General features: G+C 57.1%; 32 protein-coding genes and 3 tRNA genes. 23 read left to right on the plus strand and 12 right to left on the minus strand.

Annotation, left to right across the window (positions count from 1 at the left end):
* Positions 1-167 precede the first annotated feature (167 nt).
* The 3 genes from VGL38_12330 (at position 168) to VGL38_12340 (ending at position 6,755) form a co-directional block, all read left to right on the plus strand.
* Positions 168-2,288: a T9SS type A sorting domain-containing protein gene (locus VGL38_12330; protein HEY3296209.1), complete on the plus strand. Its 2,121-nt coding sequence runs from the start codon at positions 168-170 to the stop codon at positions 2,286-2,288.
* Positions 2,289-2,414: 126 nt separating this feature from the next.
* Positions 2,415-4,226 carry a hypothetical protein gene (locus VGL38_12335; protein HEY3296210.1) on the plus strand — a complete coding sequence of 604 codons (1,812 nt, stop codon included), beginning with the start codon at positions 2,415-2,417 and terminating at the stop codon, positions 4,224-4,226.
* A 369-nt stretch (positions 4,227-4,595) separates the two neighbouring features.
* Positions 4,596-6,755, plus strand: coding sequence for a hypothetical protein (locus VGL38_12340; protein ID HEY3296211.1), 2,160 nt, complete (start codon positions 4,596-4,598; stop codon positions 6,753-6,755).
* Between the two features lie 102 nt (positions 6,756-6,857).
* Here the strand turns inward: VGL38_12340 and VGL38_12345 are convergent, their stop codons facing one another.
* Together VGL38_12345 and VGL38_12350 are read right to left on the minus strand one after the other, a co-directional pair.
* On the minus strand, positions 6,858-7,262 hold the full coding sequence (locus VGL38_12345; protein ID HEY3296212.1) for a response regulator: 405 nt from the start codon (positions 7,260-7,262) through the stop codon (positions 6,858-6,860).
* Positions 7,255-9,147: an ATP-binding protein gene (locus VGL38_12350; GenBank protein HEY3296213.1), complete on the minus strand. Its 1,893-nt coding sequence runs from the start codon at positions 9,145-9,147 to the stop codon at positions 7,255-7,257. Before VGL38_12350 ends, VGL38_12345 begins: the two co-directional genes overlap by 8 nt.
* Before the next feature lie 380 nt (positions 9,148-9,527).
* Between VGL38_12350 and VGL38_12355 the strand changes: the two genes are divergently transcribed.
* The 4 genes from VGL38_12355 to VGL38_12370 are packed head-to-tail and all read left to right on the plus strand — an operon-like array spanning position 9,528 to position 12,809.
* The gene (locus VGL38_12355) at positions 9,528-10,598 is read left to right on the plus strand and encodes a hydroxymethylglutaryl-CoA synthase (protein ID HEY3296214.1); all 1,071 of its coding nucleotides are present in this window, start codon (positions 9,528-9,530) and stop codon (positions 10,596-10,598) included.
* 19 nt (positions 10,599-10,617) lie between these two features.
* On the plus strand, positions 10,618-11,181 hold the full coding sequence (locus VGL38_12360) for a biotin transporter BioY (protein HEY3296215.1): 564 nt from the start codon (positions 10,618-10,620) through the stop codon (positions 11,179-11,181).
* Between the two features lie 37 nt (positions 11,182-11,218).
* Positions 11,219-12,391, plus strand: a complete 1,173-nt coding sequence (locus tag VGL38_12365) for a thiolase domain-containing protein (protein ID HEY3296216.1) — start codon at positions 11,219-11,221, stop codon at positions 12,389-12,391.
* Positions 12,392-12,413: 22 nt separating this feature from the next.
* Entirely contained in the window at positions 12,414-12,809 is a 396-nt protein-coding gene (locus tag VGL38_12370) for a Zn-ribbon domain-containing OB-fold protein (GenBank protein ID HEY3296217.1), read from the plus strand.
* A 205-nt stretch (positions 12,810-13,014) separates the two neighbouring features.
* On the opposite strand, the gene VGL38_12375 is transcribed toward VGL38_12370, so the two are convergent.
* Genes VGL38_12375 through VGL38_12385 form a run of 3 tightly spaced genes read right to left on the minus strand, consistent with a single transcriptional unit; the run spans position 13,015 to position 15,294 of the window.
* On the minus strand, positions 13,015-13,731 hold the full coding sequence (locus VGL38_12375) for a (p)ppGpp synthetase (protein HEY3296218.1): 717 nt from the start codon (positions 13,729-13,731) through the stop codon (positions 13,015-13,017).
* Positions 13,724-14,695, minus strand: coding sequence for a ParA family protein (locus VGL38_12380; protein HEY3296219.1), 972 nt, complete (start codon positions 14,693-14,695; stop codon positions 13,724-13,726). Before VGL38_12380 ends, VGL38_12375 begins: the two co-directional genes overlap by 8 nt.
* Positions 14,695-15,294, minus strand: a complete 600-nt coding sequence (locus VGL38_12385; GenBank protein HEY3296220.1) for a hypothetical protein — start codon at positions 15,292-15,294, stop codon at positions 14,695-14,697. Before VGL38_12385 ends, VGL38_12380 begins: the two co-directional genes overlap by 1 nt.
* Before the next feature lie 288 nt (positions 15,295-15,582).
* Between VGL38_12385 and VGL38_12390 the strand changes: the two genes are divergently transcribed.
* Positions 15,583-15,813, plus strand: a complete 231-nt coding sequence (locus VGL38_12390) for a hypothetical protein (protein HEY3296221.1) — start codon at positions 15,583-15,585, stop codon at positions 15,811-15,813.
* On the opposite strand, the gene VGL38_12395 is transcribed toward VGL38_12390, so the two are convergent.
* On the minus strand, positions 15,810-16,031 hold the full coding sequence (locus VGL38_12395) for a hypothetical protein (protein ID HEY3296222.1): 222 nt from the start codon (positions 16,029-16,031) through the stop codon (positions 15,810-15,812). The genes VGL38_12390 and VGL38_12395 overlap by 4 nt on opposite strands.
* Before the next feature lie 324 nt (positions 16,032-16,355).
* Between VGL38_12395 and VGL38_12400 the strand changes: the two genes are divergently transcribed.
* The 3 genes from VGL38_12400 (at position 16,356) to VGL38_12410 (ending at position 18,100) form a co-directional block, all read left to right on the plus strand.
* Positions 16,356-17,084 carry a hypothetical protein gene (locus VGL38_12400; protein HEY3296223.1) on the plus strand — a complete coding sequence of 243 codons (729 nt, stop codon included), beginning with the start codon at positions 16,356-16,358 and terminating at the stop codon, positions 17,082-17,084.
* Between the two features lie 423 nt (positions 17,085-17,507).
* Positions 17,508-17,915, plus strand: coding sequence for a hypothetical protein (locus VGL38_12405; GenBank protein ID HEY3296224.1), 408 nt, complete (start codon positions 17,508-17,510; stop codon positions 17,913-17,915).
* A gap of 111 nt (positions 17,916-18,026) precedes the next feature.
* Positions 18,027-18,100, plus strand: a tRNA-Gly gene (locus VGL38_12410).
* Positions 18,101-18,274: 174 nt separating this feature from the next.
* Here VGL38_12410 and VGL38_12415 read toward each other — a convergent pair.
* The 5 genes from VGL38_12415 to VGL38_12435 form a co-directional block, all read right to left on the minus strand.
* The gene (locus VGL38_12415) at positions 18,275-18,481 is read right to left on the minus strand and encodes a hypothetical protein (GenBank protein HEY3296225.1); all 207 of its coding nucleotides are present in this window, start codon (positions 18,479-18,481) and stop codon (positions 18,275-18,277) included.
* Positions 18,478-19,377: an IS1595 family transposase gene (locus tag VGL38_12420; protein HEY3296226.1), complete on the minus strand. Its 900-nt coding sequence runs from the start codon at positions 19,375-19,377 to the stop codon at positions 18,478-18,480. Before VGL38_12420 ends, VGL38_12415 begins: the two co-directional genes overlap by 4 nt.
* 205 nt (positions 19,378-19,582) lie before the next feature.
* Positions 19,583-24,754 (minus strand): C25 family cysteine peptidase, encoded by a 5,172-nt coding sequence (locus tag VGL38_12425; GenBank protein HEY3296227.1) that lies wholly within the window; start codon positions 24,752-24,754, stop codon positions 19,583-19,585.
* A 451-nt stretch (positions 24,755-25,205) separates the two neighbouring features.
* Positions 25,206-29,402, minus strand: a complete 4,197-nt coding sequence (locus VGL38_12430) for a C25 family cysteine peptidase (protein HEY3296228.1) — start codon at positions 29,400-29,402, stop codon at positions 25,206-25,208.
* Between the two features lie 76 nt (positions 29,403-29,478).
* Positions 29,479-34,284, minus strand: coding sequence for a C25 family cysteine peptidase (locus tag VGL38_12435; GenBank protein HEY3296229.1), 4,806 nt, complete (start codon positions 34,282-34,284; stop codon positions 29,479-29,481).
* A gap of 825 nt (positions 34,285-35,109) precedes the next feature.
* Here VGL38_12435 and VGL38_12440 point away from each other — a divergent pair.
* The 5 genes from VGL38_12440 (at position 35,110) to VGL38_12460 (ending at position 40,985) form a co-directional block, all read left to right on the plus strand.
* Entirely contained in the window at positions 35,110-38,178 is a 3,069-nt protein-coding gene (locus VGL38_12440) for a PAS domain S-box protein (GenBank protein HEY3296230.1), read from the plus strand.
* Between the two features lie 224 nt (positions 38,179-38,402).
* On the plus strand, positions 38,403-39,767 hold the full coding sequence (locus tag VGL38_12445; GenBank protein HEY3296231.1) for a cyclic 2,3-diphosphoglycerate synthase: 1,365 nt from the start codon (positions 38,403-38,405) through the stop codon (positions 39,765-39,767).
* 139 nt (positions 39,768-39,906) lie between these two features.
* A tRNA-His gene (locus tag VGL38_12450) sits at positions 39,907-39,980 on the plus strand.
* Between the two features lie 72 nt (positions 39,981-40,052).
* A complete protein-coding gene (locus VGL38_12455; GenBank protein HEY3296232.1) occupies positions 40,053-40,862 on the plus strand; it encodes a class I SAM-dependent methyltransferase in 810 nt (269 codons plus the stop codon).
* 48 nt (positions 40,863-40,910) lie between these two features.
* Positions 40,911-40,985 (plus strand) — tRNA-Glu (locus tag VGL38_12460).
* A 127-nt stretch (positions 40,986-41,112) separates the two neighbouring features.
* On the opposite strand, the gene VGL38_12465 is transcribed toward VGL38_12460, so the two are convergent.
* Positions 41,113-42,591: a hypothetical protein gene (locus tag VGL38_12465; protein HEY3296233.1), complete on the minus strand. Its 1,479-nt coding sequence runs from the start codon at positions 42,589-42,591 to the stop codon at positions 41,113-41,115.
* A 268-nt stretch (positions 42,592-42,859) separates the two neighbouring features.
* Between VGL38_12465 and sppA the strand changes: the two genes are divergently transcribed.
* The 7 genes from sppA to VGL38_12500 all read left to right on the plus strand — a co-directional run bounded on the left by sppA (position 42,860) and on the right by VGL38_12500 (position 52,402).
* Positions 42,860-44,623: a signal peptide peptidase SppA gene (gene sppA / locus VGL38_12470; GenBank protein HEY3296234.1), complete on the plus strand. Its 1,764-nt coding sequence runs from the start codon at positions 42,860-42,862 to the stop codon at positions 44,621-44,623.
* A gap of 68 nt (positions 44,624-44,691) precedes the next feature.
* The gene (locus VGL38_12475) at positions 44,692-45,930 is read left to right on the plus strand and encodes an oligosaccharide flippase family protein (protein HEY3296235.1); all 1,239 of its coding nucleotides are present in this window, start codon (positions 44,692-44,694) and stop codon (positions 45,928-45,930) included.
* Between the two features lie 461 nt (positions 45,931-46,391).
* Positions 46,392-48,629 (plus strand): C25 family cysteine peptidase, encoded by a 2,238-nt coding sequence (locus tag VGL38_12480; protein HEY3296236.1) that lies wholly within the window; start codon positions 46,392-46,394, stop codon positions 48,627-48,629.
* A gap of 57 nt (positions 48,630-48,686) precedes the next feature.
* The gene (locus VGL38_12485; protein HEY3296237.1) at positions 48,687-49,082 is read left to right on the plus strand and encodes an HTH domain-containing protein; all 396 of its coding nucleotides are present in this window, start codon (positions 48,687-48,689) and stop codon (positions 49,080-49,082) included.
* Positions 49,083-49,108: 26 nt separating this feature from the next.
* On the plus strand, positions 49,109-49,735 hold the full coding sequence (locus tag VGL38_12490) for a carboxymuconolactone decarboxylase family protein (GenBank protein ID HEY3296238.1): 627 nt from the start codon (positions 49,109-49,111) through the stop codon (positions 49,733-49,735).
* 177 nt (positions 49,736-49,912) lie between these two features.
* Positions 49,913-51,847: a molecular chaperone DnaK gene (gene dnaK, locus VGL38_12495; protein HEY3296239.1), complete on the plus strand. Its 1,935-nt coding sequence runs from the start codon at positions 49,913-49,915 to the stop codon at positions 51,845-51,847.
* A 27-nt stretch (positions 51,848-51,874) separates the two neighbouring features.
* Positions 51,875-52,402: an RDD family protein gene (locus VGL38_12500; protein HEY3296240.1), complete on the plus strand. Its 528-nt coding sequence runs from the start codon at positions 51,875-51,877 to the stop codon at positions 52,400-52,402.
* Positions 52,403-52,568 lie beyond the last annotated feature (166 nt).

Genomic DNA, 52,568 nt, shown 5'->3' on the forward strand with positions numbered 1-52,568 from the left:
CCTTATCTTGTCATCTCGTTAGAGTCCGTGGACTCCACCGGAGTCTTCGACCTGCAGACCGTTACCCTTTCACTTGTCATCCTGCAGCCCGTCTGCGGGATGCAGGATCTCTCGGGGACTCGCCTACACCACGCACAGTAATAGGCCACGTCCTCCGCCTGTCCTATGTGAGCGCCAACCCCACTCCCATCCTGACCGGCGAAGACAAGCTTACCAGCTACAGCAACTACTTCCTGTCCAAGGATAGCTGTAAATGGCGCAGCCGCGTCGGCCACTACCGCAGCGTCACCGCCCAAGACGTTTGGCCGGGAATTGATGTCCAATACCGCATCGCACCTTCCGGTGTGGAAACCGTCTACCACCTCCGCCCCGGTGCCGATCCCTCCGCCATTCAACTGCGCTACGAAGGGCAGGAAGGAACTCTGTTCCTTGCTGCCGATGGCTCGTTGCAGCTTCAGACCTCCTTGGGCACCGTCAAGGAACAGGCGCCCTTTGCCTACCAGAACATCAACCACGCCCAAATCGAAATTCCCTGCCGCTATGAACTGACGGCTGAGGGCTACCTGTTTGTGTTAGGGCCTTACGATGCGACACGGGAGGTGGTGATTGATCCGCTGGTGTATTGCAGCTATTGGGGAGCCGGCGAAACCTATGTGCAGGCCATGACCCAAGACCTTCAGCACCACAAATTGCTGACAGGAATTACTTGGGGCCAGTCGCGGTTTCCCATCACTCCCGGCGCCTACTGCGACTCGTCCAATTCCTATGCTGGATATGTTTCCAAGCTGACCACAGGTGGCGACAGCGTGATATTCGCGACCTTTTTGGGCGTAGGGAGCGAGCAGCCGAGTTCTGTTATCAGTGATGCCCAAGGGGCTGTGTATGTCGCAGGCAGAATTTCCGGCCCTTGCGGTCTGGTGCCTTTGACCCCGGATGCATTCGACACGACCTGCGAAGGGGCTGGCGAAGGATTCTTCTCGCGCTTCTCGGCCGATGGCACGGCCCTCGAATACAGTTCCTATGTCGGCGGATCCAATACCGATTTTGTGGAAAAGCTGGGTATGGATTCGCTGGGGGACGTCTACCTCTGGGGCCAGACGCATTCGTCTGATCTGCTGGTTACCCCCGACGCCCTCTATCCGAACTATTCGGGACCTTACGGCGATGGATTTCTCATGATGTTCCACCCAGCAACGTCCACGCTGGACTATTCCACCCATTTCCCCGGGGAATTGGTTTATCCGATGGCTATAAAGGCGGCAGGTCGCGGTGACGTGTGGATCGGCGGGGAAGTTGCATATGGTGGGTTGCCCGTCACTACGGACGCCTTTCAAGCGAGCCTGCACGGCCGCAGTGACGCCTTCGTTGCGCATTTTGATATGTCGGCCAACCGTCTGTTGTATTGCTCTTATTTGGGAGGCACAGTCGGTACGGGTGCCGTAGAGGAGTGGACAAGCGATATCCTGCCGCTGAGTGGAGATACCGTGGTGATCAGTGGAGTGACTATGTCGCCGGATTTTCCTGTAACGCCTGATGCCTATGACACCCTCTGGACAGACTACAATTACAAACAATTTGTAACCATGCTGTGCCTGCCGCAGACGCTGGTGCATTCGACACGGTTGGGAAGTCCGGATGGTGGCGAACGCGGCTACGGGCTTGCGATGGATCTGAGGGGATCCTTCGTTGTGCCATTAATCACAGGGTCTCCTCGTTTTCCGGTGACTGCTGATGCTTATGACCTGACATTCAACGGGGGCAATTGCGACATTGCACTCTGTCGCCTCAGCCATGACCTTCGGCACCTCGAATATGCCACGTATATTGGAGGAGCGGATACCGATGAACAATGGGCATTTCTCTTCGAGCGCAGCGACGCCGTCTGGCTGGGCGGCCGCACCTACTCGCCAGATTTTCCGGTAACGCCAGACGCTATGGTGTCGCACTTTACCGCCACAGGTTTCCTCATCCGTTTTGCCCTACCCGAGGATACCACCGAAGCCGCCCCACCTTTCATCCCTCAGCCTTCATCCTTCAGCCTTTCTGCCTTCCCCAATCCCTTCAACCCCACCACCACGCTCACTTTCACGCTGCCGCATCCGGCAAGCGTCAGGCTTAGGCTGTACAATATTGAAGGACAGCAAGTGCTGGAGCAGGATGCGGGGCGGTTGGCGGCGGGGGAACAGCGGGTGAATGTTTATGGGGAATCTTTGGCGTCTGGAATCTACTTTGCCCGGCTGGAGACTCCCGGCTATTCCGCCACCTGCAAACTGATGCTGTTGCGCTAAGTGGAAAGTTCGCGAAACCTGTCACAAAGCCCTTGAGAAAGACCGGGGTTTGTGCTATTTTGTCCGCCGTATACTCGCTGCAAATTCTTCTGAAAGCTCTCGAAATATACCCGCCAAGGAGGCCCTGTGAGCACCCCTTCCGCCAACATTACCTATGTTCCATATCAACAGACCGATGAGCCGCCGCGCAAGGCTGCGCTGGCCCGGGTCGAATTTCCCCTCAGCGGACTGACCGATGAGGATATTCAGGTGCTGGGACATCTGTCCGATGCCGTGGACCTGATGAACCCCATTTACCGCGACCAGTTCGAGCCCAAAACGGTCATCCTGCACCGCCTCATCAGCCGCCTGATTGAGGTTGCATCCATCGAACAGAAGCTGATTTTGCAGGATTATCTGACCGTGCTGAACATGCAGAACAGCCCGTTCTCGCTGCTGCCGCGCAAGAATCACCTGCTGGGAATGCCGGAAGATCAGGTGCGGGAACTGGTGAAAAGAGCGGGGGATGAGAAGCTGGAAGCCGACTTTGCCGCCGTGGCGCCGTTCATGTTTGAGGACCTTGCTCTGCCGGACAAGGCCGGACTGTATCCGCCCGACATGACGGAAGATGAGTGGAATGGCCTTGGAGAGCAGGCGAACATCGTCAATGCCATGGTCGAGCGCCATAACGGCAGCGTGGTCATGCGTCTGAATGAGGACCGCTACCGCGAGACCCTGAAGCTGGTTATTGACCATTTGGAGGCCGCCCGCCAGCACTGCCGTTTTTCCGAATTCCGCATTTACCTTGACGGCAAGATTGAGGAACTGCGCCACGGCACCGCCGAGTCCCGCCGAATTGCGGACTTCCTCTGGATCCGTCACAAGTCACCGCTGGACCTGATTCTGAGCACGGCGCTGGAAGTCTACCTTGACAATTGGAAGAATGCGCGCGGCGAAGCCGCTGGCGTGTTGTACATCGAAAATGCCGATGCCCAAGCCTTGCTGAAGGCCCTTGTGGCCCGTCTGCCGCACCTTGAAGCCATTGCGCCGTGGGATCATAAGAAACTTGAGATTGATCCGGCTAAGTTGCCGCATCTCCGGTTCGTAGACGTTTTGAACTGGAGCGGAGACTACGTCAATTCGCCCATGACAATCGTCGCTCAGTCTCTGCCCAATGATGACTGGGTGATTGCCAACGTGGGCTCGGTGAACCTTGTGTACCGCAACACCGGCAAGGCCATTCACTCGGTTTCCGGCGATCTGATGGCCGAAGAGTTCATGACGGCCAAGGCCTTTGCCGACTACCGCGAGCTGATGTTCGAAGGCAGCCAGATCCACTCCGCGCTGCACGAACTCGGCCATACCACGGGAGCTTTAGACCCGGCACATCAGGGAAAACAGGCACGAGACTACCTCGAAGCCGAGTATTCCCCACTCGAAGAAGCCCGCGCCGAACTGTTCGGCATGTTTGCGATGTCGCACCTGGCCAAGGAAGGCACGATCACTGAACAGACCGCGGCGTCGGGACACTATTCGATGCTGGTGAGTATGGTGCAGGGACTGAGGTTTCTCCCCGAGCAGGCACACGTTAAGGCGCGCAATATGATGTATCACTTTTTCCAGAAGAACGGCGGCATTAAGGAAGTGATGGAGGGCGGCAAACGGAAATTCGAACTGAATCTGGCGGTGCTGGACAAGCTGGTGGCCGATCTGCTGGGCCAGCTCGGCAACATCAAAGCCGCCGGAGCCAAGGACAAGGCCGCCGCGCTGCGCGAGCAGTTGTGCTTCGTCGATCCGCTGCGGGATGAAATCCAGGAGCGCACCGGCAAATTCCCGCTGGGCCGTGGGCTGATCTTCCCCCGCCTGAAGCACTCCGGCGACCGCTACTACGCCGAATTGGAATATCCGACCACCTTCAATGATCAACCGAAGTTTATGGCGACATTAGCCCGTGATTAGGCGATTTACAGACAGGCTTCACGCGTAAGATACTCGCCGGTTGCTTTATGAAGTGCCTTCCCACAAACAGGGAAGGCACTTTTCATTTGTGTGAATCCGCGCCTGCAACAGGTGACGGAAGCGGAGGCAAAAGAGGCAATCGGTGTGGCAAACCCGAAGCAATTCCCGGCAGGATTCCGAACACCTTTTTAATGCTGAGTTTATATAATCATGACCCTTAGATGCAGATGGTCGTATTTAAGCGATTTGAGCAATCCTGCCTGTCAGATAGCTTCACGGTGCCAAACTATAAGAGTGAGCACGTTCTATAACATGCGCGGCACCTAAGCCACAATGTCTGAAGGGAAAGCCCAAATGAAGGAGTTGCTTATGAACAGGCGATGGCTGGTTTTGTGGGGTATGATCGCGTCACTGTCGGTAGTCTCTCTGCTGCTGGACGCGAGCACCTTGTACGCACAGGAGCAAGCTTTCTACGCCGAGGATTTTGAAGATGTCAGTCTGACCGGCCTGCCTTCTGGCTGGCACCGAACGGACGACCGGGACTGCGGCGACGGCGACACGGACAATTGGGGAGTGATTGACTGCCGGGACCACACAGGCAGCAAATCGGCATGGTGCGCGGGGCACCCGCATGACCATCCGAACGATTGTGAGCACTACTACACGTGTCAAGGCTCCCGGATGGTTACCGAAGCGATCCCCATTGCCAACTACTGCAACCTGCGCTTTCAGTATTACCATTACCTGAACGTGTACAGTGGCCGCAATCACCTGAAGGTGTATCGCAGCGCCACCTATCCTGAAGCTGACTTCTCCAACTGCGAACTGGTCAGCAACTGGAATTCCGATCACGGCTGGACGCTTGATCAGCAAGGTGTTCCGGCGGGCTGGACCACTTTGTACGTGACATGGTACTTCTACAGCAGTTCGGAGGAGGGGGACTGGCAGGCTCTCGGTGCGTTTATCGACGATTTTCAGGTGATTGGAACGCCGATTCCGACGCGGGGGACGGCGACCGCCGCCGGCAACTGCAATGGAGTGATCGTGAGCTGGGGGGACGTAGCCAATGAGACCTTGTACAAGGTCTTCCGGAATGATGTCGGCCAGATCGGCGGCGATTTGCCTGCCGGGACCACCAGCTACACGGATAACAGTGCCGTGCCCGGAACCCCCTACACCTACTCCGTTCAGGCCTGCAACGGGGCTTGCTGTGGGCTCGCGTCATCGCAGGTGCCGGGGCAACGGGCGGTAACACCGGCGCAGGTGCCCAGCGTTTATGCAAACGGCAACTGCAACGCGGTGGTCGTCACCTGGCCCGACGTCGCCAACGAGACTCTATACAGGATATTTCGCAATGGAAGTCCGCTTGGCAGCGACCTGCCGGCAGGAACCACAAGTTACTCAGATAATACTGCCGTTCCCGGAATGTCCTATCAGTATACTGTTCAGGCGTGCAACGGGGTTTGCTGCGGCTCGGTATCTTCCCAGGCGCCGGGAACGCGGCTTACGTGGCCTCCTCAGGTGAGCATCTTGCCCCCAGCCCCGCCAAATTGCGACAGTGTCCAAATTTGCTGGCACGATGCTCCCAACGAAACCGGATACCGACTCTACCGTGACGATTTTCCGGTGGGAACGACCGGTGCGAACGACACATGTCTGTCCGACGTTCCGCCCATCGGAATAAACCACTACTGGGTGATACCCTTCAACCCGTGCGGTGACGGACAGCCGTCTCCTGTTGTACCGGCGACATTTTTCGGCCCACCGAATCAGGTTTCCGGCGTCGTGGCGTCGGATACTCTCTGTAGCGGAATCAACGTCTCATGGGAAAATGTCGCAACGGAACTTGGGTATCGTGTGTACCGAAACCTGACGGTCGTGGCCACGGTCGGCTCCGACACTACCCATTGGACCGATACTCCGGCGGTCGGCACCTACAGCTACGCGGTGCAGGCCTTCAACGCGTGCGGAGACGCGGTAATGTCGGCTGCGGACTTCGGGACGCGACTTTCTGCTGCGACGCCGCCGTCAAATTGCCAGGCTTCCGACACCAGTTGCGGCTTTGTTTATGTGGCGTGGCAGGACAATTCCGACAACGAAAATTTCTTCAAGATCTACCGGAATGACAGTCTCGCCGGCACCGTACAGGCCAATCGCACCTGGTTCTACGATTATCCCGATACCGGCACGCACGTGTACCGCGTCTGCGCATGGACCAGCGCCTGCGGCTGTTCGGAGATGTCTCCACCAGATACGGGACGGCGCCGGAACTGTACTGCCGATCCGGACAGTCTCGTGGTTCGATATGATTCCGGCACTCAGCTTTTATGGTTGTACTGGCAGCCGACGCGGGATGCCCAGGGCTATCCCCTTGCCAATGCAGCCTATTATGTATACCGGGGCAACACACCGAACTTCATCCCCTCGGCGGCAAATCTGCGCTTCACAACATATGCCACACAGGGACCGGACGTTCTGGACGAAGCTTTCGGGCGGGCATTCTACGTCGTGATCGCGCGAACGCCTTAATTGCTTGCCTGGCCGCGGTTCTGACCGATCTGGATTCTGCAAACAGAAGGCTCGCCAAATGGAGAGCCTTCTGTTTGCAGATACGGGGGAGGAATCGAGAACTCAGGTCACGAATGGCGCCTGTGTCTTATGACTCTTGCCATATTCCACACCGGAGTGGACGACTTTCAGGAAGTCATCGAAATCGAAGGGCTTCAGCACTTCGGCGAACAGGATCGTATCTTTGGCTTTGATTGCCTCCCGCAGTTGCGGGTATCCGGTGACAACTACTACCGGAATTCCGCGCCCGGTCAACTGTACGGCGCGAACAAATTCGAGTTCGGTGTTGCCCGGCATCATCCAGTCGGTTACCAGAAGATCATAATCATATCTCGCCAACAGGTTCAACGCCTCGCTCGCATCATGCGCCCGGTCGCAGACATACCCCTCTTCTGACAACAGGACCGCCGTTGTACGCAGAACGGTTTCCTCATCATCGACAATCAGAATGCGCCCTGCGTCATCCATTGGAGGCCTCCACGGTAGAAATCCTTAAGGGCATCGATATGGTAAACGTGGTCCCCTGACCGGGGCAGCTTTCGAACGTCAGAGTACCACCGAGATTCTCCAGCAAGCCGCGCGTAACCGATAGTCCAAGCCCCAGGCCACCGGTCGCCAGTCCTTCCTTCGTCGTAAAGAAGGGTTCGAATATTCGTGTCCGGTATCCCTCCGGAATTCCCGGCCCCTGGTCCGCAACCGTCACTTCCAGCTTATCGTCTGAAGTTACGGTTTTGACACGAACTCTTCCCCCCGGTGGCGAGGCCTCGATGCCATTCTGAATGACCGCAAACAGTGCCTGCCGGAGAGAATCCTCGTGCAGGAGTATGGGCTGCGTGGTTCCGCCAGTCTCCACATCCACCGTCACCTGCCGCGATTGGGCATTTCCGGCAAGCAGGAGCGATACTTCACGCACGACATCGGCGGGACAGGCGATGCTGATTTTCTCCCGGTGCTGCCGGTAGAGTTCGAACATTTGACGGACGATCCGCGCAATCCGTTCCAATTCACGCTCGACAAGACCGACAAACTCATAATGCCGATGCTCGGTTGGAATGGCCCGTTTGACCAGAGTGAACGCATTCTTGATGCCCGCCAGCGGGTTATTGATCTCATGTGCAACTCTCGCGGCCATTCGACCAAGGGCGACCTGCCGCTCATCTTCGAGGCGGTCGCGTTCCAGCGTCCGGATTCGCGCCGAGCGCTCCTCCACGGCCTTTTCCAACTGTTCATTGTAGAGTTGCAACTGTTCTTCCGCCCGTCTGCGCTCCACGGCGATGCGCTCGAGCAAGGTTCGCTGATCCCGCTCGGCGTCATAATGCACCCTTAATACTTTGGCTTCAGATCGCTTCCACCACCAGAGCATGGACGCGCCAATCAACAGAATCAAGGATGCGGTAATGCCGGTAATCAGCGCAGCAACCACTTTGAGCGGAGCGACGATTTCGCTCTCATCGATTTTTGTTATCAGAATCCACGGCGAGTGCGGGACGCGATAGAGAGCACTCATCACGGCGGTATCCCGGTAGTCTCTCGCCATCACAATGCCCGTTACGCCGTTGCCGGCCATGACGGACGCGACTCTGCTGTCTTCCGTGACCGGAAAACGCAACATCAGTGGCGAGTAGTTCCGGAACCTGAGGCGGCTCAAGTATACAACTTCATCGCCGTCCCGTCGCACGAGGACGCTCTCGCCGGTTTCGGTAGGCGTGGGCCAGTTTTCTATCAAGGGATAGAGATACGTCGCCGGATCCAATTCGAGGATGAGTGTGCCGACGATGACCGAATCTCCGGTGGTGGCCCGACGGTCCCAAAGGGGAGCATAAACATTGAGGTGAAGGCTGCCCGCCACGTCTCCGCGCCGGATGTCGGCAAGATAGGCGCTGCCGGATCGAATGGCCAGAGCCATGTCGGATTCCTCCTCATCCGACAGACTCTTTGACGCGCCATAGGTGGCAATGCGTACATTCCCGTTGGTGTCGGCCAGAACCAGATCGTGGTAAAGCACTTTTCCTTTGGCGTCGTTCAGAAAGGCGAGCAGGTCGTCACCCGAATCCTTGCCAGGCGGCGAGCCCAGAAACCGGACCATTCTTGCCGCGTTATACGGGCTGGTCGTAAATTGGGTTGCGTCACGAAGGCGTTCCGTGCGCCAGCCTTCTATCTCATGGAGTTGCCATTGCCCAATGGCGGCCAGCCTGTCCCCGGCTGCGGACCGAAAATGGTCACGCTCGAAGACATAGATGTAGACGCCGACTCCCGACACAATTACGGCGAGCGCTACAAATATGAAAATATCGACAGTTGAAGAAGCGTATCGGCGCATTGTCGAGGCATCCCCGTCTTTGGTCGAGGCCATCTGAAGGTCTTCTCTGTTATCTTCTGAAGTTGCTTAGTAGACCGGGATGCAGCACGCATTACGGAAACCACGGTCACTTATGAATATGCGATAGTAAGATGTAGTTGGAGTAAGTATCGTCAAGCTTTTGATATTCCAAGATAGTAATTGCTACTCAGGAAGTCAACGCTCAGCGCGGCCAGCGCGCACACTATGGAAACTCTCGGGTTTTGGGCCGCTGCGGTAGGAGTAGCCGAGTCCGCTGCTGTCACGATGGCTACCGTGCGCGGCATTTGTCTTGCGAAAATTTTAACAAATCTTTGACAGTTGACAAAGTTTTGGGATTTTGCTATTTTATACGACTTGAAGGTAAAGATGACCAAGAAAGTTCAGGAGGTCTGATGCCGCGAGGTGGTCGAATTGGTATCGTGGGATATGGCAGCTACATTCCCCGATACAGAATTAAGCTCGAAGAAATTGCCAAGATTTGGGGAGCGGATGCCGCATCTTATAAGCGCGGCCTGATGCTCTATGAAAAAAGCGTCCCGGCGCCGGACCAGGACGTCATCACGATGTCGGTGGAAGCCGCGCGGCGAGCGGTGGTTCGGGCGGGAATCAACCCGGCGGACATCGGCGCAATCTACATCGGTTCGGAATCCCATCCCTATGCGGTGAAGCCCTCCGGAACCGTGGTCGCAGAGGCCCTCGGCTCAACCCCTCTGATTCACAGCGCGGATATGGAGTTTGCCTGTAAGGCCGGCAGCGAAGGCATGTTCGTCGCCTTCGGTCTGGTCAAAGCCGGGCTGATCAAGTACGGCATGGGCATTGGCGCGGACACCTCGCAGGGCGCTCCCGGTGATGCCCTCGAATACAGCGCCTCGGCAGGCGCGGCGGCGTTTTTGATGGGCGCGGGCGACCACGTGATTGCGACCATCGATTTCACGACGTCCTATATGACGGACACTCCCGATTTCTGGCGCCGCGAGCATGCGGACTATCCGTCTCACGGCGGCCGCTTTACGGGTGATGAAGCCTTTTTCAAGCATACCCTTGGCTGCGCCAAGGAGCTGTTTGCGATCAGCAAGACCAAGCCCTCCGATTTCCGGTACGCGGTCTTTCATCAACCCAACGGCAAATTCCCGCAGCGCGCGGCGGAGATGCTGGGCTTCAACAAGAAGCAGTATGAGACCGGCTGGCTGACTCCGTGGCTGGGCAACACCTATTCGGGGGCGTCCCCCATGGGCTTGACCGCCATTCTGGATGTGGCCAAACCCGGCGACAAGATCTTCATGGTCAGCTACGGCAGCGGTTCGGGCTCCGACGGTTTTGTTTACACCGTCACGGATGCCATCAAGGGCAAGGCCAAGATGGCCCCGCAGACCCGTCCACAGCTTGATGAGAACAAAGTCTATCTCGATTACGGCACCTACGCCAAGTTCCGCGGCAAGATCCGCATGGCTGGCGGTCATTGATTTAACGGAGAATTCTTTCGTGACGATTGCAGAAACTTACGCGCCCTCCAAGTCCGGTTTCCGGACTCGGGCCGCCTACAACGTCGCACTGGTTGGAGTCGGCAGTGCGTTCATCGCTCTGACGGCGCAGATTTCCTTTACTCTTCCTTTCAGTCCTGTTCCGGTTACCGGGCAGACTTTCGGCGTGTTGCTGCTGGCGGCCTTGCTGGGTCGGGTGCGCGGCACCCTTGCGGTGGCAACCTACCTTGCCGAAGGGCTGTGCGGCCTTCCGGTGTTTGCCGGCGGCATGGGCAGTGCAGTGGTCTTTCTCGGACCTACCGGCGGCTATTTGCTGGGATTCCTCCCGGCGGCCTTTGTGGTGGGCGCTCTGGCCGAACGCGGCTGGGACAAGCGCGCCATCACCTCCGGACTGGCCATGGTGCTGGGCGCAGCGGCGATTTTTGCCGTGGGACTGAGCTGGCTTAAGATTTACGTTGGCGTTGAAAATACTTTGACCATGGGCCTGTACCCGTTCCTTGCAGGGGAAGCGGTCAAGATCGCCGCGGCGATGGTGACGCTTCCGGCCCTGCGCAGATTCGTCTGACCACGGGCGGGTGGCAACCAACAATCAGGAAAGTACTATGCGTGATGTTGCAGTAATTGGGGTCGGCGTCAACAAGTGGGGCGAACTCTGGGATCAGTCCCTGCGTAACATTTTTGTCGAGGCCGGACTGAAGGCGATGGACGATGCCGGCATTGACCGCATCGAGTCGCTGTACGTCGGCTGTATGGCCCCCGGACTTTTCACCGGGCAGGAGCATCTGGCAAGCCTGCTCGCGGATTACCTTGGTCAGACGCCGATTCCCGCGTGCCGTGTCGAGTCTGCCTGCGCGTCAGGCGGCCTGGCGATGCGGATGGGGTGGATGGACGTGGCGCTCGGCCTGCACGACATCGTGATGGTCAGCGGCGTCGAAAAGATGACGGACGTGGACGGCGGCGGAGCGACCTACGCCCTTGCCACCGCGGCGGATCAGGAATATGAGTGCTACAACGGCGCTACCTTCCCCGGTCTGTACGCGATGATCGCCAACGCCTATCAGAAGAAGTACAAGATTCCTTTCGAGAAGTTTCGCGACCAGCTCGCGCATGTGGCGGTGAAGAACCATGAGAACGGTTTCCTCAATCCCAATGCGCAGTACCGCATGAAGCTGACGCTGGATGCCGTGAAGAACGCGACGATGGTCGCCGATCCGCTGCGGCTGTTCGACTGCTCGCCGATTACCGACGGCGCGGCGGCGGTCATACTCTGCCCACTGGAACTGGCACAGAAGAAGTTCAAAAAGCACGCTCCGGTGGCCGTTATCGGCACGGGCGCGGCGACGGATACTATCGCTCTGCATGACCGCGAAGACCTGACCTCGTTCCGTTCCACGGAACTGGCGGCGCAGCAGGCGTACAAGATGGCCGGCGTCGGTCCGAAGGATATCGACTTTGCCGAAGTGCACGACTGCTTCACCATCGCGGAAATTTCCGTGACCGAGGCCTTGGGATTCTTTGCGGCCGGGAAGGGTGGAGAAGCGGCGGCTGCGGGCGTTACGGCGCGCGACGGCAAGAAGCCAATTAACACCTCCGGCGGTTTGAAGTCCAAGGGCCATCCGGTGGGCGCGACGGGCATTGCCCAGATCATCGAACTCGCCCTGCAACTGCGCGGCGATGCCGGTGAGCGGCAGCTCAAGAACCCGCGCGTGGGCATGGCGCAGAACATGGGCGGCTCAGGCGGCTCGGCGATTGTTCACATTCTCAGATCAGTCTAACCGGTAAGGAGAAGCAGATATCATGGCAGGAATCACAGCGCGATACTGGCGCGAATGCCCGCAGCGTTACCGGGGAGAAGCCAACAAGTCGGCCAAGACGGGACGCGTCTTCTTTCCGCCGCGGCAGGTGGAACCGGAAAACGGAAATCGCAAGTTCAAGCCGGTGAAGCTCGAATACGGCGGCGAACTTCTGACCTTCACCGTCATCCGCGTTGCTCCGCAAGGCTTCGAAAAACAGAGCCCTTATGCTCTGGCGATCATTCAACTCGACGGCGGCGGCCGCATCACCACTCAGGTCACGGACATTCCCGTGGACAATGTGAAGATCGGCATGCGCGTTCACGTCGAGTTCCGCAAGATCAACGACGACGGCGTCGAAGGCATCCACATGTACGGCTACAAAGTGGTGCCGGAGTAGAAGCGAAAAGCGAAAAGCAAAAAGCAAAAAGCAAAAATAGAAAATAGAAAATCCGCGCTTCAGAAATGGGGCGCGGATTCGTTTGTTCGTAGTTGTGTCTGTACAATTCCTCGACCGGAAAACGTTAATGTCGATATTCAAGTCTTAAACCGATAATATCGTAAAGCAAATATCCAGACATATGGCGGTCGACAATCAGGCTGCGTCACGCATGTGGTGTTGATTCCTTCGACTTTTTGTGGTCCTCGTGAGACCTAATAATAGATCCTACAAGCCTTACACAGCCATTAGTCAGATGTGCAAACGCCTTTAACTGTTCACTACATGCCAAGCTGTCGGTCGGAACTGGGTAGTTTATGGAATGTTCAATCTCACCCCATTCTTCCTCAAGAAGTGTACGAGCCTGAATCTCAAACGTGTATGGCTTTTTGTGATAACTCTCCAGTACGTAGTGGACGCTGGTATACAGAGTAGTTCGTCTCTCTGTCTTCATACCCAAGTTCTCAAAGAATCCGGCGGTTTCATCGTCAAATACCATGGCGATTGGTCCCTCGATGATCCGATAGCTCCCTTGGTCAGCCCACGCACTTAGCGCACTGTCGATATATCGTATTTGATCTCTATGAAGGTAAAGAACTCTAATTCCAATGATGTCGTTCACTCCCTTGAGCAGATCGCCTTGTGGGATAATAAGTCTCTGTTTGTCATATTTACGCTTCAATTTATCTGCCAGATGAGTCTCATCCTTGATTCTTGATCGGATTGAGTGAACGAGGGGCTTTAGCGCCTTATCATTAGAGATTTCGTTAATGATGTTCCCGCGCATTGTCACAAGTTGCTCGAAAGAATCACGATAGTGTGCTAAATGGCCTTCAACATAAGCGTTGAAGTCAAAGTTCTCGCCGTCAACAATTTCAGCCATTGTAATACCGCATTATTCCGTTTGCAATTTCAACAAAAACCTGTTCGGCAGCAGCACCAGCCCCGCCCACTTCCCACCACGGCAGACCTTCGCGTTGAGCACGCAAGGCACTTTGTCCGAAATCCCTCACTTCTCCGAGCTTGCACTCAGAAGCACCTCTTTTTGCAAGTTCAGGAAATCTCTCACGGATTCTCCCAATAACTTCGCTGCTCATTCTCACTTCGAGTTTCGTCATGAAGCCTGAGTAGTCTGATGCCGGTAGCCCGCCCCACACTTTGAACCGCTGTGGAATGTACCCAATGATTTCTGGCTTTCCGCGGAGCAAAACCGCATGGTCGGGTGGGTTGGTCGACAGCCCTTGCCATTCCACAATCCACTTTACCAGCGTATGACCAAGAGTTGATAACGCTCGGAGTGAGAAGTCATCGCATGCCGCTGGGATGATCACGCCGTCACAGTCAAGGACTATCGCTTTGTTCAGGGGCCCAATATTGGGTCCAGAATCATAAAAGACGAAATCTGCGTCGACCTTCTTGGCGGCATTTTCAACCATTCTGCTAATGGCAGTAACTCTAGCGTAGCCCCGTATTCTTCTCTTGGAGCAGTCGCCAAATGCATCAGATAAATCTTCCTCGAATTCTGAAAGACTGATGTCGCCAGGAATCAAAAAGAGGTTGTCACGCCTTTCTACGGGTTCAATCTCTTTTGGCGCACTTTGGCCACTCATCACAGGATACACCGCAGACCAAATAGTACGTCCACGCTCAGTCAAGGATTCATTCAGCCATTCACCGACAGCCTGCTCGTCTGCAAGATATGTGGTCAAACTACATTGTGGATCAGAATCGACCAACAAGACCTTTTGACCGAGTTTTGCGAGAGCAAATGCGATATTTGCAGTCAGGCTTGTTTTTCCCACCCCGCCCTTGTGATTGAAAATTGCTATTCGCTTGAATGTAGTCATTATTTAGACCGCTTCGAAGCTTTAGAAGTCTTCGTCCCGTTCTTCGGCCTGCGTGATCTTCGTGTCGGTTTCGATTCTGCAACCGCAGCCTTTGCTGCGTCTCTGTCGGGCAGGGCTTGAACGAAAATTTCTCCGATGGCACTTAACCTCCAAAAATTCTTGGATGGAGAAATGATATATCCGGCAGCCACCGCGTTGCTCAACGACAGCGATGGATTTGACAATTTTCTCTGTGCCGCCTCCGTATTTGCAAGGCTTATGTCGCGAGTCTGAAATTCGGTCAAGTTCTGATAGTGAGTCAAATAGTAGGCGAGACAAGCTATTTTCTCTACGTCTGCTTGAGGCTTCTTCTGAAATAGGAACTCTTTTGCGGAAATGGTTCGGTCTCGCGAGAAGTCGTCTATTGGCATCCTGCGGCTCTCAGCGTCAATTTGAGGCCGATCGGTATCTCGTCCTCGGTTCGTATCAATTTGGTAAGTCTGTTCGAAGTATTTGTTGATGAGCCCTAGAATGCGACGTTGCTCAGGCGGATCAAGTTGACGCAATTGCGTCAAAACTTGCTCGAGAATCTTTATGTCGTCAAATGTCTTTTCTGGCATGTGACTGTTCCTGTTGAAAGTGTCTTGTCGTTCATGGGATGCTTGGGCATGACCTACTGAAAGTTAGTAAAAAAAACCAGATTGTCAATAATTCGCTTCCCCATAGATCCAACGTGTATCTCGTGTCTCTCCGCCTAATCTGACCGCAAAGTTCAACCCCTTCATAGTAGTTGTTCTTATGTGCAAATATAGTTATCGGAATTGTCCTCTTGACAAACCCATGATTTTCGGTACGGTTGTTCAACGCCAGAGTTGAATCAGAGAATAACCAGAACGGAGACTCAGACAATGGAAGGCGAACAAAAAGCCCCGGCACAAGGGGCCAAGGCGCAACGCAAAAGGGGTGTGGACATAGAAAACGAGGCGGACTCGCCCGTTACCTGCTTGTACAACAAACTGTGTGAGACGGCCCAAGCACAAGGGTTCGTGGTTCTGGCAGGAACGCGCACGATCAGGGAGGATGCCGCCATTTTTGGTGGCTCCTATGCGGACATCACCGTGCGAGTGGAATTGACCTAACGGCTCATTCCCCCGTGCGTTCCTGCGGGCGGATGGATTTTGCGGGACTGATGGTAGTCCTCATAGTTGCGATGGATCTTCTCCGACATGTCCTCGATCTTCTCGAAGTCAAATTCCCCGGTGGCCTGCGTAATGACAAGGCTCTCGAAGTTCTTGACGATCACGGCGGCGAGAATCGCCTGTTCGAGTCCCGGCACTTTGGTATGCTGTTTTACCACGTTCAACTCCTTTGGTTAAGTTCTTAGACAATGTAGGAGTTGAGTGGGACAATAGCAAGGATATACATTCTAAGCTTAAACCCGTCGCGCTGACGGGTTTTTGCTTGATTTCCTGCCTCCAAAGCCTTACCTTTTCCCTATCCTACCCAAGCAATGCCGGGTTTCCGGCAAAGCATACTTATGAACGTGAATGACCCGTGCCCCTTCAATTGGGACATGGGCCTCTGGTGTGGTCATGAGTATGCCTTTGCTTGGGTAGGACCAGCACAGGTCATTCGTCTGATACCCAGAGGCTCTTTTACGTCCAAGGAAAGGGAAACACACATGAACCGCTTAGGAACTGTCTTGGTCTTGTCCGTCATGGCGCTCGTGCTGATCGGCGGGTGCAAGCCCACGCCGGAGCAGATGGCACAAAAGCTGTTTGACGAAGGGAAGTACGAGGAACTGCTGGCCAAGTACCCAAACACGGCGCTGGGGGCAGAAGCCAAAGACAAGGTGGCGGAGAAGCTCTTCGCCGAGGGCAAATACGATTTGGTGGCGCGGGACTATGCTGATACCCGTTTCGGCCCGCAGGCCAAGGCTCACATTCCGGGAACGCCGAGCGCGGACTCCCTACTGGCGAAGGAAGCGGAGCAGGTGAACGGGATACGTCTGAACGCGGTCAAGACCGAGTGGGCTTTCGATGGGACGTATCTACGGCCTTCGATCAAGCTTGAAGCGAAGAATGTGACGGCTGACCGCCCGATAGTCGGTATCTACGTAGCGGCAACGTTCCTGAACACCGGGACGCATGAGGTCTTTGGGTCGGGGTCGGAGAACCTGCAAGCCCGCTCGGCCTCGGCCCTGCCTCCGGGGTACTCGGTCAAGGGGGCTGTTACGTGTAACGCAGGCTTCGAGCCGCACCTCGCGCCCGACAATCTCCCGGACATCACGGCGAATTTGACCGTAGAAGTGTCCGAGGGAAAAGGCGCGAGCTACCGCGATCACTCCTTCACGATGTCCGTTCCCATCAGCAACAAAGTGATGGGAAAGGCGTGGGGCAAGAAGAAATAGCGCCGTGAATTTACGGAGGTTAAAGGGCCGTTCTTGGGAGCGGCCCTTTCTCTTTTACCGCTTGCAAGCATAATCTTATTACAATATTAAGAATGTGGAAATAACTTATAAATCTATTTCTTTAGGACAGGGTGCCCCGCTGAGGTCTATTTCGCGCATAAGATATAAATGTATTTCTCACAGATGAGAATTTTGATTTGAGAGATATAAAAGTATATCTTTTGCCGATCTAATAGACAAGCAAAGAGAGGCTTATACGCCTCTCCTCTTGAGCCTACAGCATTGAGATTTGAATCTCTTTTGTGTTGCATGAGATAATATATAACGTGGTATACTGTTTCTATGATGTGACTTTTGGTGGCAAAGGGCTTGTATTGTTGCCAAAGCGGGAGTATATTTGAGCACTAACTGAAGAGGTTGATCATGCCTAATACGATCTCTCTCGATGACATCGAAAAGCGGCTCCACGAGATAGACCGCAAGATCAAGAAACTCGAAGAAGAGAAAACAGAAATCCTTCGGGCCAAGACTATTCTGTTTGTTAACGATAGTGCGTCTGTCCCTGCCGACACGGGCACTAATGTGTACAAGGTGGTGTCGAAATCCCTCGATGTTATCCTGTGGGAGGCGTTTCAGGAGGAACCGGATAAGAAGTTTACCGAGGATGATATTGCACAACTACTGGCTGGCAAGCGTCTGGAGGGAGTATTCACGGATGCCGCACGTAACCTCCGGGGTTATGCCCGCCCCGTTCTGGGACGCATGGCCCGAACGGGGCAGATTAAGCAAGGGAAATCTGCCGACGGGCAAGTCTGGTACAAGAAGGCATGATCTGTCAAGGCCTCCAAACACACGCTATCTGAGGAGAGTTCAGCTTGTCGTAGCTATATTCTAAAACGAGAACAGCCCCATGCGCGGTAACACATGAGGCTGTAAACATCGGCCCCTGTAGCTCAACTGGAAAGAGTTCTCGGCTCCCAACCGGGCTGTTACGGGTTCGAGTCCCGTCAGGGGTACTACACCTTCGCAATTGGGGCGACTGGGTAAGGGACTGTGGTTTTAGAGGCCCGCGTCCGAGGGTTCAACTCCCTCTCGCTCCACCAAAGGTAACTCCAATGTAGTTATAGAATATGAATTTGTCAAGGGGCAGTTGCCACAAATCCCATGTCTATAACACGTTTCTCAAGCCTTTATTTCTTCGGCTTTTTGATGCCTTTCTCGCGGAGCCGCTCCTCGACTTTTTGGGGGTCGGCCTTCATGAATGTGAGCAATGCCTCGTCTGCCGTCAGGGGGTATAGCGATAGCGGCCCTTCCCGTTCTTTGGGCGGAGGGGCCTTGTCCGTCGGGGTCTTGGACTTTCGTTTGGGCTTGGGTTTCGGTGGCTCCTCTGGGGTCATAGTACCTCCTCGGTTAACTTCGAGTAGGTCAGCCGCTTGCCGCCCATGTTGGCGATAACCGAATCACACCGCTCGGCATCTGTTACCTTGCGGAAGCTCCAGCGGAAGGAGAACTCGTGGCAGTAACGGCCTAAGTGCTTCTTCGAGACGTGGTGGAACGTCCCGTGTACGCCCCGCTTCAACAGCGCGAAATACGCCTCAGCCGAGTTCGTATTCACGTCCCCACGGGCATACTCGCCACGGCTATGGCACACTGTCTGATGCCCACCCTCGAAATGCTTCCCGATCCCGCCGTAGGACTTCCACTCATCCGTCATGATCCGGGAGTCCGGTAGGACGGTTTCCTTGATCGCCCGGTGGAGCGTGTCCTTGGTCGCATCCGGGATCTTCCGGGAGTAGGCTCGGCCATCGCGCTCGATCATCGCCAAGACCGGGGTTTTCTTTTCGCTCCGGCCCTGTGACCACCGCCCCGTCTTTTTCCCGCCGACATACGTCTCGTCCACTTCGACCGTCCCTTGCAGAACGCCCATTAGCTCCATTGCCGCCCGGATACGGTGACAGAGGAACCACGCGGACTGATAGGAAGTCTTACCGAGTTCCCGCTTGATCTGGAGGGCGCTCATGCCCTTCTTCGAGGAAGTCATCAGGTGAAAGACGATCAGCCACTCCTTGCACGTGAGGTGCGAGCGGTGCATCACCGTACCCACGGTCACCGTGAACTGCTTCCGGCAGGCCGCGCACTTATACAGGCCCTCCCGATGGGCCTTGCCCGTTAAGGTATAAATCTTATCTTTGTTGCCACAGTGGGGACAGACCGGGCCATCGGGCCAGTATAGGTTCTCGATGTGCTGGCGGGCTTCCTCTTCCGTGAGCCTGCCGATTTGCGCGAGCGTCATGTTCTTTCATCCTTCTTGCTTGCCCTAAATATACGAATTAATTCTGGGTTTGTCAAGAGGATTATTCCGATAGTTATATGTATACCGAGCCTCCTATATAGATGCCCCGAATAGGCTCATCCGAACCCACAGGGATAATGACGGGGAACAAGCGACCCGGCCTTTCTGAGGCCGGGTCGCTCTGTTTCGAAGCGTGAAGAACGCCTTACGGCACGTCGGCGGCGAAGACGCGATAGTAGCGGCGTACGCCGAGGTTGATCGCGTTGGTGTCCGTGTAGGTTACGACCTGCCCCGTCGCCGGACCGGCAACCGAACCGATCATCGTGTCGAACGGACCGGTGGCGTTGGTCGAAGTATAGACGTGATAGAACGGCGCGCCCACGGAGGTCCAGCGCATAACCGAACTGCTCACCGTGGCGCTGTCTGCCTTGTAAATCACCACCTGAAGCGGGCCAAGGGGGAAGCCGTTGGCGCGGATCATGCGGTTGCCGGGCCGGTTGCTCAGATGCCCGCCGTCTTCGTTGTACCAGTTGTGGTCGCAGTTATCGTAAACGTACGATTGATGACTGCGCGTGCTCGTCGTATCTTCGGCAAAGGCCACCGGATTGGAGCGCGGCTCCTGATTGCCGACCGACAAATAGAACGGACTGTTGATCTGCAGCGACTGTCCATTGGTGCGCGTTACGACATCCGCCCATGCGGCGCCCGCGGGCAAACCACCCACGGTGTTGCCGGCGACGCCGGTGGTATCGCTGAAGAGGATCGTGCCGGGCAGGCCGCCGGGACCATCCGCCGAAATCACCTGGAAGAGGATCGGCCAGTGGCTGCCGGTTGGGTTGGTCGGGCAGATCGCAAACCGTCCCGCCGTGAGCGCGAAGGGATACGTGCCCGGATCGAACTTGACCGCCCACTTGAAGCCTTCGCCGTCGACCCAGTTGTAGCGCTCGGCCACACTGTCGTCATACGCCAGCCAGCCGCCGCCGATGGCGGCTACATTCATGCGGTAGGTGCCGCTTGCCGGCAGGTACGTGGACAGGAACTGAGCATCCGTTGCCCGGAAATAGTATTCATAACTTCCGGCGCTGAGGACAGGCGTCGTCGCCGCGTACTCTGTGGGGTAGCCCGTCGCCACCAGGGGCAGCGAGTCGTAGGAGACGGCATTGACCAGTCGATAGAACACCTTGGGTGTAAAGCCGGGCACATCATCGGTCACATGAGCCGTAAACAGCACCGGGCCCAGGTTCTGGTCCGCGTGGGGTGTGTGAGTAATGACCGGCGGAATGCCGATGGTGAAGTTCGCGTTTGAGGTATCTCCCACCGCTGGAACGCTGATACCCGTTATGCGAATCCGCGCGCTGTTGGTGGGAGGTCCGGTGACTGTCCAATCGAAGTCGGCGGAAGCAGATGCCGAGATGAGTTCCCACGTTGCCGATGGATAGTTGCGGTTGAATTCCACCCGGACTGGACCGAGGCCCGTCGATGTCCAGGATACCGTGGCGGCTCCGCCTGTCGGGTACAGTTCCCCGCCATTTGGCGTAAGCAACGTCGCCGTCGGCATGATGATCGTAAAGTTGGCTGCGCAGGTATCGCCCACCGCGGGATTCGTCACGCTGGTCATGCGGATGCGGGCGCTGGACGTTGCCGGTCCCGTTACTGTCCACGCCTGGCTTGAGCTGTTCGGAATATTCGAGAACAGCGTCTCCCATGTGCCCGACGGATAGTTGCGGTTGAGCGCGATATTGATGTTGCCCTGCACCGCCGTCGTTGTCCACAAAAGGTCATACACCTGTCCGACATACCACTGCTCGCTACCACGCGGCTGGACGACCGTGACGGAGGGATTGAGCTGGCCATTGCCGTCGGTGGTGAACATGATCGAGCGACCGTTCACCAGAGAGGCGGAACAGGGAGAGTAGACGTTCCAGTAGTAGTAGTCGATACCGGTGGAGTGATCCGCATTCTCGATACCTACCGTGGCGTAGTAGTTGTCGTTGCCCGAGTTATCCTGATTGGCACTCAGGTTGACCGTGTTGTACTGCACCTTAATTTTGCCGTCGCCACGGGCGGTCGGGTAATAGCTCGGGTCATACAGGAGCACCTCAAAGATTTCATCTACGCTGGTCCAGAGAGTCTGCACCTTCCATTCCACGGCGTAGTAATGTTCGGTGCTGTTGTAGTACCAGTAGACATTATTGTCCGCGCCCCAGGCCTTCAGATCATCCCAGTAAGCCGCCACGATGTTGGGCGGGCCGATGGGCGACCCCATCCGGTAATTACGGAAGTCCACTTGCGTGGAACTGCCGAACGAAAGCCAGCCGTTGGTACACACCGTGATCTGATTGAACGCCCGTCCATAGAAAGTGAAGTTGAACGGCAGATTCAGCACCGAACTCTGGTCGCCATCCTCGGCGGTATCGTTGAAATTGAGCGACGTGCCGGAGCCGGGATGCAATTCCACCCACTGATAGGTTGACCCTGAGCCGGACGGTTGTGTCTCGCTGTTGTCGTACGCGTAGTAGCCGCGCTCATCCGGCCCGGTCGGACTGGTGGAGACCGCCGGCCCGGTCGTAATGTAGAAGTTAGCCGCGTTGGGGGTGAACAGCGTGGTGTCGCTCTGGAAGAAATGCGAGCTGTCGAATACCGTGCTGTCACGGAACCCGTTGGCATCGGTCATGACCAGTTGCATGACGGTGCGGTGGCCGTTGAATGCGCCACCGTTTACCACGATATGGAAACGGTCGGTGCTGTTGGTGCCCGTGCCATTGGAGGCAATCGTGCCGAAGGTGCCGATAGAATCGGTCACCTGCACGAACGGATCCAGCGACCGCAGAATTCCGGTGGACGACACCATGGTCCGCGCGCCGGAATTGCGCATCGTTACCGTGAAATCGCCTTCTTCACCGGGATTCACGTTGCCGCCGGGCCCTGAGAAGGCTTGGCTGACGTAGACAATGTTCGGCGCGCGCGGTGTCAGATCTACGCGAACGGTCTGCGTTCCGATGGATGAGGCAAGATTCAGGAAGAACGTTGCCGGCTCATTGTCGAACACCGACGTAACCACGACACGGAAGGATGTGGTGGGATTGGCGTTACTGCCGGGCGCAAGGTTCGGATAAGCACTGATGCCCGATGTGATCTGTACGCCCGGAGAGGCCGTCGTCAACGTGCCGGTAATACCGGTGACCGTGGTGGTCGTGCCGGTGTTGGCAAGGTTGATCACCAGATCCACGGTTTCGCCGGGATTCAACACGTGGTTGTTGTCACCGATTGTGCCGCCGATGTTGTCGTCATCGACGGTCACCGAGTTCAATGCCAGCGTTGCCGTGCCGGAAACGACCTGAATCGAGTCGATATAGGCTTTGAGATTCTCGCGCGTAATCGTGACCTGCATGTAGCCGGTGGTGGCGGTGGAGCAGGGAAGATTGATCTGGCCGCTGGCATTGGTGTAGCCACGGCTAAAGGTTTCCGTGCCCTTCAACAGACACACGAAGGCGTCCTTGACGGGAGCCGACGTCTCGGAATTGATTACCGTGATCGCCACGTTGTTCGCGCCGCGGTTGATCGAGGCCGGCTTCGTGACGTTGGCGATGACCGGACGGTAGCGCCAGATGGCCACGGCAGGGTCGCCCATCAAGTTGTTCCAGTTGGAGAACGATGTCGTTTCCGTCGGGTGCGAAACGTGGTAATTGCGGTACAATTCCAACTTGCCGGCTACGAGCGCGGCGCCCTGCGACTGGATATCCAGCACATAGAGGCCATACATGACGCCCGCGTCGATGATGTTGTTGTACGGGACATGCGTGCTGGTGGTCGCCACGCCGACGCAGCCGATCGCGCCCTTGGGATTGGACGGTGTCTGTCCGGACGGCCTGAGCCAGTGTTCGCTGACGGCGTCGCCGTCGAAGTCGCCCGTGCCGCAGGTCACGGCCATGACAAACGGCGTCATCGGGTAGGCGTTGATCGCGTCTACCGTGCCCGTCACCGTTTCACTGACCCAGCTCATGCGGTGGTTGAAAACCGAAATACCGGACTGCAAATGGCTGTTCAAATCCGTGGTGGACATGCCGCCCGAATAGACGTTCCACGCCACCGGATTGATGCCGTGCTGCAGCATGATCTCGCGCGTGTACGCCTTGGTCGTGGCGTTGGACGGAATATGAGCCGTATGGGCCGCGCACCACCCGCTGGTAAACCAGGTGGTGTTGGTCATGTAAGGATTGGATTCGTAGTTGATGGACTTTGCCACCACCGATGCGAGGGAGTTGTCGTCGATCGCCGTGAGGCGGCCAATTGCCACGTCCGGCACCGGATCCGGATTCTCGCCGGCGTTATTGATCAGCTTCCCGTAGTAATTGTCGTACTCTCCGCCCGACGTCGTGCCGGTCGGAATCGCGTACGTACCGGTCACGTCACCCAGCAGACACACGCTCTCGAGCTGGCCGTTGCTGGAAGTGTACAGGTTATTGATGTAGGTACGGATTGCCGAAGCTGTGGTCCCCGTCTCCGCCGTGGTGGCGTAGACGGCATCCAGTCCGCGCCGCTTCTTCCAGGTCACAAGATTCTGCGCCTGCGTAATGGCGGCGGCAATATTCGGGCACACCACCAGATATTTTCCCGGCAGAACAGGAAGCGCATCCAGCGCGCTGCCGTCGAAATTCTCGAATTGCCGGTAGATCTTCTTGAAATCGGGGCTGATGGACGTGGGCGTAATGTGAATTTCGCTCGCGCCGACGCCGCCGGTATTGCTCACCATGACATCAATCGAATTGTACACGCGCATCTGGTGCGTTACCGGATTGATCTGCACCGGATAAGCGGACACCACCACGAAGCGGACGTCGCGCACCGCAGCAGGGTCGGAAACTTCGGCAATATTCGCCGGATACCACCGGTCTTCCGTATAAATGCTGGCGAGTGGAGAAGAGAAGCCGTCAATCGGCGCGCCTTCCGATCCTTCCAGCAATTGAACGGGAGAAATATCATGATCAAAGGTCTGCACCGTGAACGATTGATTGACCACGGTCAGCGCCACATCACCGGTGTTGCCGATCATGGCCATACGGTGTACGGTCGGCAGATCGGGAGCGCCCGGATCAAGCGTGGAAGCCTCACCGGACAGCCGGACCGTGGAATAGTCCGCGCCGTTCAACGTAACGGTGCCGAATTCGAGCGGCGGATCCGTGAACCGCAACCGGACCGATTCCGGATTGGGATCCACCACGGTGACGGGCATTTCCCGTACCGCGTCCGGACCGGACAGACGGTAAAAATTAGCCGGCAGCTTTGGCGGGGTCGTCGAACCGTGCGTGGCGGCCACACTAAGCGAGGCAAACACCACCAAGAGCAGGCACGCCGTCATCCATGCCTTCGGTTTCATCACAACAAATCCTGGGCAAGACTTCATCGGGTTCTTCTCTCGAAAACAATGTGGGACTTTCATAGGATATCCGAATTTAGGTAATTTACCATTTATCAAACGCGAAAGCAATACGCGCCTGATAGTCAGGAAAATTCGACGACAAATTCAACTTGAACATTACTCAGGGCTTCGTCGCTCATAGCGTGCGTAATGCGGGCGGCGCTGCACATGTCTCCGTATTGCCCGGGAATCTGCCTGATTGTGGAGAATTCTGCACAGCCTATCGCGCTGGGTCATCATGGCTGAATTCCACTTTCGCCATTCTGAATTCTCGCGGCCAGATTTCTCTGTAGTGCAAAGAAAAGGCCGCAAGAATGCATCTATGACATCGAAATATGCGAAACGCAATAGCAGAAGGCTCAGGATTTTTCCTGAGCCTTCTGCCGAAGCCGTCTCTTTCATCTCTGCGTTATCGTTCGCGTTTCACGGGACCCGGCCGGTCCGCAGTGGTCGCCGAGGGCGGCGAAACCATGGACTCGATGGGCGACGCCGCATTTCCGGCGGGGGATTCCGCCTGCACGATGTAGAAGTAGCGCTGGCTCCCGGGAGCAACATCGGTATAGCTTGTGTCCGACACTGTGGCAAGGTATGAGCCGGCGCCGGGAACGAAACCGGCATCGTTCCCCCGATACACACGGTACTGCACGGAAGGCAGCGGTATGCCGTGAACGTCGCTGTGCACGGCGTTCCACAACAGAACCACATCGGGCGCCGCATTGTAAACGACTAAATTCACCGGGGACTGCGGTGTGCTGCTGGGGTACTTAGCCGTCGTAAACAGAATTGCCCGTCCGCCGGTCAAAGCGGCGGCGCCGGGAATGGCCGGGCTTACCTGATTCCAGTAACTATACTGCACGCCATCGGTATTGTTCAGATTTTCGATGCCCACCGTGCAATAATCATTGGAACTGTAAGCGTCCGTCGTGTTGTTGCAGGTCAGGTACTGGAACAGAATCTCGCCATCGCCGGTGGGAGTCGCCGGATAGCCCGCTTCATACAGAATGCACTCGAACGTCTCGTCCGGATACGGCGCGGATCCATTGTACTTCTGCACATGGCTCCATTCGAGAATGTAGCGGTGGTTCGTCGCGTCATAATAGGAATACACTCCGGCGGGAGATGGCGGAACAAACGCGGTGACGCTCAAAGTGTATGCGCCGGAACTGGTGCCGTAGCCATCTACAATAATGTAGTACGTCGTTCCCGCCGTCATGGCCTGAGTGATCTGAGACTGGTAGCTGCAAAAGTCATCGTTGCAGGAGACTTCGCTGCTGCCGGGACAGGAGCCGCCGGTGCGGATCATCAGTCCCGTATCGTAGGAGCTGCCACAGAGCGACACCACGTAACTTCCCGTGGCCGTGGGTGTCCATTGGTAAATGACATCCGGCGCCCCACCAACGGAGCAGGAACTTGTGGTAAAGTTGTTCGCCTGTCCTGCAGTCGTTCCGGCGTCGGTATAGGGCACGGAGGGAATAACGGTGGCCGGGCAGTTGTCGCTGCCCTGATCCAGCGCATGAACCTCGCCGCGTCCGTCCGTTAAAGTGGTGGAGGGGGGAATGCGCAGATCATCCCAAAACGGCGCAATCATCCGCGACGGACCCAGAGCGGAGGGTATGGCATAGTTGCGGAAATCCGTGAAGGGGCTGTTGTCCGCGCCCATTGCAAGCCAGCCGTTCGAACAGACCGCAATCTGCGTGAAGGCCTGCCCGTAGTAGCGGAATGCGAACGGAAGATCGACCACCACGGTGGTATCCGCTTCATCCGCGGCATCGGTGATGGGAACAACCGTTCCCGCGCCGCCGCTGCGTGGATCGATTTCCACCCAATTATAGGTGGGGTGCTTGGCAAAATTCACGTCGGTATTATCGAATGCCCAATAGCCGTAGGCGTCCGGCGGAGTCGGCGAACTGGACGCCACCGAACCCATCACCAGACTGAAGTTCACCGTGTCGGAGAATCCATTGGCGAGGGGGAAGATGCACTGGAAGGGAATCCGCTCGCCGGGATAGGCATCGGTTGTCGCCGTCAGACTAAACGTATTCCCCGAATTGTTACATTGGCCATTAACCGTGGCCGCGGTGAAACTTCCCACGCTGTCCGTCACCAGCACCGCGAGGCTCCCTGAACGCAGGTAGCCGACGGTATTCGCCAGTGTCGCGGCGCGTCCCGCATTGACCAGTGTCAGGTAAAGCTGTCCGCTTTCGCCCGGATCCAGAATCCCGTTGCCGACATTCTGCAAGGTACTGCTCACCAGTTGCAGCGCCCCGTTGGCCGCGCGGATTGGAATGGCATTGGTCCACGTGTGGGCGGCATCATCCGTGACCGTCAGCGTGAACTGCAGTGTGCGGCCATCCGGCACATAATTGGAAAGGCTGAACACAAACGGCGCGGCAGGGGAGACGGTTGCTCCGGGAGAAATCGTGCCGTAATTCTGTGCGCCCGGAGTCAGCGTCACATACGGATCACTGATGGAAAGCGAAGCCGAAACGCCGGTAACCGCCGCCGAGCCCCAGTTTTTGAGCGGCAGAGAAAGTTCGAGCGTCTCACCCGGATTGGCCAGACCGTCGCCATTCCCCTGACTCGGTGCGATGTTGTCGTCATTCAAGGAGAAATTCGACGTTGGAGGCGCCACATACTGAGCAGCGTTGGTGACCAGCGCGTAATTTGCCGCGGGCCGGCAGTTGTGCTTGGTGGCGGTAATGAACAGCGTGTCCACGCTGCTCGTCGTAAAATTCAGCGTGACCTGCCCTGAAGCATTGGTCCAATCGCCGACGAATACTTCCGTACCCTTCAGCAGATTGACGTACGCCCCCGGCACCGGCTGGTTAGTCGCTTCCGTGACGGTCAGGGTCAACGTATTGGCTCCGGTCGACAGCGTGGCGGGATTGTTGACGTACAGCGTATCCGGAGTGTCGTTGAACACGTCAATTGCCGGATCGCCCAACAGCGTGGTGATGCCCATGAAGAAGGTTACGCGGCCCACGGATGAATCCGCCGGATAGCTGCGGTAGACTTCAAGCTTGGCACGCCGCAGGGCTCCGCCGGTGCTGTGAATACCTTCGGTCATCATCCCCTGCACCGCGCCGCTCATCAGGCAATTGTTGTAGCGGGTGTTGGTGTGAATAGACGACATGCCGCAGATTGCCACGGCGCCGGTAGGGCTGGAGACCGTTCCGCCCAGCAGCAAAGCCTCGCACAGGTCATAGCTGCTGCCGTTATAGTCATTGGTCCCGCAGGTCAGATTGAGAATATAGGGCCAGCGGCCGACGTTATTCAAAGATGACACGTTGCCGGTGCCATAACCGCTCATTCCAAGATAGCCGCGATAACACCAGAGGGAAACGCCCGAGTTGATGCTGGCGTTCATCTCGGTTGGGCCGAAGCTGACGTCTGTCCAGTATACGGTGTCGATGCTGGTGCTGGGGAAGCCTGCATCCATCATCCGGGCACGCACCGTGCGCATGGTCTGACACGGAGAAATACCCGAGCCGCTTCCGGCAAAACATCCGCCGCCCTTATACCAGTTCGGTTTGCTGCCGCCGGTAGTTGCGGTGGGTGTCTTCTCGTAGCGCAGGGTCTTGTTGACGATCTTCTGCAAGTCCGCCGTATTGTCGAAGGGCAAGCGTCCGATGTTGATGTCCGGCATCAGATCTGTGCCGTCGAGACGGGCAAAATCGTAGTCGCCGACGCCGGAGTTGCCCTCCAACGAGTAGGTGTAGCCGGGAATAATATAGGTCCCGTTGGCGTCACCCACCAGACAGACATATTCAAGCGGCGGATTCGCCGCATTGTAGCGTGCCTGAATGTACGCCTTTACATTGGTCGTCGTGAGCGTGGCGCCGATCTGCGCAGGGCCGGCGACTTCCACCGAACGCCCCTGACGCTTGCGCCACGTGATCAGATCTTTGATTCCATTCTGTGCCAGCGTATCCTTGGAGACGATGTACAGATACGTTCCGCGTACGACGATGTCATCCAGTCCCATGTCGCCCCAGTTCGGAAGCACGGCCCGAAGTTGCTCTGCCGTGCTCTCCGTAATAGGTCGACTATGGCCGACAACAGTACCGGTCTCCTGCACCCGCAGCGTTACGCTGCGCAGCACGCGAACCTTGTGCTGCGCGGAATTGTACTGCACGGCCTGCACGCGCAACGCCGCCAGTCCCACGCCGCCCATGATCTGGCGCGGCGTGAGAAGATAATGGGATTCCGGCCCGTACCCGTCCCGAGCGACGCTCCCCGGGTCTTCTGCCGAAAGATTGTAGGTTCCGTCGAGATCCGTCCACTCTTCGCTCACCACTTCCAGCAGCGGATCGCCGTCATAGCGCAGCCCGATCAACCGGGAGATCGCCGGCAGTTCGGTCGCGTTCTCATCTGCCGGCTCACCGGCCAACTGAAGTTGGTCGAGAGTCGAGCCGCCGGTGTGGGCTGCGTCGGTCGTCAGACCCGACACGGTGATTCCAATTTGCCACGCATTCGAACCTTCCGCCGACATCGTCACCTCGCACGGCTGACCGGGCAGAGTTGACGTCACCGGAATCCAGGCTCCGTAAGCGGCTCCTGCGGCAAGCAGCAGCAGGCCCAAAAGCGGGTACCATTGCAGTTTCATCGTAACGCTCCGTTAAGGAAGGGACATCGTCTCAGAAATTCATATCCAAAGAGCGACGGCAGAGCCGCCCGGCCAATTACTGGCCGTCCCATCCAACGACCACATAGAATCTCCTTGCGGCGGAAGCACCGTTGACAATCGTGAAGGCCGTGGCCGTCGTGCTTCCTTCCAGCGTATCGTACGGACCGGACGCGTTCAGCGAGCTGTAAATGCGGTATGCCACGTTGCCGTCCGCATCCCAGCGGAGAATAATGTCGTTTCCGGAGGGATAGCAGGTCGCGTTGATGGGGACGAGCGGCTCCGGTGGAGCGACGACAGGGGCTAAGATCGCCACATCGTCCACGTACCAGCCTTCCGAGCCGGTGGCCCGGTCGCTGCCGAAGCGCCACCGCAATTGAATAGAATGTCCCGCATAGCCGGACAGATCCAACTGCACCTGCGTCCATGGCATGTTCGCCGTGGCCTCGGCCCAGCAGAAACGTCCGGGCATCGGTCCCGTATACGGCGTCGTCAGACCCGCCATGTAGCGGAATATCCGGGTATACCCTGCCGCAGGCGTCACGGGGTTGAAGGGGCCGCCGTTATCGGAGAGTTCCAGCACGCCACCGTCGTAAGCGGAATCCGGATACTGGCCCGAGACTTCAGACTGGATCTGATACATGAAACTCAGAGTAGCGTTCTGAGGCAGATTGGCAATTACCGGGGACGTCAGCCTTGCATCGCAGGAATCGAGATAGTTGCCCGTGCCCGTGTCGCCGCACTTCCATGAGGTGGTACCGCTGTAAGCCCGCTCCGTCGAGAGGTTCCAGTTGTCACGCCACGGGGCCACCGTATTGTGGCTCCAACTGCCCGCGCCGTTTTCGAAGTTGTCGAAGTAGACAGACTGAATCTGCTCAATGGTGAAGCTGTTGTCCGAGACATCCGTGTCCGTCGCGTCACCTGAAGACGTCAGCCGCACATAGCAGTTGGCCGACGTGCCCGCCGGTACGGTTACGGTATATTGTCCGGTGTTCGGCGCGGCCGCGTTCAGCAGCAGCCACGGACCCGTGACTCCCGCGCGGGACAGCTCTACGCGAATCGTCGAGGAAGGCGAGCCGCCCTGCCATGTGATGGTCGCCGCACTGTCCACTGCCCACACTTCGCCGCCGTTGGGGCTGGTTAAGCGCAGCGAAGCGATAATGAACGCGCCATCCGAAAGATCGGTATCGGTCGGGGTTTCTACCGACGAAATTTTCGCGAAGCAGTTGGAAGACACCGGTCCGCTCGGGGTGAAGGCAAACACGCCGTTGTTGGGAGTGGATGCGGTGACGGTCTCCCACGGGCCGGAGTTTCCGCTGCGGGAAAGTTCGATGCGCACATGGTCGGTGTGATTTCCGCCGTACCATGAAACGGTATTGGACGTGTTCTGATACCAGACCGTGTTGGCTTCAGGCGAGAGCAAGGTCAGGGCCGCCGGTGCGGCGCCCAGGCCTTCCGTCGTAAACAGAATCGCACGGCCATTTTGCACGGTGGCGCCGCCGCTCGAATAGACGTTCTCGTAGGCGTACTGTAGTCCCTGTGTGTTTCCCGGCTTTTGAATGCCGATGGTGCAGCCCGGCGCTTCGTCGTTGTACTGGTTCGCGACGTTCATTGTCACCTGATTGTACTGCACGAGAATCTTGCCGTCGCCCGTCGCGGTCGGAGCATACGTCGTATCGTAGAGGATCACTTCAAAGTCCAGCGGGGTCGAATAGTTCGCGCCGACGCCGGCTTTCCACTGAACGATGTAGCGATGATTGGTCGCGTCATTGCGCACCCACACTCCTTCGCCGCTGTTGCTCGTGCGCAGATCGTCCCAATACGGGCCAATCATGGCATCGGGAGCCTGCATCGCCGGAATTGCGTAGTTGCGGAAGCCGTCGTACCAGGACTGATCGCCGAAGGCGCACCAGCCGTTGGAGCAGACCGTCAGTGAATCGTAGACCCGGCCGTAGAATTTGAAGCTGAAGGGCAGATGTACCACGGCGGAGTAAACCGGCGTCGGCGTGGTCTTGTCGCCCGGATCGGCGATGTTCAGGTTCGTTCCGGTCGACGAGATGTCCACGTAGTTGTACGTCGGGTGCAGATCGTAGGTCAGATCCGTATTGTCATAGGCAAAATAGCCGTAGGCATCGGGTCCGGTCGGGTCCGCCGCGGTCGCCGTGCCGACACTGACAACAAAGGATGTGGTGTCCACAAAGCCGTTGGATGACGTCAGAATCAAAGTCATCGGGGCCTGATGGCCGCGGAAGGTCAATGGATTGGAATAGAGCGTCAACACGTCCGTGGTGTTGGAATCCAGTGCTCCCGCCGCAATGTCGCCGAAATAGGCGTCGGCATCGCTGGCGGTGACCATGGAACTCCCCGACACGAGGTGCGCATTGACTCCGGTCATGGCCACCGTCCCGCGATTCTTCACGACCACCTGCACATTGACGTTCGTGCCGGGATCAAAGTTGGTGGAAAGATGCTGGCGCTGGTACCATGCTTCGGGAGCCGCACAAGTCAACGGGATTACGCCAACCGTCTGCCCGGCAGATGACGTGGTCGTCACGGTAAGCAGAACCTGAACGTCGTTTTGTAAGTCCGAAGCGACGTGGATCCGGAACGGGGTAGCGCCGAGCGCCGAGTCGCCCGCGGCAATATTGGCATACGAAGATGTGGCACTGGTTACCGTCACGCCGGCGTGGTCACTGGTCAAGGTCGCCGAGACGCCTGTGGCCGTGCCGCTGCTGCCGAAATTGCGAATGTAGGTCGGCAGGTCGATGGTCTCGCCCGGGTTCATCAGGTGATTGCCGTTGCCCTGCGTGCCGCCGGTGTTGTCATCATCCACCGTCCATGTGCACAGCATCGGATTAACTGCCGCCTGAGCACAGTTGATGGTGTACAGGTACGGCTTGTGATTGCGTTTGGTCACCGTCAAATACATGCTGCCGGTCTGGCGCACATTCACCGGGAGGGTGATATGTCCCTGCAGGTCGGTTGTGCCGCGCACCCACGTCGAATCCGTGCCGCGTTTCCACAACACCACCAGGGCGTCCTGTACCGGCGCGTTGTCCCCTTGGCGTCGCACTGTGACATCCACCGAGCGCGCGCCGACATTCAGCGAGGTCGGATGGGTAACCGCTAAGACCTTGGGAGCGTCCGTCCACATCGAAAGGCTCGGCTCGCCCATCAGGTTGCAATAGCGGGTAAAGTTTCCGGCCAGCGTGCCGCCATAGGGGTCGGCCTGGCTGCCGTAGGTATAATAGAGCTGCGCTTTGGCTCCGGCCAGCGCGTCACCAATGGCCTCGACGCCCAAGTCGGTAATATTGTAGAGCAGGCCGCTGGCAAGGCAGGTATTCTCGGGATTGTGGGTATTCAGGGTGGCCGTGCCAATGCCGCAGACGCCGCCGCGCAAATCGGTCGCGGAGTTGCCCGCCACCAGCCACTCTTCAGAGATAGATGTGCCGCTGCCGAAGTCGCCTGTGCCGCAGGTCACCGTGAACGTCACCGGAAGTCGATTGCCCGGTGTGGTGCTCGCGGCCAGACCGCTGGCCATCTGCCCGACCCAACTGCCGCGCCAGATGAAATAGCCTACGCCGCCGTTCACCTGCGTGGTCACCGTGGTGTTATCCACGCTGCCGGAGGTGGTCAGAACCGTCGCGTTGTTGACGCGTGTGGTTTCGCGGAACTGTTGCTGACCCCAATTCATCAGAATGTAATTTCCGGCGCAACTGTTGCCGACGCCGGCGTACAGGAAAGCCTTATGATACCACGTAGTGTCCGCCATGTAGGGATCACGCTCATACGCCATAATCTTGGCGTTGATGATGGTCATCTGCAGGCCGGTATTGCCGCTGAGACGTCCCACGCCGATGTCTTCGATATCATCGCCCGTGTTGCCGAGGCCGAAGGAGTGGTCATAATTGCTGCCGTCGGTCGGAACGCCGAATGCCGCGGATGGATCGCCCATCAACGCGACATATTCCAGCGGCGGATCCCAGTTCTGGTAATCGCTGCGGATCTGCGTGATCATCGCGCTGGAGGTCCAGGCGGCGCGCGCATCCACGACGACCTTATAGCCCTTGCGTGTTTTCCACAGAGCCAGACTGTCCACAAACGGAGCCACCGTGGCATTGGTGCTCGCGATGATCAGGTAGCTGCCGGGCGTGGTGGTCGCATCGTCCAGCGCGCTCTCGTCGAGATTGGCGATCAGAGCCCGGTATCGTGACGCCCAGGCGCCCGAGGGCCGGTGAGGATTCACTAATTCATTGAGTCCGGGATGGTTGTTGGCAACGACGTTTACGCTCAGATTGCGGTAGATGCGCGCCTGATGCGTGACCGGATTGACCTGCACCGGATAAAGCGTAACGCGGACAATGCGGAAATCGCGCATAATCATCGGATCACTCATCTCCACGACGTTCGCCGGGTACCAGCCGTCTTTGCTGTATACGGCTTCGTCGCGTACGACCGTACCGAAACCGGGTTCCTCCGGCTGCACCGGAAATGACGAGATATTATCCATCACGTCGTAGTCGGAATTCGTGATGACCACATCGGCGCCGCCCGTATTCGCGATGCGGTAGAATCGTGTGACCTGCGGCAGCGTCGGGCTGCCTTCCACCGTCGTGGAAAGCTCTCCGCGAATGCCGAAGACCTTATAGGACTGATAGTCCACAATCTGGTCTTGTGTGATCACGACCGGCGAACTCAAAGAAATCGCGGTGAGTTCAGGTGAAGTGCGGGAGACCGTCAGATTTGCTTCAGAGTGTTCAACGTCGAGAGTTCCGAGGGGAACCACCGGTGCTTCGCTGGCGAATGCCGTCAACGATGCGAAGGCGATCCAGATACAGAGACACAGCATGAAAAACCGACTCATGAAATCCTCCAAGTTGTCCATCACGTATCAGCTATGCGATAAAACTTCGATTCGAAGGGTTGAATGGATGTAACAGTGATGCGTAGAAAACATCCATGATGCTCTGCGCGTTGCCTCGGCACGGTCGCTCAGAGATGCATTGTGTCGTACAAAATCATCAACGACAAAACGATACGAAGAAATCTTCCGACGCGGAGAGCGGCGCGGATCGTACCGACGCGACCATGCCTCTCGGAATCTCAGTGCGACGCCAGCGAACGGAAAACCATGCGCCACCTATGAAATTAGATCTTGATCCTGCTTATAACGAGGCTACTAAATATACACCAAAACTCGAGGGGGAACAATCAAAAATTGCCCATGAAGAAAAAACACGTAGCATATGTCGCGCATCGTTAACCACTGCTCGCTATTCCGCATAATCAAATAGAGAGGTATGCAGCAATCATCACTCCAGAATTCCTGCGCTTGTCAATGCAGAACTTACAGCAACTCCTTAGCTTGCAATGTGGACATGATGCTCACGCATGCGCAGGCGTTGCACAATGCCCGATCCAAACAAAAGTTGTGCGAGGAGCAGGGAGCGATTCGATATTTCGAAAGGAATCAGATTTGCACTGGAGGGACAGTTACGACGTCCATGCGCTGCTTGCCTCTGATTTTACGCGAATTAAGATAGAGGCTCGGATGGATCGCGGCCGCTTGCGGTCATGACGCGATCTGAACGGGCCGATCTTGCCTATTGCTGCCGCTCGGCAGATACGCTCGTGATATACATGTTAATGGATGATGATGAGTCCAACCGCTTGGGCAGGAGAAGAGACGATGGCTGAAGAAGCCACGATGAGTGCGGAAATACTGGAAGAACTCGAGGCACTCCGACGAAGGCTCATGGAGCTGGAGGAGATGGAGGTGATGCGGGTCACCGAGGAGCAGGAGCGGTTCGACTCGCTGCAGGTCCTTGATGAGTATGCCCGCCAGCTCGAGGAGTCGCGCGACAAGTTGGCTCGATTACTTCGCGCCGGCACAGATGTGCAGGCGGCGAAGACCGTCAAGGAAGCACTCCAGAGAATCGCCGCTGCCGTGGGTCAGGCTGGATGGGGCTCCGTCTCCGTCACCCTGTTTGAAAATTGGGACATCGTGCAGTCCGCCTATTTCGGCTGCTCAGAAAGTGATATTGAATTTCTGGAGTCGCATCGCCGCCCCCCGCGGGAACGTGCCCGTTTCTATGGGCCCGAGGTCGAACGCTTCAAGATCAGCCGCTCCTACTTTGTCTCCGCCGATAGCCTGCAGGAGGTGGTCTCGCCCGAACAGGTGGTGCCGGGACGGCGCACCGTTCAACCCGGAGACACATGGGATCCTATGGATCTCGCATACGTCCCGTTGTACGGCAGCCAGGGGCAAGTGATCGGCAGTATCAATTGTGATGACCCCGTCGATGGCCGTCGGCCCAATGCCGAGACCTTCTTCTATCTTGAACTGTTTTCCGACCTCGCGGCTCGTAAGGTGGAGACGACCCAGCTCATCGAGCAGCAGCGCCGCATCGAGCAGGCATTGCGGCAGAGCGAGCAGAAGTACCGCACCATTTTCAACCGCTCCGGCGACGGTTACTTTATCCTCAATGATGATTTTCGCGATTGCAACAGCAAGGCGTGCGAACTCTGGAATTGCTCGCTCGAAGATGTGATCGGTCATAGTCCCGCCGAGTTTTCGCCCGAATATCAGCCGGGTGGACGGAGTTCGCTGGAGGCAAGCCGCGACTATGTGGAGAAGGCCAAAAGCGGTGAACCACAGTTTTTCTACTGGCAGCATCGGCGCAAAGACGGCATACTGCTGGACTGCGAAGTCTCCCTTGCGCCAATCGAAGTGGATGACGCGCCCATGGTACTGGCCATCGTGCGAGACATTACCCAGCGCAAACGGGCCGAAACCGAGCGCGAAACCATTCTGCGCGTCCTTCAGATCGCCAACTCTGCGGCGGACCGCGAGGAGATGATCAGCCGGATCTTTGCGGAGATCGGCCGGGTCATTCCCGTTGAAAATTACTATCTGGCTCTCTATGACGATTTGACAGACACTCTGAGCTTTCCGCATTTTGTGGATGCGAAGGACTCGCCGCCGCCTCCTATGCCGCTGGGCTACGGGCTCACGGCGTGGATCGTCCGGCACCAGCAGCCGCTACGCCTCGGTGTCAAAGAATTCGGCGTCATGCTGCGGTCGGGCGAAATCGAATGCTGCGGCACTCCGCCGCTTTCCTGGCTCGGCGTCCCCTTGGTCAGCCAGTCCCGACCCATAGGTGCGCTGGTGGTACAGAGCTATGGGATGGAGGGTCTGTTTGACGCGAGCCACGAAAGCGTGCTCGCGGCTGTCGCCGCCCAAATCGCCACCATTATCGAGCGCAAGCGTGTCGAAGAGGAACGGCAGACCATGGCCTCGCTCGTCGAGAACAGCTCGGATTGCATCGCCATGTATGGCGCGGACGGACAGTTGATCTATACTAATGATGCGGGACTCAGTCTGGCCGGAATGACGTCGCATACCGATACCCAGCACCTGAACATCATGGATTTCTTCGCGGGAGAGAACCGTGGGATGGCGGACAAGGCGCTGGAGGCGACGATTCTTGAAGGGCATTGGGAAGGTGAACTCGAATTACACCAGTGCGACAGCGGTGACAGCATTCCTGTTCAGGTTCATACTTTCCTGATTCGACAGCCCGGAACGGATGACAATCCTGCTGTGGGAGCCGTAGTGCGCGATCTGCGGGAGCACAAGCGAGCAGAGGCGGCGCTGCGTGAAAGCGAAGAACGCTATCGCCAACTGGTTGAACTCTCCACCGATGCCATCGCCATTTATCAGGATGGCCTTGTCGTCTACGCCAACCGCGGAGCAGCCAGATTGCTGGGTGCCGCCGATCCATCAGAGCTTTGCGGCACGCGCGCACTAAGCGTCATTCATCCGGATTGCCGCGCACATGTTCTGGATCGTATTCGGAAACTGAGCCCCGAAAGCCCCGAGGATCCCCCCGCTGAAGAGAAATTCATCCGCCTCGACCGGACGGTCGTGGATGTCGATGTCGCCGCCACGTTCACACGCTATAATGGGCGCGACGCCGTGCAGGTGGTTTGCCGCGATATTACGCAGCGCAAGCAGGAGCACATGGAGTTATTGATGTTCCGCAAGGCCGTGGAGCGGTCGGGTGACGCCATGTTCATGACGGACGTTCAGGGAGTCATCACCTTCATCAATGATGCCTTCACAAGGGTGTACGGCTATGCGCGGGAAGATGTTGTGAACAAGACGACGCCGCGCATCCTCAAAAGCGGCTATATGGATGCTGCCGCCTATGAGTACTTCTGGCATACGATTACCAACAAGCAGGTGATGAAGGGCGAATTGACGAACAGGACGAAAGACGGGCGTCTCCTGGCTATCGAGGGGTCCGCCAATCCGATCCTCGACGATCAGGAGGCCATTCTCGGTTACCTGGCGATTCAGCGGGACATTTCCGAGCGGAAGCAGGCGGAGAAACTGCTCAAAGAGAGTGAGGAGAATCTGCGCTGGCTGGTGGAGAATGTCGACGAGCCGATAGCTGTGCTGGATCTCGACGAGACATTTGTGTTCGCCAATCCCGCTACGGGCAGGCTCTTGGGTGTGAACGCTCCGGATCTGATCCATCGTAGCTTTGGGGACTTTCTGGATGCGGCGTCCTTCGAATTTGTCAAGGCTCAAACCGAGCTTCGACACGAAGGAGTCCGCAACCGCTACGACCTGACCGTTCATCGGCCAGATGGGACAGCGGCGAAAGTCAAAGTCACCGCAACCCCACAATTCGACAGCGATGGGCGACTGCGCAATGTGGTCACCGCCCTCAAAATCGAGTCGCGTGCATAAACGCTCCGGCCAATAAAGGTGGTAAGGCTGAACAGAACGGGTTCTCATGGAGCCCGTTTTCGTTGCTTTTAACATGCTGATAACATGGGATTAGTGGAAAAGTATCCGTTGGGGTAGGGGGAGAAGGCTGCTCTTCGGGGAAGGCCCATTGACTTTTAGCGGTAAATTCGATAAATTATGTGTCTAACTTTGTTTAAGAACTTCGAAATAGGCTCTGGACGAACATGCAGAAAAAAATCGTTACGATCATTCAAGGGGCTGCCGGCCGCGACTTCCATAATTTCAATATGGTCTATCGCGACAACGACGCCTATGACGTTATCGCTTTTACCGCCGCTCAAATCCCCGACATTGATGGCCGCAAGTATCCGGCTTCCCTTGCGGGCAAGCTCTACCCCAAAGGCATTCCCATTGTCGCGGAATCGGAACTGCTGTCCCTGATCGCCAAGCATCATGTGGATGAAGTGGTATTCAGCTACAGCGACGTGACATATGACCATGTCATGCATTGGGCTGCCCGTGTCAATGCCGCCGGGGCAAATTTCAAGCTGCTCGGGGCGGAAAAGACGATGTTGAAAAGCACGAAGCCCGTGGTGGCTGTGTGTGCCGTGCGCACCGGTGCAGGCAAGTCCCAGACCACGCGCCGCGTTGCCGAGATTTTCAAGGCTGCGGGCAAACAGGTCGTCGTCGTACGCCACCCCATGCCCTATGGCGATCTGGCCAAGCAGGCGGTGCAGCGCTTTGCCACCATTAAGGATCTGGCCACGCATAAGTGCACCATCGAAGAGATGGAAGAGTACGAACCGCACATCGAGCGCGGTTCCATCGTCTACGCCGGTGTGGACTATGAAGCGATTCTTCGCGCCTGTGAGAAGGAAGCTGATGTCGTGTTGTGGGACGGCGGCAACAACGATATGCCGTTCTTCATGCCGGATGTCTTTATCACCGTCGCCGATCCGCTGCGTGCAGGCAATGAGCTGAGCTACTATCCCAGCGAATCCAACATGCGCATGGCCGACGCCATCGTGATCAACAAGATCGATACCGCCACGCCGGAACAGGTGGCCGAGATTCGTGCCTCCATTTCCAAGGTGAACCCCAAGGCCATGGTTATTGAAGCAGCGTCTCCCATCTCCGTTGACAAGCCCGACCTCATCCGCGGCAAGCGCGTTCTGGTCATCGAAGACGGCCCGACCTGCACCCACGGCGAAATGAAATACGGCGCCGGTGTTGTGGCGGCCAAGCGGTTCGGAGCTGCTGAACTGGTGGATCCGCGTCCCTTCGCGGTGGGTTCCATCGATACGACCTTCAAGCGTTATCCGGGCATCGGCACCTTGCTTCCCGCTATGGGCTACGGTGTCAAACAAGTCGCTGACCTCGAAGCCACCGTGCGCAAAGCCAAGGTGGATGCCGTGATTATCGCCACGCCGATTGACCTGACGCGCCTCATCAAAATCTCCCAGCCCATGCTGCGGGTTACATATGATCTGCAGGAGATCGGCCAGCCGACCATCGAAGATGCCCTGAGGCCCATTCTGGGTGGCGCTCCGAAGGCCAAACCTGCCCGTACCCCGAAGAAGGCCAAATAACGGCTTGACAAACTCGCGAATTGTCCTTATAATACGTGCTTTCCGGTTCGTCGCGGACCGGCCAGGGTAAAGTGCGTAGGGGTGGTTGTTCCTGCTTATCTTACATGATAAGCCGCGCACTGCCCGACAACTGGACATGGTGGCTGTAGCTCAGTTGGTTAGAGTGCCAGATTGTGGATCTGGATGTCGCGGGTTCAAGTCCCGTCAGCCACCCAAGACACGGATAGGCGGTTTTTGTTCGGTTTAGGCTGAATTAGCCCCTGATCGTCGGTGCGGGAGGGTGTCATGAAAGTCGGCCAATTGGTTGGACTGACGACGGCTGCTGCGCGCAATTTGCTCTTTGGCGGGAATCTGGCCGCGTTGACGATGGTTCGACACCCCAGACAGATGATGAACTACGTCGTGTGGGCGGTGTTTCTGCAGAAGATTATGAGCAACCGTCGTGGATTGCCGCAGAAGAATGTGTTCGAAGTCCTGCCGTCCACCGGCGATGTCGAACAGGTTCAGTTCGGCAGCCTCGAATCCGGTCTCTCCTGGTTCTGGACAATTCCCTCGGATTGGGTGGACATCGTCAGCCTCTCGTTGATCTGCCGGCTGATTAAGCCCAAAGTGGTGTTCGAAATCGGCACCCTCCACGGCTATTCCGCCTTTCAGTTCGCCTTGAATACCCCCGACGAATCCCGCATCTATACCCTCGATCTGCCGCGGGACGGCTCAGTGGCTCCCAGCATGAGGCGCTCAGTGGTGGACGAGGAGCACACTCGGACTCATGCCGGAGTGACCAGGTATTGCTTCGAGAGTCATCCTGTTGCCCGGAAGATTACCTGCCTTCAGGGTGACAGCGCGACCTTTGATTATTCGCCGTATCACGGCAATGTAGATCTATTCTTTATTGACGGTGCTCATTCCTACGACTATGTACGGTCGGACACGCTGAATGCACTTGCCTGTTGCCGTCCCCAAGGTGTCATTGCCTGGCACGATTTCGGACGGAGCGGTATGAACGGCGTCTCCCGCTGGCTTTGCGAGTTGTCCAAGACTCACAAAGTGTATTCGGTGCCCGGCGGCTCCCTTGCATACATGGTCAAACCATAACGGATGTAGCGACGCAACGGTTTTGCCTTGCATTTCTGCGCACCAGACGGCCCCATCGTCTAACGGTTAGGACTCGAGATTTTCATTCTCGCAATCGGAGTTCGATTCTCCGTGGGGTCACCATAACCCGATACATCCCTGGTATCGGGTTTTGCTGTTCTTTGGACTCATGAGAAAGCCCGCCTCTTTCGGGCGGGCTTCGTCAGATAACACGGTAATGGCGGGCCGGAACAGCGCCTTAGGTCTGCACCTACGCCGTAGCGGATTGCAGAGCTGCCGTGCGGATGTCGGCCAATGCCTGCGCTCTCTGTCGGGCTTCTTCGCGGTAGCTCAGACCGACCAGCAGCCCGGCCAGCGGCCAGAACGAAAAGCTCATGGCATCCGCCTGCCACGCGGACTCATAGAACTGCCACACTCCATAGAGCAGCGCGAGGCATTCCAGCAGGCGTCCGAGTACGCGAGTTTCGAGATCCTGTGATTTTCGCAAATAGGCGCCGCGCCGGTAGATCCAATAGATCAGAAACAGAATCATGGCCACGCCGACGTAGCCATATTCGATGAGCAGCCAGACGATCGACAGCGCGCGCAGCGATGTCAGTCCCCACTGGGAGTAATAGGCCAACTTCGAGGAGTGATTCTCGGAGATGTACGAATCGGTGATCGACCCAGGTCCATTGCCGAAGATGACGGTCCGCCACGATGCCGCCGCCAGCCGGATGGATGATACATACTGATAGCCGCGCTCATTGTAGCCGTACTGCTCGCCCTTCTGCACTTCTTCATTGAATTTTTCTGGAAGCTTGGTGACCAGCGTCAGCGGGTTATTTCCCGAGACCCATGCTCCCGATTTGACCACAAAGAAATTGGCGGCGAGCACAACCGACAGGCCGGCCACCACGACCAGCGCCGCTACCGCGGGACGGCGAAGCACTTCATTGCGCACCAGGAACACCAGCAGCACCGGCAGGAAGAGGAAGTAGAACTTCACCTCTCCGAAAATCGGCATGGTGCTCAGGGCGAAGATAATCACCACATAAGATAATCGGAACTTGCTCTCCTCGATCATCTTCGATAGCAGATAGGCGTCGAGAATCAGCAGAAACAGTCCGATTCCCGGAGTCTCGCCGTAGCCGAAGGTGCCGCTCATGCGGTCCAGATCCGTCCAGCCGATGTCCTGAAACTGGCTGACGATCACCGGCAACTGCACGGCGGCGATGGCGAAGAGAAAAAGAATGTAATTGCGCAGCCACTTTATGCTGACGTTCATGTTGGCCGCCGCCACAAACAGCAGCACATAGCGGAACCCGATCCGCATTCCGGCAAGGAACGTCACCTGCCCGTTTCGGTTGATGATGGTCGAGAGCACGGCGAATGCGATCAGGACGAACACATATTTAATGACCCCGCCGATCCGCTCCTTTTGCGCGGGCATCATCAGCAGCGCCCGGGCCACCAGCACCATAATCAAAATGTCCACCATCCAGGTCGCTTCACGGGGAAGGGCGTGGACGGTGTCATACAGCCAGCGGAAAGAATAGGCGCCGAGGGCCAGCACAATCAGCGTGGCGCGGGGGAAGATCACCAGCACCATGGCAAAGGGCATCCCCAGCAGGAACATGTAGAATTGCCGCGATTCGCCTTCGGAAGAAAAGAACGCGAACACCAACGCGGTATAGATGGCCAGTACACCGGCAATCGTCACGGCCAGAATAAAGCGCTCGTTCTTCAACAGGCCTTCCCGTTTCGTTTTTGTCCCTGACGCATCAAGACCATCCGTGCAAACCCTGTACCTTGAAACTCCGTGCCGGACTCCGCGAATGTCCGAAAAAGCGTGAATGATAAAGTTTCGTCGCTCCCCAAGCCATTTGAAACATTCGCCGAGCTTTGGTAATCTAACAATTTGAACGGGGGAATGCAAACGCGGCCCCAAGATCAAACTGGATCAGCATCTCACCGGCAGAGGGTTCGGTTATCTGCCAGAGCGGAACGATAAAGACATGAAAAACAAAGCCTGTTGTTGGATACTCGTCGCATTCGGCGTTTTTGTGCTGCTGGGCTTCATCGGTACCGGAATCCTGGTGTCCACCGTGGCAATGTCCGGAACACACAAAGTAACGGTCAAAGACCACAGCTATCTCCTGCTCGAATGCACGGGGACCATTCCGGAATACTCCACGGCACCGCAGTTTGCCTTTCTCGGCGGCTCGAAACAGACCACCATCGCCGATGCCTTGAAGGCACTGCACAGTGCAGCCAGCGATTCAAGGATCTCCGGGGTCATTATTCGGCCAACCGCCATCGGCGGCTTTGCCGAAATTCGCGAATTACGGAACGCACTCCTCGAATTCAAAAAATCTAAGAAACCCGTTTATGCGCATTTAGAAGTTGCCACCGACCGCGATTACTATCTTGCATCCGTTGCCGATACCATCTCGCTGACCCCCACGCGCTCGGGCGGTCTGGCTATGCTCGGGCTGGGAATCGAGAGCACCTATCTGGGCAAGACATTTGAAAAAGTCGGCATAATCTTCCATACCCTGCACATTGGGCAGTACAAAGGCGCCTACGAGAACCTGTCGCAGGACAGTATGTCCGTGCCGCTGCGCAAGAGTTTGCAGACCCTATTGGATGATCTCTATCAGACCTACACCACGGAAATCGTGGCGGCGCGGCCATCCCTCTCGGCAGCAACCGTAAACGATGAACTGCTGAATGGCCGCAAATTGTTCCTTGTCGGTCAAGAGGCCAAGGACAAGGGATTTGTCGACCTGACCCTGGACTGGCAGGATCTGAAGGACAAACTGAGCGGCGACAAAGATCTGCATACCGTAACCCCGTCGCGTTACAACAAGGTAGCCTCCGCCAAGACAGAGGGCTCCAAAGAGATCGCCGTCTTGTTCGCCGAGGGAGAGATCAATTACAACTCATCCAATGACAACTCCCTTAGCCTTGATGATGGCATCACCCCGGATGCGTTCATCAAGCAACTGCGGGATCTGCGCAGGGATGACGATGTGGCGGCCGTGGTGCTGCGCGTCAATTCTCCCGGTGGCTCGGCGCTGGCGTCAGACCTGATTCTGCGGGAAGTCAAACGCCTTAAAGAGAAGAAACCTGTCATCGTCTCCATGGGAAATGTGGCGGCCTCGGGCGGGTACTATATCTCATGCGCGGGCAATCGTATTATCGCCCAACCCAACACCATTACCGGTTCTATCGGTGTGGTCAGTCTGTTTCCGACCGCCGAGGGGCTGTATAAGAAGATCGCCGCGCGCGTCGAGACCGTGGAAAAGGGCAAATGGTACTTCTACTTCCGGCCCGACAAGGGGCTGACCGAACCGCAGAAGGCCGTGCTTCTCGACTACATGAAGGGCATCTACGACGAGTTTGTAACCCATGTCGCCGAAGGACGCAATATGTCTGTGGACTCGGTCGCCGCGGTGGCGGAGGGCCGGGTTTGGACCGGCAATCAGGCGCTGGAATACAGACTGGTGGATGAACTTGGGGGGCTCGATGTCGCCATCGAGCGCGCCAAGGAGTTCGGCCATGTGCAGGGCCAGACGGTCCGGGTTCGGTACTATCCGCGCGAGAAGGATATTGTGAGTTTTATCATCGGGCAGTTTGACATGACGGTGCGCAGTATACGTGAAGCCTGGCTGCTGACGCCGGATGCCCGTGAAATGAGCCGCGCACTGACATATCTGTCCCATTTCGTTCAGCAGCGCGAGTTCGTTCAGGCGGTTCTGCCCATTGAAATTCCGTGACCATTCCGTATGACCTGTCTCTTCTGGCGGCCTTTGCGGCCCGATAGTACCTTAGTGGAGCCGGCCGTTTGGCGTCTTTAATTCAGCGCGCGGGCGGTTCCCTGGCGGTCAAAGCACTCCCCGCACTCTATGGTGTGGGGCTTGTGCTGCTTGTGGTCCGGGCGATCCCGACCGGAGACTTCGGCCAGTACGGCATGGCCATCGCGTACATGAATGTCGTCGCCGGGTTGTCCCGCGGGCTGTGGACTATGCCGCTGGTGATCCACGCGGCCAAGGGTGAACGCGGTCATTTATTGGCGCCGTCCTTCTGGCTTAATTTGGCCACCGCCCTGCTTGGCGGTATCGTGGCGCTGATTCTGTTGCCGCTGTTGAATGTCAGTCATGAGTTGGCGGTCTTCACGGCTCTGATGCTGCTGGTGCTGGTGCCGCGCGATATTGCGATTGCCCTTGCGCAGGCGGCGGGCAGGGTCTGGGTGGCGTTCACGATTGAGGCCGGTTACTTTGTGGGCAGCCTCGCGGGATTCATCGCCCTCACTTACTTCAGCCAATTGCGCACCGCCGAAGCGGTGATGATCATGAACCTCGCGTCGGCGGCTCTGTCTGCCTTGATCGGTGTGGCTTTTGAACCCTGTTTGCTGCATCCTGGACGGCACGGGGACTGGAAGGGGATCTTCCATCTTGGAAAGTGGATCGGCATGCACGCGCTGGGCGAGATCTTCCTGCAACAGGGTGATGCGCTGCTGGTAGGCATTTTCTTTCAGCCGGCGGCCATTGCACCCTATATCGCGGCTCGAACGCTGCTCAGAATGTACACGCTGCTGTCCCAATCGGTGAACTTTCTTGTGCTGCCCAGCGCATCGCGCCTGGGAGCCAGCAATCAGATTAAGTTGCTCCGCAAACGGTTGCGGATGGTGCTTCAATATGTCACCGGATTCCTGACGGCAGCCAATGTGGTCATGTGGTTCGCTGCGCCGGTCATCTTTCCGCTGGTGCTTGGAGCCAAGTATATCCCGGCGATCCCCTTTTTCCGGGTACTCATCATGGCGAGTTTCCTTGAACCTGTATACAGTATTCTGGCCAATGCCGTGGCGGGCATTGGTAAGCCGTCACGCATTCTGCCGATTCTGGCCATCGGTCTTCTATTCAACATAGCGGCCAATCTGGTCTTGCTGCCGATGACCGGGCTTTGGGCGGCTCCCGTGGTGTTGGTGGCTACCTATGGCTGGTTGGCCTTTGGCATGGTGAAGCTTGCGCGGAAGCACCTGATTGAGGATCCCATCTCCCTTTCTGCAGCCTTGCAGCCGTAAGGAGGGAGGACGGATTTTTTCAAGCCTCAAGAATCCCTTGACTTGGGTACAAATATAGTCTATATTAGCGGACAGAGAATAGTGGAGATTCCGGTCGCAAATCCTCCGCATAAGCTGCTGATTAACAAAATCTAATGTGAATTGCGGTGATCGGCGGCGGACTTTGCTGCTCCGGCGATTTCCGGCAATGGATGTGCGCGATTCCCGCTCTGGCGGCAACTTCCGCTGACAATATGGGGTGTAATTAAGCAGAGAGACCCTGAATAGCCCGATTGTTTGGTGATCCTTAATGGGGAGGTAACTTCATGCCCATTGTGATCGCGGACGCTGTTTTTCTCAACGAGAAGGATTCATCTGTCTGTTTGGCCGCGGAAAGGAGAACAACAATGATTTGCAGCTTTAGAAGTTTCCTGTGGCTCGCACTTGTTTGCCTGGTCTGTTTTGCCCCAAGTGTGTTGGCGGTGCCTGATTCTCCCCCGTTTGGCATGTACCCGAATACGCGGTACTCGCCGACGATCTCGGTTCTGGAGTCCGATTCGGTGATCCGGCTGGATCTGCTGATGGAACGTATTCCCCACAGCGGATCCATCAATTTCACCGGTCGCTTTCCCGGGACGTGGGGCGAACTCAATGCCACCGGTTTGCGGCTTCCCCGGTTGACGATTTACGTCGCCCTGCCCGGATCGGGCAATCCGGTTGTCACGTTTGAAACCTGGGATGATACCACCTTTCAGGCCCAGCCCGCCAGCTTGATCAACAACAACGACCACTCCCATGTGATGGTCGGACATGTCGGGATCATGGGCGGGGTGCGGGTGGTGCCATTGACGATCCGGCCGCTGACCTATACCAATCAGGCCAGCACCTGTGACGTTCTGCAGCACGCGATTCTGCGCGTTGCCATGGATACCACCACCGGTGAGAATCCGGTGAGTACGCCGCGCATGGCGTTTTCCCGCCCGTGGCAGCGGATGTTTCAGACGCTTGTGACGAATTGGGAGTACATTCCCAATATCATGACCGGCGCGCAATCCCACATCTTGATGATCGTTCCGGACGCAACGGGAAGCAACTTCTTGCCGGCGGTAGCGGATTTTGTGCGCTGGAAGGAACAGCGCGGGTTCAAGGTCACCGTGGTGCCCAAGAGTTCCATGGGGTCGAATGTCTCGCAGCTCGCCGTGCGCAACCGGATCCAGTCGGAAATGGCCACGTCCGACCCCCGCATTGACTTTGTCATATTGGTCGGAGACGAAGGCAAACTGCCGGTCGATATGCTCTACACACCGGATCCGATGACGGAGTTCAACAATGCCAGCGATCCGGGGTTGTACACCAACGAGGCCTATTTCTCGGCTGTAGAAGGCACGGATCTGTTCCCTGATCTGTTCCTTGGACGCTGGGTAGCTAACACGTCGCAGGACGTGATGAAGATCGTCAGCCGCACGATCCAGCACGAGAAGAACAGTTTCATCATCGACTCTCTCCGCTTTACCAAGGCTACGGTGGCCGCGGACGATCAGGATATTACCCAGTGGCAGACGGTGGCCCGCACGCGCGACATCATGGTGGCACACGGCGCCACGGCCGTGGATTCGATCTACGGTCACAGTCATGGCGCGAACATGATATCCGATATCAATCTGGGCCGCGCCTTTGTCAACTATCGCGGTGAAGGCTGGGACTTCGGCTGGTACGGCATCGACTTCTATTTGCAGGACATCGACGTGCTCACCAACGCTGGCCGGCTGCCGATTGTGACGGGCATTGGATGCGGTACGGGAATTTTTAATACTCCCACGGACAATGCCGGCTTCGGAGAGCGCTTCATGCTGGGCGGTACCATTACCCAGCCGTATGGCGCAGTGGGCTTCATCGGTCCCTGCTGGAACACCCACACGATCTTCAACAACTGCCTGGACTCGTCCATATACCGCGCCTGGTTCGATTATGGCAATCTGAATCTGTCGTCCGGACTTGCCGCCGGCAAGATGATGTCCTGGGCAGTCATGTCGGCCTTTTTGATTGACAACGACGTGCTGGAAATTACCAACACGCTGATGCGACAGTACCATGTGGAAAGTGATCCGTCGCTGCAGGTGTTTACACGGACACCTGTCCGCCTTCAGGTAACGATGCCGGATACCGCGACCTTCGGAGCGCCGTCCACGATTCTGGTAAACGTTGCGAATATGTCGGCGGTGCCTGCCGAGAGTCTGAATGTGACGATCTGGATGAATGACAGCACGGCAAACACCTTCTGGATGCCGCCGGCTCAATCCTCCATGACCTTCCCGATCAATCCGGACTCGACGGACACCATGACGGTGACCATCACGGGCGATAACGTGCTGGCTTACCAGAAAGTGATTCACCTTGTACGCGGGACCAACGCCGCCGATCCTCGCCATGAGGCCAAACCGGCGGACCTGAACCTCGCGCAGAATTTCCCCAATCCTTTCAATCCCGAGACTACCATCGAGTTTGCGCTGCCCAAAGCGGGCTACGTGAAGCTCGAAGTCTTCAATGTGCTGGGCCGCCGCGTGGCGACGCTGGTTCAAGGAGACTTGAATGCGGGGGCGCACCGCGTGATGTGGAAGGGACTGATGGATGACGGCAGCGGCGCCAGCAGTGGCGTCTATTACTGCCGCCTGACAACCTCGGGCACAACGCTCGCGCGCAAAATGCTTCTGCTGCGCTAAGACATGGAGCGCCGGCGGACGTGATGTTGAATCGTTCAAGAGGAGCAAGATAAACTTATGGCGAAGAAGTGGACTGCGGCAGAAGAGAAGTTTCTGCTCGATAATTACGGTAAAGTGCCGATGGCCGAACTGGCCGACCGGTTTGGCGTCACCCGTAAGGCGATCAGCGCAAAGATGGACAAGCTCCGTCAGGCGCACGGCATTGATCCCGTCGGTGCGCGGGAGCGCGCGGCTCAAAAAACCGGCAAACCCGGCATGGTGCCCGGTGTCCGACCACCCCAGCCGGGTGGAGCGGTGCCGAGACCTGTCGCTCTGCTGGATCAGATCCGGCGGCCGCAAATTGAGACTCTGGACACGCCGGTACCCGAAGGCATGATTCCTTCCGGCATGGCCGTCATGACGGAGAAGGGCTGGCAGCCGATTTACGTTGAGAAGAAGCGGATCACCAGTTGATTGGCGAGGATTGTGCGGAGCGCGTGATGGCGCTGGCCGCAGAACATCCCCAGCATGAGCCGCTCATCCTTCTGTCCGCGCTTTCGGTGCTGTGGCTCTCGCCGCAGGATTCGCAGGCGGTAACTTTGTTGCAGCGTTATCACGCGCGCGGCTTCCCCCGGGAGGCCCTGCGCGAGACGGCGCTGCAACTTTTTTTGCTTGCCGGCTTTCAGGCATCACTCGAAGCCACCTTCCAGATCCGCGATGTCCTTGGTGACGGCTTGCCTGCCGAAGAGCCCGAGTTGGTGCGGCTTGATGCGCCATTTTGGCTGGAGCGCGGTAAGGAACTTCAGACCTCGGTCTACCGTGAGAATACGAGCAAGCTGCGGGAGAACCTGACCGCTGCTTCTCCGGAGTTGTCCGTTTGGACAGTGCTGGTCGGCTATGGTTTGGTACTATCCCGCCCAGGCTTGCCATCTCACTGGCGCGAACTGATCGAAGTCGCGCTCTTGGTGGTGCAGGGCTTTCCCCGCCAGCTACACAGCCATTTGCGGGGTGCGGTGAACCTTGGCGCCACCCATGCTGAGGTGGAATTGATGCTATCTTTGGCTTCCATTTTTGCTCCTGAGAGGCAGAGTGCGTCAGCATGGCACATGTGGCGGAGGATTAAGTAGAGACTCTGCCATTCTGGCAGAATTCCGCGAGATAGATATAGCGTATGTAATGCGTAAGTAGATTATAGTATGAGTGTTACAAGAATGGATCGGCGTTTGCATGGTCCATTTTGTAATTTCTATAGGCTGATATACCCAGTGAGATCAACAAACCCTGAGAATAGAACGGAGTTCTGAATGTCTCGAATTATTGGCATTGACTTGGGAACGACCAACTCTTGTGTGGCCGTGGTGGAAAACGGAGAACCGATCGTCATTCCGAATCCGGAAGGCGCGCGGACCACACCCTCGGTCGTGGCGTTCACCAAGACGGGCGAGCGGTTGGTGGGTGCCGCTGCCAAACGGCAGGCGATTACCAATCCGAAGCGGACCGTATATTCCATCAAGCGTTTCATGGGCCGGCGCTATGAAGAAGTCTCCGAAGAGATGAAGCGCGTGCCTTACGACGTCGTCAGCGACGGCGGCCAGGCGAAGGTCAAGATTGACGACAAGAATTACAGCCCGCCGGAAATTTCGGCGATGATCCTGCAGAAAATGCGGCAGACCGCCGAAGATTACCTCGGCGAAAAGATCACCAAGGCCGTGGTCACGGTGCCCGCGTACTTCAACGACACCCAGCGTCAGGCCACCAAAGACGCCGGTGACATCGCGGGTCTCGAAGTCCTGCGCATCATCAACGAGCCCACCGCGGCCTCGCTGGCTTACGGTCTGGACAAGAAGAAGGATGAAGTCGTCGCCGTCTATGACCTTGGCGGCGGCACCTTCGATGTGTCGGTGCTCGATCTGGGGCAGGGTGTCTTCGAAGTGAAGTCCACCAACGGCGACACTCATCTTGGCGGCGACGATTGGGACTCGCGCCTGATTGACTATCTGGCCGACGAGTTCAAGAAGAACGAAGGCATTGATCTGCGCAAGGATCCCATGGCGTTGCAGCGCCTGAAGGAAGCGGCGGAGAAAGCTAAGATCGAGCTGTCCGGCGCCACGCAGACGCAGGTGAATCTGCCGTTCATTACGGCGACTGCCGAAGGTCCGAAGCATCTGGACATGACCATCACCCGCGCCAGGTTTCAGGAACTGACCGAAGACCTCGCGCAGCGTACGATTGAACCCTGCCGCCGGGCGTTGAATGATGCAGGTCTGAAGCCCTCCGACATCAATGAGATCATCATGGTCGGCGGCGCGACGCGGATGCCGCGCATCGTGGACCTCGTGCGCGAGTTCTTCGGCAAAGAGCCGCATCGCGGCGTGAATCCCGATGAAGTGGTAGCCATCGGCGCGGCCATTCAGGGCGGTATTCTGGCCGGCGACGTCAAGGACGTGCTGCTGCTCGACGTCACTCCGCTATCCCTCGGCATCGAGACACTGGGCGGCGTGATGACCAAGCTGATTGACTCCAACACCACCATTCCCACGCGCCGCACGGAGGTCTTCTCCACGGCGTCGGACAATCAGCCGTCGGTGGAAATCCACGTGCTGCAAGGGGAACGCCCCATGGCGGTGGACAACAAGACTATCGGCCGCTTTACGCTGGACGGTCTGCCGCCCGCACCGCGCGGCATTCCGCAGGTGGAAGTGACCTTTGATATTGACGCCAACGGCATTCTGCAAGTGGCAGCCAAAGATAAGGCCACCAACCGCGAGCAGTCCATCAAGATTACGGCCAGTTCCGGTCTGTCCAAGGAAGAAGTGGAGCGCATGAAGAAGGACGCCAAGTCTCACGAGGGCGAGGACGTCAAGCGGCGCGAAGAAGCCGACGTGCGCAACTCCGCCGATGCCATGGTCTTCCAGACTGAGCGCCAGATGAAGGAACTCGAAGAGAAGATCACCGGCGACGATAAGGCCCGGCTGCAGGCCGCAGTGGATCGTGTTAAGACGGCACTTCGTGCCAGCGACATGGGCGAGATCAAATCCTCCAGCGATGCTCTGACTCAAATCTGGGCGGAGATCGGACCCAAGCTCTACGCGCAGCAGGGAGCGCCGCAGCCTGAAGCCCAGCAAGGCCCAGAACCCACTCCTGGACAGGGACCTGCCGGTGATGGCAGTCCGCAAGGGGGACCGGGTCATGTTGAAGATGCCGAGTATGAAGTCGTGGACGAAAACAAAAAGAAGTAAGCCACTCATTTACCGACAGGCACCTCTATGCGCTCAAAAGCGCCGCGCACCTATCAGCCTGTGGCCACCGAACATGTGAATTCACTCGTCGGAGTGCCGCTGGCCGGCTTTTGGAGCCGGCTGGCGGCCTTCGCGATGGATCTGGTCATCGTGATTCCGTTCGCGGGCATTCAGGAAATCCTGAAAAATCTGGATCAACTTCTGAAACCGAACCAAGATGTGAAACTCGAGATCAACCCCTTTCACAGTTGGGGCCTGATTCCGACCGTGCTCTATTTTGCCTTGGCGCTCTACTGGGGCAATGGCCGGACGGTGGGCAAGCGCCTGATGCACATTCGTGTGGTCTCGCTTACGCACAAGCACATCTCCTTCTGGCATGCCCTCGAACGCGCCCTTGGCTATGGCGCGTCTGTCCTCGAGGGCGGTTTCGGTTTCGTCCAGTTCTTCATTCACCCCAACCGCCAAACCGTCCACGACCGCATTGCCGAAACCATTGTGGTGAAGGAACCACGAAAGGCCAAAACGCCTTTGCCCGAACCGACCGAACCATCGTAGGGGCCGATTGCATCGGCCCGCGTCGCCGCAACATCTTGAGGTTTGTAGGGGCGGGTTAAGCAGAGAATCTGACAACGGCGAAGCAGCGACACGCGCAATCCGCCCGCTTCTCACGGACCGCCGAGCAACGGTAGGGGCCGGTCTAAGACCGGGGGGGGGGGGGGGG

It is taken from the genome of bacterium (assembly GCA_036504735.1).
Classification (GTDB): Bacteria; Electryoneota; RPQS01; order RPQS01; family RPQS01; genus DASXUQ01.

Excerpts from the sequence above, each read along its gene's own strand:
- VGL38_12350 (HEY3296213.1), bottom strand. The coding sequence starts at position 9,147 with ATGGCCTCGACCAAAGACGGGGATGCCTCGACAATGCGCCGATACGCT.
- VGL38_12365 (HEY3296216.1), top strand. The coding sequence starts at position 11,219 with ATGCGTGATGTTGCAGTAATTGGGGTCGGCGTCAACAAGTGGGGCGAA.
- VGL38_12430 (HEY3296228.1), bottom strand. The coding sequence starts at position 29,402 with ATGAAACTGCAATGGTACCCGCTTTTGGGCCTGCTGCTGCTTGCCGCA.
- VGL38_12390 (HEY3296221.1), top strand. The coding sequence starts at position 15,583 with ATGGAAGGCGAACAAAAAGCCCCGGCACAAGGGGCCAAGGCGCAACGC.
- VGL38_12345 (HEY3296212.1), bottom strand. The coding sequence starts at position 7,262 with ATGGATGACGCAGGGCGCATTCTGATTGTCGATGATGAGGAAACCGTT.
- VGL38_12375 (HEY3296218.1), bottom strand. The coding sequence starts at position 13,731 with ATGGCTGAAATTGTTGACGGCGAGAACTTTGACTTCAACGCTTATGTT.
- VGL38_12435 (HEY3296229.1), bottom strand. The coding sequence starts at position 34,284 with ATGAGTCGGTTTTTCATGCTGTGTCTCTGTATCTGGATCGCCTTCGCA.
- VGL38_12340 (HEY3296211.1), top strand. The coding sequence starts at position 4,596 with ATGAACAGGCGATGGCTGGTTTTGTGGGGTATGATCGCGTCACTGTCG.
- VGL38_12420 (HEY3296226.1), bottom strand. The coding sequence starts at position 19,377 with ATGACGCTCGCGCAAATCGGCAGGCTCACGGAAGAGGAAGCCCGCCAG.
- VGL38_12400 (HEY3296223.1), top strand. The coding sequence starts at position 16,356 with ATGAACCGCTTAGGAACTGTCTTGGTCTTGTCCGTCATGGCGCTCGTG.
- VGL38_12380 (HEY3296219.1), bottom strand. The coding sequence starts at position 14,695 with ATGACTACATTCAAGCGAATAGCAATTTTCAATCACAAGGGCGGGGTG.
- VGL38_12425 (HEY3296227.1), bottom strand. The coding sequence starts at position 24,754 with ATGAAACCGAAGGCATGGATGACGGCGTGCCTGCTCTTGGTGGTGTTT.
- sppA (HEY3296234.1), top strand. The coding sequence starts at position 42,860 with ATGAAAAACAAAGCCTGTTGTTGGATACTCGTCGCATTCGGCGTTTTT.
- VGL38_12490 (HEY3296238.1), top strand. The coding sequence starts at position 49,109 with ATGGCGCTGGCCGCAGAACATCCCCAGCATGAGCCGCTCATCCTTCTG.
- VGL38_12405 (HEY3296224.1), top strand. The coding sequence starts at position 17,508 with ATGCCTAATACGATCTCTCTCGATGACATCGAAAAGCGGCTCCACGAG.
- dnaK (HEY3296239.1), top strand. The coding sequence starts at position 49,913 with ATGTCTCGAATTATTGGCATTGACTTGGGAACGACCAACTCTTGTGTG.
- VGL38_12355 (HEY3296214.1), top strand. The coding sequence starts at position 9,528 with ATGCCGCGAGGTGGTCGAATTGGTATCGTGGGATATGGCAGCTACATT.
- VGL38_12385 (HEY3296220.1), bottom strand. The coding sequence starts at position 15,294 with ATGCCAGAAAAGACATTTGACGACATAAAGATTCTCGAGCAAGTTTTG.
- VGL38_12455 (HEY3296232.1), top strand. The coding sequence starts at position 40,053 with ATGAAAGTCGGCCAATTGGTTGGACTGACGACGGCTGCTGCGCGCAAT.
- VGL38_12440 (HEY3296230.1), top strand. The coding sequence starts at position 35,110 with ATGGCTGAAGAAGCCACGATGAGTGCGGAAATACTGGAAGAACTCGAG.
- VGL38_12500 (HEY3296240.1), top strand. The coding sequence starts at position 51,875 with ATGCGCTCAAAAGCGCCGCGCACCTATCAGCCTGTGGCCACCGAACAT.
- VGL38_12415 (HEY3296225.1), bottom strand. The coding sequence starts at position 18,481 with ATGACCCCAGAGGAGCCACCGAAACCCAAGCCCAAACGAAAGTCCAAG.
- VGL38_12370 (HEY3296217.1), top strand. The coding sequence starts at position 12,414 with ATGGCAGGAATCACAGCGCGATACTGGCGCGAATGCCCGCAGCGTTAC.
- VGL38_12445 (HEY3296231.1), top strand. The coding sequence starts at position 38,403 with ATGCAGAAAAAAATCGTTACGATCATTCAAGGGGCTGCCGGCCGCGAC.
- VGL38_12485 (HEY3296237.1), top strand. The coding sequence starts at position 48,687 with ATGGCGAAGAAGTGGACTGCGGCAGAAGAGAAGTTTCTGCTCGATAAT.